Here is a 56,263-nt window from a genome sequence, read left to right as displayed (position 1 = left end):
AGCTTTGACGGATATCTGCCCGATGGGCAAGAACACTTCCTTGGTTTCAATGCCAGGACTGGTCACTGCCTTGGCACCATCCAGAGGCGCTTGCGAGTAGGAAATCGCATGGGCACCGAACAGTAGCCCCTCGCCCCAGTAATTGGTATGCCGGCCGATCTTGACGTTCACCGAAGCATCGCCCAGGCGCAGGTTTTTCCAGACGAAGGCATCGAGGATTTCCCCTGAAGGGCCTTCGACGTAACGCTTCACTTCAGAGCTGTAGTGGTCGTTGTCGTAGCTGGTCTGGTACCCGGCAACATGACTGCGCACCGTGTCATTGTGGTACGCCTGGTCGTACCAGCCGGCGGCGCTGAGGCGTGCCCCCCAGTCTTTACGGTAGGCAAAATCGAGTTCAGTGAGCAAGTCGATGCGGTTGGTGACGATGTCACCCTTGTCGAACTTGCCGTCCGATTCATCGTAGTTAGGGTTGTTCATGATGCGCCGGTCTTGCCCCTCCGTTCGCATCCCCAGGTTGTAGCGCAGGGTGTTATCCCAACGCAGATGAAAGTCTGGATTAGCCAGTTCGATCGGCGCAGCCATCACCGCTCCACCGTAACCAAACGCCATTTTCCCTACCGCCAGCAGTACCATGGCCCGCTGGGCTCGCATGCGTCCCTGTTTGCTCATCTTTTTCATGCAAACCACCTTTTGTTTTTATTGTCAGTCGTTTTGTCTGCTCCCCGCTCGCGGGGTGTCATGGCTAGCGGCCGATGGGGTAGATGATGGATTTCTCCTGGGTGAATTCTTTAAGCCAGTTCGGCCCGAACTCACGGCCCAGTCCTGAACGTTTGAAGCCGCCGATGGGCGCATAAGGCAAGCTGCCGCTACCCCCATTGAGGTACACACTGCCGGCACGAATTCGTCGAGCCATGGCATAGGCGGTGGCGGCATCTGCAGAGGAAACAGCGGCGTTGAGGCCAAACCGCGAATCGTTGGCAATGGCAACCGCCTCGTCATCACTGTCGAAACCGATCACCACCCCCACCGGCCCGAAGATTTCCTCCTGGGCGATGAGCATGTCGTTGCTTACGTCATCGAACAGGGTGATGTCGCTGAAGAAGCCCTGGCGCAGATGCGCAGGTCGTCCACCACCGCAGACCAGCGTGGCCCCGGCGTCGCGGCCGCTGGCGATGAAATGCTCGACCTTGGCGCGCTGCGACTCGCGGATCAGCGGGCCCATCATCACGCTCGGGTCCGCCGGGTCACCGACCTTCCACTGCCCGGCAATGGCTTTGGCGCACTGCACGAATTGCTCGCGTACCGAGTGATGCACAACGAAGCGGGTGAGCAATGCACAGCCCTGCCCCGCGTTGACCGCCAGCCCGGCGACAGCTCCCAGCGCGGTGGCCTGAATGTCGGCATCGGCGCGCACGATCAACGCCGATTTGCCGCCCAGTTCCAGATGCACGCGCTTCAGGGTCGGCGCCGCCTGACTCATGATGCTCATGCCGACCGTTTCCGAACCGGTGAACGAGACCATGTCCACCCGCGGGTCGCTGCTCAACAAGCCGCCCACTTCAATACCGCCGGTGACAATGTTGAGTACGCCCTGGGGCAGGCCGATTTCTTCAGCGATCTGACCGAACAACAGCGCCGAGTACGGGGTAAATGGCGAAGGCTTGAGCACCAGGGTGTTGCCGGCCAGCAAGGCCGGAAACACCTTGGCCAGGTTAAGAAGAAACGGAAAGTTATAGCCGGTGATGCCGGCCACCACGCCGATGGCCTCACGCTCCACCGTGCCGCTGCCGAGAATCATCGGCCCTGCCGGGTTGAACGGATTGGGATTGGCCTGCACCGGAATCTGCAAGCTGTCGCTGTGCACAGACTGCTCGATCGCGGTCAGCACATGGCCCAGCGGCATGTCCACCTGCATGGCATAAGTCACGCCTTGGGAACAGCCGACCTCAGCGATAATCAGCGCGGCAATTTCCTCCCTTTTTGCCACCAAAGCTGCGTGCATCCGCCGCATGTACCCGGCCCGTTCGGCCATGCTCAACCAGGGCCAAGGGCCGTTATCAAAGGCGTTGCGTGCGGCGGCGATGGCTGCGTCGGCGCTCTGCAGATCACCATTCGGTGCATGACCGATGACCGCTTCGGTGGCCGGGTTGAGCACTGCTTCGCGCGGACCGTCAACATCCACCCACGCGCCATCGATGTACAGCTTGTCCAGCTGGGTAAAGGGAACACTCATGGTGTTGGATCTCCTGAGACTTTGCCGGTGATAATTTCTGCAGCGCGCATGGCAATGGCCATGGCCGGGGCATTGGTGTTACCGGAAACCAGGCACGGCATCACCGAAGTGTCGACCACACGCAGGCCCTCGACGCCGCGCACACGCAGTTGCGGATCGAGCACCGACGCGCTGTCGGCACCCATGCGACAGGTCCCGGAAACGTGATAGGCGGTCTGGCCGAAGCGGCGGAACGCAGCAAGAATTTGCGCGTCGCTTTCTACCTCCGGTCCCGGTGTCAGCTCGCCGACAATGAATGGCTTGAGCACCGGCTGTGCAGCCAGACGGCGGAACCAGCGAAACAAGGCAATTGCGGAAGTGCGATCGATCTCGGCGCTCAAATAATTGGCGTTGATCCGGGGTGGAACCGTGGCGTCCGCCGATTGAATGCGCACCTCACCCTGGCTCTGCGGACGCAGGAAATAGCCACCGATGGTCAGGCCGGGCTCCTTGTCGATTTCGACCTTGTTACCGTCGCCATCCATGGAATAGAGGCTGACGCCGATTTGCGCGTCCGGACGATCCAGCTCCGGGCGCGTCTTGATGAAACCACCGGCCTCGTGAGCGGCGTGGGTCATCGGTCCTTTCTTGCGCAAAAAGTATTGGGCCACTGCACCGAGTAACCCAATCCCATGGAAGCAGTGATTGAAGCTGCCACGGGTGACCCGATACTGCATGGCCATGTACACGTGCTCACGCAGGTTACGCCCGACCTCGGGGGCGTCGTGCAGCACACTGATACCCAGCGAGTTCAACAGTGCGGCCGGGCCGATGCCAGACAGTTGCAACAGCTTCGGCGATTCAATGGCACCGGCGCACAACAACACCTCGCGGCGCACTTCGAAGCGTTCCTTGCCGGCGCTGTTGTTGACCTGCACGTCACAGGCACGGTGATTGCTGAACTCGATGCGTTGAACATCCGTGCCGGTCATTAACGTCAAATTCGGACGTGCGCGCACCGGATCGAGAAAGGCCTTGGCGGCACTGAATCGCTGGCCTTTCCAGGTGGTTTGCGGCTGATAGCCGAAGCCACCCTGAGTGACCGAGTCGATATGATTGGTGTCTTCAGTGCGCGCCACACCCAGCTCACCGGCCGCGCTGATGACGGCATCGCACAGGGCGTGGCCCGATGGGTGCACCGTGACTTTGAGCGGGCCACCGACTCCGCGCCATTGGCTCTTGCCCAACTGGTGGTCTTCGAGGGCGACAAACTGCCGGCCCATGTCTTTCCAGCCCCAGCCCGCGCAGCCTTGCGCTTCCCAATGATCATAATCAGCGGGTGCTCCCCGTACATAGACCATGCCGTTGACCGAACTGGAGCCGCCAATCGTTTTGCCTTTGAGCCATTGCTCATCGCTCATACCCTCACCGCGTGCAGCCTTGTAGCTCCACACATGCGGATTGCCGGGGCTGAGCAGTTTGCCAATGCCACGGGGCATGGCAATCAACGGACTGGTGTGATCCGGTCCGCTCTCGATCAGCAGCACCGAAACGTTCGTGTCGGCAGACAAGCGATTGGCCAGGACGCAGCCGGATGACCCCGCACCGATGATGATGTAGTCGTAGGTTTTGCTCATTGTTGTTCTTCTTTTGCGGGTTGCTGAAAGTCTTCCATTACCAAGGCGGCACTCACCGGTGTTCGTCGGATGTATCGCGAACCTCGATGACCCGTTCCGGGCAGGCACGGGCACCGCGGGTTGCCAGCCGCTCTTGCCCAATCGGCACACTTAAGCCGTTGCTGGCGATGTAGCCGTTGTTATCGAGTGGATAGAGCGCGGGCGCGACGTTGTTGCAGCGGGCATGACCTACGCAGCCGGATTGGTTGATAGGCGTTTTCGCCGTGGGCGGTGAGCTCTGCCCATAGATCGAAATCGCGGGCAAGGTGCTTGGGAATGTGCGCAGGAACAGGTGCAGGCGTTTCAGGAGCGTTATTCATTATTGTTCTCCAGGTCTCTATCGGACTGGAGAAACGGTAAGGCCGCAGACGCAAAGCCACAACGAACAGAAGCGCAAATCTGTACGGCATAGACGGAATTAATTAACACTTTCGCCGAATATGTTCTAAAAATAATCCTGCTGGTGCAAAAAATCCTCTGTCATTGTGTTCTGATCACCGCCGGGAAGCTCTTGTACCCGCCGTCATGAAACCAATAAAAAGCGCTGCCGAGGTTAAGAATGTCTCACCTAGCTTCCGTGCAAACAGCCGATAAAAATCACGCCAGTCAACGCCACGCCTTGCGTTCCCAACGCACCCGGGAATTGTTGCTGGACCACATGTATCGCCTGGCGCTGGAAAAGGGCTACGAAGGAATTACGGTCCAGCAATTACTGGACAGTACAGGGGTCGCGCGCTCCACCTTCTACGCGCACTTTCGCGACAAGGAGGACCTGATCGTCGCCGGGTACGAAGCCATTGGCGTTCCCTCGACCAAGGTCACCGAAGTTGATGGCGACCGCCGTGTCCTGCTGGATGTTTCGGCCTGGCTGTTCAGCGCCACCGAACGTCATGCGGCACTGACAACGGCGTTCTTCAGCGGCCCGGGACAGAACGTGATTCTCGCGCACCTGGAAAATATCCTGATCATCCAGGTCCGGGAACACTACCGGAAACAGGGCCTGTACCAAATCGATCAACTGCGTGGCGAGGCCGCCGTGCGCTGTTTCGTCGGTGCCCTGGTGGGGCTGTGGTTGTGGTGGGTGCGCCACGACTATCCGAACCCGGCGCGGGAAATGACCGAAACCTTCGACAGCCTGATGAACAACGGCACCTGGCCGCCTGACAACAACGTGCGCCAGTAGCGGGATCAAGAGGCGCAGGCCATGATCAGAAACTGTCGGAATGCCTGGGTCGGTGCCGACAAACAGTTATCCGGCAGCCAGATCAGCCCCAGTTCCATGGGTGGAATCACATCCACCAGCGGCCGGATTTCAATCTTCTTGCCTTCCAGAGACCAGGCCCGGTACAGCATGTCCGAGAGAATGGTCACACCGAAACCATGCCCCACCAGCCCGCGCAATGCCTCCATGGATGAGGTACGAAAAGCCACCTTGGGTGCCAGTCCGCGGGATTCCCAATAGCGCATGGTCGAGGTCTCCCCCTCATCGACCGTGGCCAGGATATAGGCATGCTCGGCGACGTCTTCGAGATTGATCGAGGTGGCAGACATCAATGGGTGCTGACTTGCCAGCCAGAGTTGGCGGCGCGAACGAATTAGCACATGGTGAGCGAAACCGTGCAAGTTCGGCGTATTGGAGACAATTGCCAGGCCCAAGTCGAGGTCGCCATTGCTCAGGGCCGCTTCAATGCTCTGGCGGTCCATGTCGATCAGGTCGATCTCTACCTGAGGGTAGCTACGTTTGAAGCGTGCCAGCAGCGCTGGCAGAAAGTAACCGAGCACCGTGTAGGAGGCACCCACACGCACGGTTCCTTGCATCGCATGGCCGAGAAACAGCGGTTCACTGAGAGCGTCCTGCAGCGTGTCGAGAATGTGCCGCGCATGCTGGGAAAACTTGTTGCCTTCAGCGGTCAGCGCCACGCCATGGGGCAAGCGGTCGAACAAGCTGACGCCCAAGGACTGTTCCAGATGCAACACCGCCGCAGTAATCGCCGACTGCGATACATGCGCCTTCAGCGCCGCCTGGGAAAACTGGCCGGCGTCGGCGGCGGCAACGAAATAGCGCAGTTGGCGCATGGAAATATCTTTGCCTTTCGTCATCTGATTTTCTGATACCTGCCGCCTGAATATATGAAACAGCTCGGTCCACGGGCTGGTTACACTCGAGACCGGGTAGCTGCCCTGACGTATCGTTATCCTTCGAATTTCAGCGCCAATAATAAAAATGGCTGAAGGTTGAAAAATGAACGCGATCCACTACAGCGAGTACGACTGTGAAGCGTCAGGTAATTTCCTGACCGAAGCTTCATTGGCCAGGCAAGGCTTCGACATCCGGGTTGAACACGCGCAATGGTCCAACACTGGCACTGCCTTGATAGAAACCGGCGACAGTTGCCTGTTGCGCTTGATGCTGCCGGCCAGCTCGCAGATCAAGCCTAACTGCGGCGGTTTTTCCAGCCACGGTGCGCCTCAATTCCAACCCCTGGGCAAGCTGTTGTTCATTCCCCATGGCACCGAGTTCCACCTGCGTCACGATGCCGGAGAGCAAAAGGCCCTTGTGTGTCTATTCGACCCCTCCTCACTCGGCGTCCTGGGCAGCTATCGCTGGAACTGGCAGGACAACGTCAGCGCAGCCATGCTCAACCTGCAAAGCGGCTACTTGCACGCCTCGTTGCAACGGCTGGCCGAAGAAGTCGCCAACCCCGGCTTCGCCAGCGAGCTGCACACCGAGTGCCTGCTCACCAGCATTGCCCTGGACCTGCGCCGCGAATTTATCGACGCGCCCGACGATGCCACTTGTTCCTCACACTGCGCTGAAAAACTCAGCCATCGTCAACTCAACATCCTGCGTGAATTGCTCGACAGCGCCAGTGACGAAGGCCGCTCACTGGGCCACTTGGCGCGGGCCTGCGAACTGCCGTTGCGGACCCTGTCCAGTCGCTGCAAAAACACCACCGGCATGACCTTGCGCCAGTACGCCGCGCAAACCCGTTTGCAAAAAGCCGTGGCGCTGTTGGCTGACCCACGGTTGCTGATCAAACAAGTGGCCTATCAGGCCGGCTTCAACAACGCCGCCGCTTTCAGCGCGGCCTTCCGTAAAGAGCTCGGTGTCACACCCGAGGAATTTCGCCACCAGCGCCAGCGCTGAAAGGCACCCGGACAAGGGCGCCTTCCAGCAATACGGGCTTTAACGACGAATCGTGGCGGTGATTTTGGCGTGTGGCCCATTGACCTGCGCGGCCCAGGCTTCAGCCGCCTGATCGAGGGTAAAATCCAGGTAATCCACCTGAATCTGCTGCTCTTTGGCGATCTTCAGCAGACGCAGCCAGATCTGTTCACGGTCTGCGGGCGGGCGCTGGCCAGTGCCGATGCACGACAGATTGCGAAACAACAGATCGGCAATATCCAGATTGAGCTGGCGGCCGGCTCCCGTGCCAATGGTCATGATCCGTGCGCCCCAGTTGGTGGCCTTCAGCGACGTCAACATCGGTTGACCGCACACGAGGTCGAGCACCACATCAAATCCGCCATCGGCCGCATCCTTGAGCGCCGCGACGTCATCGCTGCCACCCAGGGTCACCACTTCATCGGCAAGGCCTCGCGACTTCAACCGCCCCAGTGCTTCAGCGGACCGGGCAGCACCGACCACTTTGCCTGCACCCAGACCGCGCGCCAGTTGCAGGGCGATCTGGCCGAGCGTGCCGGTGGCGCCCAGGATCAGCACCTTCTCACCCTTCTGAATCGCGGCTTTTTCCAGGGGCACGATGGCGCCGGTCGCAGCGATGCCCATGCTGATCGCGGTTTTATCGTCCACGTCGTCCGGCACATTCCATACTTCGGCTTGCGGCACCAGGGTGCGCTCTGCCCAGGCACCAAACGGCAACACCGAGCGCTCGCCGAAATACACCCGGCGGCCATCCGGCGCACGGCCAACGCCTTCTCCGCGAATGACACAGGGATATTCAACACCCAGACGGTAGGCGCCGAGTACATCCCAGCCACCAAGGCCAGCGGTATCGACATCGATCAGCACCGAGCCGTCTAGCGGCTGCGGATCACGAAACTCGCCCACTACCGGCGGCGCATTGCGCTCGGAAATGATTGCTGCACGCATGGCATTCTCCTTGTCTGTTTTATTGTCAGGCTGCACTCGAGGCAATAATTGAACATTATTCTGTTATTTGTCTATATTTACTTCGGCAGCTTCTCTAACTGGCAACTAATGGCTCGGACTGATATCGCGGATACCCACCCAATGTCAGCAGCAGCAATGGGCCGACGACAAAGCAGATAAAACTGAACAGCAGCATGGCCGAGTAGCCACCGGTGAGCTTGAACAACCCGGCGAACAGTAACGGCGAGATCGCCGCACCTGCGGTAATCAAGCCCAGGTGCGCGCCAAACAAGCGGCCGTAGTCGCGCATGCCGAAGTAACGGGCGATCAGGAAAGCAGCGATATCGAACTCGGCACCGGCACCCACGCCGACCAGCAACGTGGCGAGGGTGTACATCGCAATACTGGAATCCCCATAGGCAAAAATGCCGCAGGCAAATGCCGGCATCAGCAGCGCGACAGAGGCAACACCGGGCGCCCACAACCGGTCAATCAGGTAGCCCACCAATAGTCGGCCAAGGATCAGCGACACGCCGAAGCTGGCGAAAATCTGACTGGCCTGCAGGGCGCTCAGGCCACGGTCCTGCAGCAACGGCACAATGTTGGTGACCATGCCCACCACGCACGACACCACCAACGTCATCGACAGGTTGCACACCCAGAAACGCCAGGAGCGCATCGCCTCGCGCAGCAGTAGACCGCCGGTTTGTTCGCTGGTGGCGGGGAGTTGCGTCGAGTTGTGGCTGACATTGGTGGTCGGCAACAACCAGCGTAAGGCCAAGGGCAACGCCAGCAGCACCGGCAATACACCCAGCGCGAGGAATCCCGCCTGCCAATTCCACCGGCTGATCGCCCAGGCGGTGATCAGCGGAAGCATGATGGCCGCCAGTCCGGAGCCACTGAGGATGATCGCCAGCGCCAGACCACGGTTTTCCTCGAACCACAAGTTCACCAGGTGCGACCAGGTCACCTGCAACGTACCCAGCCCGGCTAGCGGCACCAGGAAAAAGCCAAGGTAGAGGGTCCAGATCGAGCCATTGATACAGGTCAGGGTGAAGACACTCAGGGACAACGCGAGCAGCGACAGCAACGTGACCCGGCGCAAGCCGTAGCGCGAGTTGAGCCAGCCGGCCAATTGCGACGCGACGATGGTGCCCAGCGATAACGCGGTGATCGCCGCCTGCAACTCCGCCCTGCCCCAGCCCATGGCCTGTTCCAGCGGAATCACCATGGAGCTGAAGCTGTACAGCAGCAACGAACTGGAACTGGTGGCAACGCCCACCAGCGCCAGAATCAGCACCCGCCAGCCGCGTTTGAATTCTGCGTTATCAAAGCCTTTCATGGTGTGTGACCTCAGTCGTTGCCAATAAACACAGCCGCTTGCGCGCTCTTGCTCAGTACCTGGGCACGACGTGCCGGGCCAGGTGCGGTCTCGACCTGAACAAGGGTGTCTTCGGGGTGAATCAGCGTCGGGCCATTACCCAGTTGCTCAAGCGCCAGAAGCGCCAAGTCATCTGCTTTGGGCAAGGTCATGGTCAGGGCGTCGGCAATGTTCAGTTTGACCATGGCATCGCGCATGGTGGGTGTGTCGACAGTGCCGATGACCAAATTGAGCACGTCGACGCCACGGTCTTTCCACTCCGCCCATAACGATTCGCCGAGGTTCAGCGCAAACCCTTTGGTGGTGGTGTACATCGCCAGTTTGCGAATACCCCCCAATGCAGCCTGGGAACCCACCAACAGCAAGCCGCCCTGCCCGCGCTCCAGCATCGCGGCACCAAAGGCATGGCTGCATTGCATCACGGTCAAGCAATTGAGGCGCAGCAACGCGCCCCAGTCCTCGGTCGAGGTATCGAGGAAGCGCGTGATGTAGGGATCGCCACCCGCGTTGTAGATAAACAGACCAACTTGACGTTCACCGACAGCCGCGAGCAATCGCTCACAGGCATCGGGCTGAGAAAGGTCCTGGATTACCACCAGCACTTCGATGGCGTAACGTTGCTCCAATTCGCCTTTCAATTGCGCCAGGGCGTCGCCACGGCGCGCCACCAGGACGCAGTTGAGGCTACGCTCGGCGAGGGCACGGGCAAACGCCGCGCCCACACCATGGGAGGCACCGGCAATCACCGCCCACGGACCATACCGATGCAGGAAGGCATTATCAGGAACAGACATAAACACTCCGAATACGAAGGCCCGGCGACCAGCCACCGGGCGAGAAAGGTTTCACCCTGTCAGGCCACGGGTGGCAGGTCGATGTGGCGGGCGGAGGCGCCAATGGCGGTGCTGCCGTAGACCAGGACGCGCCGCTCGATGTGCGCCATGAACAGGCGCAGCAAAGGCCCGTCGTATTCAGGCCCGGCGCTTTTGACAAAGGCTTCCAGCGCTGCATCAATCTCGCTGTAGTCACTGAAGGTGCGGTCCAGCAGGACTTGCGCCTCCTGTTGTTCCAGCTCGCGCAAGTGCAATTCCATGGCATCGCCACGGCCCAGGTACTCCACCAGTTTGCTCACGGCGCGCAGCTTGGTTTTCTGGAAGTCACTGCCGACTTCCACCTGCGCCAGGGCATCGGCGAGCATGGTCAGCAACTGGGCATTCGGGCCGCTGCTGACCATGTCCAGTTTCGGCGTTTGCAGAGGCACACCCATGGCTTCGGCCAGCGCATGCACCACCACCCGGCGCAGGGCGATGTCAAACTCGGTGTAGGTGTCATGTGGGTCGCCCGGTTGTGGCGTGGCCACCGACGCCGAGAACTGCATCGTGCTGACGGTGGCAAACAGTGCCGTGTGGTAACGCACCACATCGGGCTCCGCCGGTTCGCCGGTTACTTGCTGGTAGTAGCGATACAGGGCGGCGAAGCTGTCCCCGAGCGGCTCGTAATTGTCACGCATGCGCGCCGACGCCAGGTCGGCCAAGGGATCGCCGATCATGGCAAATTCGAAATCGTAGAGACCCTGTACCTGTCCGCTCTCGAACAGATATTGCCCTGAATCGTACTGCACGAAAGCAGGCCGGATACGGTGCTGCGGCACATTGCGGCGCAACCAGCCGAGGGCGAATTCAACCAGCGGCTGAGGCCTGGTTTTATTGCGTGCATACAGCGGGTAGTAAGCTTCCAGACCTGCGAGGGTAATGTCCTCGGCACTGGTCGGCAGGTGAATGCCCTGCTCAATGAAGGGTTGCAACGGCAATTGGTGCATGCGCGCCATGGCGTCGACCCACTGGCGTGCGACAGCATGGCGCTCGGCATCACTGATCGCCGTGCTGATATCACGACTGCCCGGCACTAACTCCATCACGATGGCTTGCGGGTCTTCGCAGAAGCCGTAGATACGCGGCACCGGCACACCTTGCTGGCCGAGCAAGGTGAGAATATCCGCCTCCCGGCGCAGATCCGGGAATGGGCTGACATCACCACCTCGCTCGCCACGAATATGCAATTGAAGGGTTTCGCCATCGCGTTGCAGTTCAAGGTTCCACGCCGGACGCCAGCGCAGCAGGCGTTGCATGGCCGTGATGTTTCCGCCCAGCAGCCCTTCGACAAAGGTGCGCAGCTTTTCTTCGACCGGATCAACAGTCGTATTTATTGTTGTTGGCATACGGGGTCTTCCTCAGGCGCTGATGTCCAGCGCCGCTCTCAATGGGTGCTGGTGCTACCAGCGTTCGGCCCGCCTACCTGCTCCAGCGGCACGCCCTTTTTCTTCGCCAGGTCGGCGGTGTCCAGGTACTCGCGCCAGGCACAGATCAGTCCGTGTTCGTCCAGCTCATACACCGCCACCATCGAGTGCGGCATGGGGACGCCGTTGCTGACGCAGTAATCGTCGCGTTCGGTCATCACCACGCGCTCCGAAGAGACGATGTGGCGCGTGGTGCAACGGTTATGCGTGACATAACTCATCTGTCGCTCTATCTCCCGGCGTAACGCATCGCGCCCCCGGATCACGGGACCACCGGGCACCCACAGTTGCCAGACGGCGTCGTCGGCGAAGGTGGCCATGATGCGTTCGATATCGGGGCGGCTGCCGTCGCTGCCATCGCCCCAGGCGGCCAGCATGTCGAGGATGAAGCGTTCCTGTTCGAGTGCCATGAAACGGGCTCCAGTGCAGTGAATGGATCGGGATCAGACCGAGGTTTGAGGCAGCAGGAAGTTGCGCACCACCGGCACCATCGGTGTGCCGCAACTCATACCGCCGTCCACGCGCATCAGCGTCCCGTTGACATAGGCGGCGTCGTCGCTGGCGAGGAAAGCGGCCATGGCGGCGATGTCTTCCGGCTCGCCCAGTCGCGGTACGTTTTGCAGGTCGAGAAAGGCCGACTTCATCGCCTCGTTGGCCCAACTTTCCATGGCTGGCGTGCGAATCACTCCCGGCAGGATGCCGTTGCAACGAATGCCGCGTTTGCCAAAGGTGGCGGCAATGCTTTGCACGTACCAGTTGAGCGCGGCCTTGGAGGCGCCGTAGCTGAACTGAGAAATTTCGCCGGCAATCGAGCTGGTGGACGAGGTGAACAGAATCGAACCGCTGCCCTGGGCGAGCATGTGCGGCAAGGCGTATTTGCACGCCAACACGCCACCCAACACGTTGACCCGCATGCAGTTGTGGAACAGCTCGGTGTTGAAGTTGATGAAGTCGATATCGCGGGTGGTGGCCGGGTTTCTGTACACGGCGTTATTGAACAACACGTCGATACGACCGAAGGTCTCGACAGTCTGCTCGACCATCTCCCGCAAGGCGCCTTCCTCACCAACATCCACTTGCATGGCCATTGCCTTGGCACCTATTTCAGCTGCCACGGCCTGCGCCGATTCGGCGAAAAGGTCGGTGACCACTACCGTGGCGCCCTCCCGGGCAAAACGCAGTGCCGAGGCGCGGCCGATGCCACTGCCGGCGCCTGTGATGACGCAGACCTTGCCGTCTAAACGTTGCACAATCTCGCTCATAAAAGGGTCTCGGGACGGATAAAAAAATCGGCGCCTGTGACAAGCGCCGAAAAGGAGCATGAGGTCAGCGGGTCTGGCCACCGGCAATGGTCTGCGGATTGGCTTCACGCTCGGCGACCGGTTCCTGGCGGTAGCGCGTCGGGCCGTTGCCGAACATGCCGTACTGGTCACGGGTGAAGTCGTACAACGAGTAGGAATCCTGTTGCGGGTTATTGGGAATGCCATACGCCTCGATGTTGTATTGCGAGCCGGTACGGAACAGCGCGCCGCTGTCGTCCCAGGCGTCGTAGACCGCAGCACCAAAGGTGTCCTCGTCGATGTAGTAGCGGCGTTTTTTCTGCGCGTGGCGGACGCCGTCCTTGCGGGTCGCTTCCACCACCCAGACACGGTGCAGTTCCCAGCGTTCACACGCGGGATTGATGTGTTTGGGCATGAGTTTCTTGTCCATGTCGCAACCCCATTTCAGCGTGTAGTTGCTGTAGGGGATGAACATTTCCTTTTTACCCACCAGCTTCCAGTCGAAACGGTCCATCTTTCCGGAGAACAGGAAGATTTCGTCGTAGAACGCCACCCCGCCGAACGCCGAGTTGGGGGTGTCGTAGTTGAATTCCGGAGCCTTGCGCACGCGGCGCTGGCCGGTGCTGTAGCTCCAGGCGTAGCGGGAGTCGGCGACCGGGTCGAGATAATCCCAATACCCGGATGCCTGGCCGGCCGTACGGGCCGGCGCGACGATGCGCGACCAGATACGCTGGGCGATTTTCGGATCACGCCCGGGAACATCCATCTGGTAGAAGGGTTTTTCGCCGGTGGACCGATTGGTGTTGGTTAGCGTCGCGTGGCCTTCATTAACCACGTAGGCACTGTGGTTCCAGTCCCAGCCATTCACGCCCTGATAGTTGAGGATGTAGTTCCACATCAATTCCCGGCCATCTCGCGGCAGCGGGAATGGCAGGCCGCCCCGGCACCCTTCGCTGATCGACAGCCCGTCGTTCTCGGTTTTGCAGTCCTTGCGGCTGGCGTTGCGCTGGGTGGCTGCCAGGAAATTCGCCGGAAAGGTTGCCGTCCTGTGGGTGGGGTACACCTCAAGATAATAAGTGTCGGGGTTCTGCTTGAGCAGTTGCAGCTGCCCGGCCGCCAATTGGTCGGCGTACTGGTCGGCGTTAGCCGCCGTAATGCGCAAGCGGGGTTTTTCATTGGCAAACGGGTTGGGCCAGTTGCCGTCGCCGGGCACCAGCCCTGCGGGCACTTTCAGGCCACCGTCGTAGGGCGGAATAGTGCCTGCCGCGTTACCCGCCACAATCGCGCCAAAGCTCGTGAGCTTACCGCCCAGGTCGGCGGTGGTAGCGCCCTCATCGGCCACAGCCGCCCCCGCCAAAGCAATGGCCACAAGGCCCATCGCATATGCATTAACCGTCATAACGTTCTCCATTCAGATGGGTGATCGCCGAGTCCGGTGATCACTGCATTGCAGTTCAGGCGCGGCTCAGAACGCAGTGCTGAGGGTCAGCGAGACCCAGTTGCGGTCGGTCAGGCCGACGTCGCCGGTGCCCCCGACGACGGTTTTTCCGACGCCGGCAACGTCTGCATATTTGCGTTCGCTGCCGTAGCCGATGTACGACAGAGTCACGTCGACGCGCTCGTCGTAGGTGCCCTTCACACCTGCTTTCCAGGTGTATTTGCCTTCGTTGCCACCGCCCGTGGCGGCATTGCCGTTGACGCCGTAATCCACACTCATGGGCGTGGAAATATTCCAGCCAGGGAACACCCCAAGCCATTGCGGCGCAAAGCTAACGGCCAGGCCGACATAGTTCTTGGTAGCGCAGCCGTAATGCTTGTCCTGCCCCGCCGGGCAGCCGCCATAGCCTTCTCCTTTGAACAGTTCCTCGTGCTTGGTCACCCGTTGCACATGACTGAACGCCATTTCGGTGATCAGGCTGCCGGTGTCGAAGTAATCGGTGCGCGGCAGCAACCACAGGCCGTTGACCACCATGTGCCACGTGTCACCGCGAGCGCCCTGATTGTCGGCAGTGCTGATGTTGCTGGAGACCAGCGAGGTGTTCTGGCGATACGACAGGTCGACGCCGAGGGAACCTCCGCCCAATACCGGACCTGCGGAGTAACCCAGGCCATAGAGCTTGACGTTCTCGGCGTACACGTAACGGGCGAAGGTCGGCGCTACTTGCAGGCCCCACGGGTTGTAGTCATCGAACTCGCGATAGAACGCGCTGACCTCCGAATGCAGGAAGTCGAAGCTGTAGGTGCCCATCACGCCCCAGTTGCCCCTGTCCTTGGGTTTGACCGGATCAATCAACGGCCGCGAAACACCGCTGAACAATGGCAAACGGTCCGGCCCTTCCAGGGCGACGTCGGCGGAGGCCAGATAGGTACCGCCTTCAGGCGCGCGCGTGGTGTCCCATTCGAAGAAGTATTGCGCTGCCAGCGACAACTTGTCGGTGACCTGAGCCTGGGTTGAAATCTGCGTCAGCGGCAGGAAGATTTCACGGGTCTCGGTACCAGGGTTGCTCACCGCCTTGCGCCCATCCAACGGTGCTTGCGAGTAGGACACCGCATGCCCGGCAATCAGCAGGCCGTTGCCCCAGTACACGGTATGCCGGCCGGCACGCACGCTGACCGGAATCTCACCCAGGTCGAAGCGGGTAAACGCAAAGGCGTCCAGCAACTCGCCGCTAGGGCCACGGTGATAGCGTTTGGTGAAGCTGGAGTATTTACCGTTGTTGTAGCTCGGCGTGCTGGTACCGGGGAACGCACCTGGGTAGTAAACATTGCCGGGGCTGGTTTCGACATCAGTGTTTTCATATGCCTGGTCGTACCAGCCAGCGCCGCTGATGCGAAAGCCGTTGTACTGCTTGTACGCGACCTCCATTTCGCTCATCAAATCGACACGATTGGTCACCACATCGCCCCGATCAAACTTGGCGTCGGACTCGTCGTAGCTGGCGTTATTGGCCAACGCGGAGTCGCGCCCCTCGGCCCGTATGCCCAGGTTGTAACGTACGGTGTTGTCCCAGCGCGCGGTCCAGTCCGGATTGCCGGTATCAAACTCGGCGGCCTGCACAGCGCCAACAGTCAAGGCACACCCGGTCACGCTGAACCAGACAGCCAGGCTTAACGGCTTTAGCTTTGCGTCGATCATCAACACTCCCATTACTTTTTATTGTTGTTGGCAGCCGAAGCGTTGGGCCGTCTGGACCGCGCCAATGAGCGCTCGTCTGTGGGCTTTCGGTATGGACTGAAGTAGACGGGACGGGGAGGTTCGAGACAACGATTGGGAGTATTGCTGAAATGCATTTTGGTATTGGTCAAATACTCCCGACCTATACTCAAAGGTCCTGGATCGTACTTTTTGAGTACAGGAGGTGACCATGAAATCGGGAACCCGGACAGCGACACTCCTAGCCGCTGCGATGATCGTCGGCTGTACGACTTCATCAAGCCAGACAGTGACTGTTCCCTTGAACGCTACACCACGCAACGGCGGTCAGATCGCCAATGCAACGCTGGCCGTTCAGGGCAATGAGACAGCGTTTTCCTTTGTCGTCAGTGGAGTTCCAAGCGGCACCCTTCGGCCCTTGAATCTCTACACCTTTATCAACAAAGGCAGCTGCGAGCGCCCCGGGACTGTCGCCTATGCAATGAATGACCGGATCAACACCAATCGCATTTCTGCAACGCGCGGCTGGACCTATTCACGAAGTGCGCCAGTGACGCTGGCAGAGCTGCTTTCTGGTGGATATTACTTAGTAATAAGGACCACTCCGGCCGATGGCAACGTGGATATTTTCTGTGGGGATATCAAGCCCGAAACAAGGTGAAATGACACCAGACCGATAACCGGCTTTATCTACAACAGCGTGAAGAACAGTGTGCGTTGCGGTATTTGAATATCCGATACCGCCCCATTGTTTTTGTGATTTTACGATGGCAAAACTGCTCCCTAGACTCCAGCCAATAACTAGGCAACGCCGCTCTCCTGGCGCCGCCATGACAATAAAGCCTGGAGGATGAACATGAGTGCGCCCCCGTCTCTGGATGACAAGTACGTCCAGCACACTGGAAAAGTTTTGCTCACCGGGATTCAGGCGCTGGTGCGTCTGCCGCTGATGCAGCGCCAACGCGATCTGGCCAATGGCTTGAATACCGCCGGTTTTATTTCCGGGTACCGTGGCTCGCCGCTGGGTGGTTTCGACCAGGCATTGTGGAAGGCGCGCGACTACCTCAAGGAACACCACACGGTGTTCCATCCAGGCATGAACGAAGACCTCGCTGCTACCTCAATCTGGGGTACGCAACAGGTCAATCTCTTCGAAGGCGCCACCTACGATGGCGTGTTTGGCATGTGGTACGGCAAGGGTCCGGGCGTCGATCGCTGCGGCGATGTGTTCCGCCACGCCAACGCCGCCGGCACCTCGAAATTTGGCGGCGTGCTGGCCATTGCCGGCGACGACCATGGCGCACGCTCCTCCTCGCTACCGCACCAGACCGAACACATTTTCAAAGCGGTGATGATGCCGGTGCTGGCGCCATCGGGGGTGCAGGAATACCTCGACTACGGCATGCATGGCTGGGCCATGTCGCGCTATTCCGGCTGCTGGGTCGCCCTCAAAGCGGTGGCCGATACCGTAGAGAGCGCGGCCGTCGTCGACATCGACATTCATCGCGTACAACCGATCATTCCCGATATCCCGCTGCCCGAAGGTGGCTTGAATATCCGTTGGCCGGACCCGCCCCTGGCACAGGAACAGCGCCTGCTGGAACACAAGCTATATGCTGCCCTCGCCTATGCACGGGCCAACCGCCTCGACCGTGTCGTGATGGACTCAGCGAAAGCGCGCATCGGCATCATCACGTCAGGCAAATCGTACCTCGACGTTTGCCAGGCACTGAAAATCCTCGGCATCGACGAAACACTCGCCCAGCAGATTGGCCTGCGGGTCTACAAGGTCGGCATGGTTTGGCCGCTGGAGGCTGAAGGCGTCCGGCAGTTCGCCGAGGGCCTGGAAGAAATCGTGGTGGTGGAAGAAAAACGCCACATGATCGAGTACCAGTTGAAGGAAGAACTCTACAACTGGCGCGAGGATGTGCGCCCGCGCATCGTCGGCAAGTTTGACGACAAGGGTGAGTGGAGCCTGCCGCACACGGGTTGGTTGCTACCCGCCATCAACGACCTGACCCCGGCTATGATCGCCCGGGCGCTGGCCAAACGCATTTTGCGCCTGCATCAAAGTGGCCCGCTGCAAGTGCGCCTGGCGGTGCTGGATGCGCAATTGGCGAGCAAAGACCAGTTCAGTAACCTGATGGAACGCGTGCCCCACTACTGTTCCGGTTGCCCGCACAACACCTCGACCAAAGTCCCGCAGGGCAGTCGCGCATTGGCCGGCATCGGCTGCCATTACATGGCCGCCTGGATCTACCCGCAGACCCAGACGTTCAGTCAGATGGGGGGCGAAGGCGTGGCGTGGATCGGCCAGGCACCGTTTACCACTACTCAACATGTGTTCGCCAACCTCGGTGACGGAACCTATTTCCACTCCGGCATTCTCGCGATTCGGGCTGCCATCGCGGCCAAGGTGCAGATCACCTACAAGATTCTCTACAACGACGCCGTGGCCATGACCGGCGGCCAACCAGTGGACGGCAGCCTCAGCGTGGCGCAAATCAGCCGGCAACTCGTTGCAGAAGGCGTGCAGCGTGTGGTGGTGGTCAGCGAAGATGTCGAGAAGTATCAGCACATCCATGATCTGGCAGACGGCGTGCCGGTGCTGCGTCGCGACCAGATGGACGAAGTGCAGGAACAGCTGCGCCAGTTCCAGGGCGTATCCGCAATCATCTATGACCAGACCTGCGCTGCGGAAAAGCGTCGGCGTCGCAAGCGCGGCAAGTTTCCGGATCCGGCACGCCGTGTCGTAATCAATGAAGCAGTGTGTGAAGGCTGTGGCGATTGCAGCAGCAAATCCAACTGTATGTCGGTGGTGGCGGTGGAAACCGAGTTCGGCCGCAAGCGTGAAATCGACCAGTCCTCTTGCAACAAAGACTTCACGTGTCTCAACGGTTTTTGCCCGAGTTTTGTCACGGTCGAAGGTGGCACCTTGCGCAAACCCAAGGCCTTGGCGGCCGCGAAGGATGACGTGTGGGATTTGCCGACGCCCGCGACCGTCGCGCTGGATGAGCCTTACAGCATCCTGATCACTGGCGTGGGCGGTACGGGCGTGGTGACCATCGGTGCCCTGCTGGGGATGGCGGCGTTCATCGAAGGTAAAGGCACGCTCAATCTGGACATGGCCGGCATGGCGCAAAAAGGCGGCGCGGTGTGGTCGCACATCCGCATCGCCGCGCACCAGGAACAATTGTTTGCACCGCGGATTGCCGAGGGTGAAGCGGGCTTGCTGCTGGGTTGCGACCTGGTGGTCAGTGCCAACACCGAAACCTTGTCCAAGCTGCGTCACGGCGTCACCCATGCCGTGGTCAACAGCGAGGAAAGCATTACCAGCGCTTTTGTGCGCACCTTCGCCCAGCAAGCGGAAAGTGGTGATTTGCTCAAACACCCGGACCCGAAATTCCAGACCCAGAGCATGTCGGCACAAATTGTCGAAGCAGTGGGCTCCGACCAGGCGGACTTTGTCGACGCCAGCAAAATTGCCACGGCGTTGTTGGGTGATTCGATAGCCACGAACACCTTCATGCTCGGCTATGCCTACCAGAAAGGCTGGTTGCCGGTGGGTAAAGCGGCGCTGCTACAGGCCATCGAACTGAACGGCACCGCGGTGCCCTTCAACCTCTCGGCCTTTGACTGGGGCCGGTGCAGCGCCCATGACTTGCCACGGGTTTTACGCAAACTGGAAGCCGGCAAGGTGCAAAGCCCGGACCGCTTACTGTCGCAAAGCCTGGAAGAAACGCTGGCACGGCGCATGGAGTTTCTCACTGCGTACCAGAACTACGCCTATGCCCAACGCTACCGGTTTCGTGTCGAGCAATTCATCAAGGCGGAAACCGCACTGTTCGGACAACCCGGCAAGCTGTCGGCGAGTGTCGCCCGATATTACTTCAAAGTGCTGGCGATCAAGGATGAATACGAAGTGGCGCGCCTGTTTACCGATGGACAATTCCTGGAAAAAATCCAGGCCGGCTTCGAGGGCGACTACCGCCTGCGCTTCCACCTGGCACCACCGCTGCTGAACGATAACGGCTCCGGTCGCGAACCGAAAAAACGCAGCTTCGGCCCGTGGATGCTGCAAGGCTTCAAGCTGCTGGCCAGGCTCAAGTTCCTGCGTAATACCTGGCTTGATCCGTTCGGTCGTACCCATGAACGCAAGGTGGAACGCAACTGGCTGGCCAGTTACGAACAAGTCCTCGATGAATTACTCACTGGCTTGACGGCCGACAAGCTGAGCCTTGCTCAGGAGTTGGCGGAGTTGCCAGACAGCGTTCGCGGTTATGGTCCGGTGAAAGAGCGTTTCCTCGGCCACGCCGAAAAGCGCCAGGCGCAATTGCTTGAGCAATGGCGTAATGGTCCGAGTGTCACGTTTCACGATGCCAGCCAGGTCACCGGCAAAATCGCCATCACTCAACTGTAAATATCCCGGCCCTGGGCCAGGTGCCAGGACCCGGGTTGCATGCGATGCCGCCCGGGAAGTTGGCTAAAACAATAAGGTCGACCCATGAACGAAGAGCTGGCCAGAAACTACCGGGAGATTCTTCACGGAGTGGGCGAAGATCCAGAGCGAGAAGGCTTGCTGGACACGCCAAAACGCGCGGCGAAAGCCATGCAGTACCTGTGTCATGGCTATCAGCAAAGCCTCGAACAGATCGTCAACGGCGCGTTGTTTGAATCGGACAACGATGAGATGGTCATCGTCCGTGACATCGAACTGTACTCACTCTGCGAACACCACCTCCTGCCGTTTATTGGCAAGGCCCATGTCGCCTATATTCCCACTGGTAAGGTGCTGGGGCTGTCGAAAGTGGCCCGCATTGTCGATATGTTCGCTCGCCGTTTGCAGATTCAGGAAAACCTGACACGGCAGATTGCCGACGCGATTTCCCTAGTGACCGATGCCGCCGGAGTGGCGGTAGTGATCGAGGCAAAACACATGTGCATGATGATGCGCGGTGTGGAGAAGCAGAACTCGGTGATGAGCACCTCGGTAATGCTCGGCGCGTTCCGCGAGTCGTACAACACCCGCCAGGAGTTTTTGCAGTTGATCCGCGGTCGCTAGGAGAGGCGCCAGGCGCCCCACCTTCAACTCAACTGAGCATCAGCATGCCGCCATCAATCATCAACGTTTGCCCGGTGACAAATCGCGAACCGTCTCCGGCAAGAAATACCAGCACAGGCGCCAGATCCCGGGCCGGTTCACCCAGCTGTCCGCCGATGGGCACTTGCCTTGTCATGTAGGCATCGTGCTGCTGCAATTGCTCGGTGCTCATGCTCGCGCGAGTCGCCTCGTACATCGGCGTCCACATCGCCGGGGCGATAGCGTTGACGGTAATGCCCAAGGGGCCCCATTCCCGCGCCACCGTGCGCGTCCACGCCAGCACCGCCCCCTTGCTGGCCGCGTAATGGGCTTTGCCGGGCTGTCCGATGACGCCTGCCGCAGAGGCGAAGTTGATGATCCGCCCACCGCTGCCCTTCAGCAGCTCATAGGCCGCGCGGTTGGTCAGGAATGTGCCACGGGTATTCACCGCAAAGACTTTTTCCCACTCGTCCAGCGTGATGCTGTCGGCACTGGCATTCGGCGCGATACCCGCAGCATGTACCAGCACATCCAGACCATTGAGCCGTTCGTTGGCCCAGGCGAAAGCGGCATCCACGGATTGGCTGTCAGCGATATCGCAGACTCGTGTATGCGCCCACCCGCCACCGTCCCCCGTCATCAAGGCGGCTTCGCCCAGGTCGAGGCTGACGACATAGGCTCCCTCCTCCACAAATGCTTTGACCACTGCCGCGCCGATACCCCTGGCGCCTCCCGTGACGATGATTCGTTTACCGGCCAGTTGCATGGGCTTTCCCTCTGGTTATCAGGCGGTTTGATCGATGCGCTGCAACGCCGTAGCGAATAGATGCAACGCTGAGGCGTGGTGTTTTTCACCCGTGACCATCGAGGCTTTACCCGCACACGCACGGGCGTAACTGACTTCGAGAAAGATGCCGAGTTTGAAACCCGCCAACACCAGGTACCAGGTGAAGTCCGCCAACGAGCGCGAGCTGCCGGCGTGGTAATGGGCGACCAGTTCGTCGCTGCTGCAAAAGCCGTCCCAGGGATGCACTTCGATGGTGCCGGCACCACGACCGTCGGCACAGGGCCAGGTGACCACCAGCCAGGCAAGGTCGAGCAACGGATCACCGATGGTCGCCAGCTCCCAATCGACGACCGCGGCCAACTCCCCGCAGTCATGCCGGAACATGACGTTGGACAGGTGAAAGTCGCCATGTTGAATACCGGCCTCAAACTGCTGCGGGCAATGATCGCTCAGCCAATTGGCCAAACGTGCAAGTCCCGGCAGGCTGCTCGCCCCCGGCCAACCGGGGTAGTCTTTGACGCTGTCCAAGTGTGCCAGCCAGCGTGAGACCTGACGCTGATGAAAACCGTCCGGGCGGCCAAAGTCCGCCAGCCCCACCGCCTGGTAGTCAATGTCGCCCAGACGCAATAGCGCATCCACCATGGCAAAGCCCATGCGCCTGCGCAGCGCCGGCCGTTCAGCATGGGGTGCTGGCAATCCTGCGGCGCTATTGGGGTTGAAGCCCTGCACTGGTTCCATTAAATAAAAACTGGAGCCCAGAACGGCCTGGTCAGTACAGTCGGCGATCAAACCGGCATGGGGCACTTGCGATCCGGCCAATACCTTGAGCAGGCGCGCTTCACGGACGATGGTTTTACCGCCGACTTCGCGCAGTTCCAGGGAAGGCCGGCGCAACACGAATTCACGCACGCCTCGCCGAAAGCGCAGCAGCAGATTCTGCGTGCCGCCGGCTAAACGTACCGCAGCCTTGATCGGGCCACTTTCCAGGTCTTGGGTGTCCATCCAGTCGGCCAGGCGCTCGAGGTCGACCAGATCCTGCCAATCGTTCATACGTCGCGCTCGCCGAGACTGGCCAGCACGCCGGCGTATTTTTCCCGGGCGCGGGCCGCGGCGGTGGGCCGATGGTAATCGGGGAACAACTCGTCGCAGGGCTGATAGTCGCGCAGCAGCTGTTTGGCCACCGTGACTTTGTGCACTTCGGTGGGCCCGTCGGCCAGCCCCATCTGGAAGGAGCGGACGATGTACCCGGTAAACGGCATTTCTTCGCATACCCCTAACGAGCCATGTACATGCAGGGCGCGCGCGGCGATGTCATGCAACACCTTGGGCATGGCGGCTTTCACCGCAGCGATGTCCTTGCGCACCCGCTTGTAGTCCTGATACTGATCGATGCGCCACGCCGTACGCATCACCAGCAAGCGAAACTGCTCCAGTTCGATCCACGAATCGGCAATTTTTTCCTGGACCATCTGCTTGTCCGCCAGGCGGCTGCCCTGGGTACTACGCGACAGGGATCGTTCACAGAGTGCATCAAGGGCTTTTTGCGCCTGGCCGATCACCCGCATGGCATGGTGCACGCGGCCACCACCGAGCCGCACCTGAGCCACGACAAATGCCTGGCCGGGCGCACCGAGCATGTCGCCCGCAGGCACTCGCACCTTGTCGAATGACAGGTAAGCATGGGTGGCGGCGGGGTCATCGGCGATACCGACGTTACGGATAATGCTCACCCCGGGCGCGTCAGCGGCGACGATGAACATCGACATGCCTTCATACACCGATACGCTTTTATCAGTGACCGCCATCACGATATAGAACGCTGCGTAGCGGGCATTGGAGGCGAACCATTTTTCGCCGTTCAGCAGCCAGTCATCGCCATCGCGCACCGCTTCGGTGGTGAACACGGCAGGATCCGCGCCACCTTGCGGCTCGGTCATGGCGAAGCAGGACACGATATCGCCATCGAGCAACGGTTGCAGGTAGCGCTGCTTCTGCGCCGGGGTGCCGTAATGGGCGAGGATTTCCCCGTTGCCTGAATCGGGGGCCTGGCAGCCAAACACAATCGGGCCGAACAGCGAGCGGCCGAGAATTTCATTGATCAATGCCAGGCGCACCTGGCCATACCCTGCCCCGCCCAGTTCCGGGCCCAGGTGACACGCCCACAACTTGCGAGCCTTCACCTGCGCTTGCAGCGGTTTGACCAGTTGCTTGAACAACGGATCGTGGATATTCCACGGGCTGCCCAGCACATGATCGAGGGGCTCGACTTCCTCCCGTACAAACTGCTCGATCCAATCCAGTTCCGCCTGTATCTCGGGGTCGGTCTGAAAGTCCCAGGCCATGGTGTGTCTCCTAGCAAATAGCGATCAGGCCAGCAGCATGCCGCCGTCGACCAACAGGGTTTGGCCGAGCACATAGCTGGCCAGCGGCGAGGCAAGGAACAGGGCCACGTTGGCCATGTCCTGGGGCGTGCCCAAGCGCCCTTGAGGAATGGCGCGCAATGCGCCTTCGAGGCGCTTGGGGTTGCTGGTGGTCACCCGCGTCAGCTTGGTTTCCACCAAACCGGGGGCAATGCCATTCACCCGGATGCCGTCACGTGCCCAGGCTTCGGCCAGGGTGCGAGTCAGTCCGAAAGCACCGGTTTTCGAGGCGTTGTAGGCCGGGTTGCCACGCGTGGAGTGGAAGGCGGCAGCGGAGCTGACAGTGATCATCGAACCCTTGGCCTGCATCAGCAGTGGGTGAAATTTCTGCGCGCACACCATCAGGCTGGTGAGGTTGACGTCGAGTACTCGCTTGAAACCCTCGGTGAGAAATTCCTGACGGTCGTAGAGCACCGTGCCTTGTGCCTGCACCAACACATCCAGGCGGGTGAATGGCACACAGACCCCTTCGATCAATGCCGCATCCGCGACGTCTACCTGGGCGTAATGCAGGCCTTCAAGATTAGAGTCAGGTGAGTCGTTATAGGCCGCCGCCGAGGCACGCGTACCCCAGACATGCACCTCGGCACCGCGCTGGCGAAAGTTCTGCGCAATGCCATTGCCGATGCCACTGGACCCGCCAACTACCAGCACGGTTTTACCGCTGAAATCCAACTCGTACATGGGTATTCCTTGTGCTTGTCGAAAAATCCTGTCGGGCAATAGGCCCACCGTTACAGCGCCACCAGGCCAACCGAGGCCAATCGTTCGAGCTCGCTGCCGGTAAAGCCGAGGCCTTCCAGAACTTGCCGGGTATGTTGGCCGAGGGCGGGTGGCGGACGCTGCAGCGATAACGGCAAGTTGCCGAAGTCCCAGAACGCGCCGATCTGTTGCAGGTCACCGTAAACAGCATGTGAGTAATGAGCGTGCAGACCCGCTTCGGCGTGTTCGGGGCTGTCGAGAAAGGCATCCATCTGCGCTTCCAGCACTGCCTGTGCAGGAACCTGCGCTGCGACCAATGAGGCGAGCGCCGCTTGCCGGGTCTGATCGGCAAACCAGGTTTCGGGCTGATCATCCACCAGCCTCTCGAAACGTTGCACCTCATCCGGTTGCAGCGCTGCCACCACCAGCCAGGAATCGCTACACCGATACAAACGATGGGCATCACTCAGACCGGTCTGTTGCGCGTCCAAATGATCGATTGGTGTGAGGCTGCCGTCTTCCAGCACCACCGCTTCGCTCATCGACAGCATCGTGGCGCCCAGCAATGACGAGCTGACCATTTGTCCGACGCCACTGCGGTTGCGCTCATACAACCCCAGGAGCAAGGCGTAGAGCGAGGACAGACCGGCAAAAAAATCACCCACGCCGAAGCGCAGCCACATGGGCGCCTGGCCCTCACCGCCCTGCTCGACTTCCCAGCCGCAAGAGGCCTGCATCAGTTGGTCAAAGCCCGGCCAATCCGTGCGCGGTCCGGTCGGTCCGTAGGCACTGACATGGCAATACACCAGCTGCGGGTTGAGCGCTTTGAGGCTCTCGTAGTCGACCTTGAGCTTGCGTGCGGCGGGAAGCCGCATGTTGTGGTGTACCACATCGGCCCAACGTGCCAACGCCTCTACGGCGGGCTCGGTCTGCCGATCGCCCAACTGCAACGCGACGCCCAATTTGCCACGCTGGGTACCGCTGAAAATCCGCTCCAGGCGGCGCATGGCATCGCCCTTGGGCGCCTCGATTTTAATGACTTCTGCCCCCAGGTCCGCCAGCAACATGCAGGCAAACGGCCCGGCCAGATAGGCGCCCAGATCCAGTACTTTCAGACCGTGCAGCGGAGGCAAGGGCGCCGGACTCGACCTGGGCAGTTGCGAAGGGATCACAGCATCGGCGCCAGACAGTCCGGCGTTCCCCTCACCTGCCAGAGGTGCGCTACCGCCAACTCGTGCGGGTGGCTGCACCTGCCAGGCAGGGCCTGGTTGCAGTGTTTTGCCCAACTGCACATCGTCGACTTCAACCACATAGCCATTCAGGCGTGCTTGTTCGTCGAAGTAGATATCGCCAAATGGAGCGGCAATTTGCGCAGCAACGTCGTGCTGCCAGAAATGCTCGACCCATTCCTGTGCCGACCGTGTGGCAATGATCGCCTTGTTGGCGCCGAAGTTTGGCGCCACATGGCTCGATGGCCACAGCGCGTTCAAGCGAGCCACTTCGGTTTCGCCGAACTCACTGAGTGCCGCGGCCATCCAAGGGGATTTGTCCGGCGAATAATGCACATGCAACCAGCGGCCATCAGCGCACTGGTGCAATGGAATTGGAATGTGTTTATCCAGACCTTTGGCAAAGGCCGGGGTCGGTGTTTGTGCGCGGTTCCAATGCATGGTCATTGGCACCAAGGCTGCCTGAGCCAAACTCGTATGAGCGATGCCGCCGCAGCCGTCACGGTCGCGCGCCAGTAACCGCGCCATCACCCCGACCACACACAGCCAGCTGGCCAGCCAATTGGCAAATGGCATGCGTACGAACACCGGGCCGGGGCGATGCGCCGGCTGTTCGTCCAACAGGCCCAGGCGCGCCAGGATAAGCGTTTCCCGGGGAATGGAATTCGCCAGTGCATGCCGATGGGGCCAGCCGCTGATCGCTGAGATAACCAATCGAGGGAAGTCTGCAGTGAGCTGCGCGTCTGCCAGACCATGGGCCTGCGCTACCGCGGGGGTGAAGTCATGCAGCAGCACATCGGCGCTGGCTAGCAACGAGTTCAGTTGCTGGCGATCTGCGGCATTTTCTAGGCAGAGGATGACACTTCGTTTGCCACGGTTAAGCACAGCAAACAGCGCCTGTTTCTCTCTGGCACGGTTGGCGGGTGGCTCGATCATCACCACTTCGGCACCCGCTTCGCAAAGATGCATGCCAGCGGCAGATCCGGCAATGCCGGAACACAGACTGATGACGCGAATTCCTTCGAGGATTGCCTGGCTCATTCAGCACCTGTCTTCTTCTGCGCTTAGCGTTTTGCAGCAGAGCTGCAGAACGAATCCATGGCGTTACCCTAAGCGATCGGCGATAAATTCCATAGATAGATTAGTATTCCGAATATAGAATCATAAGCATGGATATGAACAATAAATAACAATTCGTCTAAATATCACTAAAAGCCGATTAAGGGCGTTGCGATGATCCTGCGCATGGACCACTTCACCATCGTCTCCGACCAACTGGAGGCGACACGAAATTTCTATGTTGGAGTACTCGGGTTGGTGGAGGGGCCACGCCCGCCCTTCCCGGTTCCCGGATTCTGGCTGTACACCCAGGAACAACCAGTTCTGCATGTGGTGGGCGTATCACAAATGCCGGAGCCGCGACGTGGCGTGCTTGACCATATGGCGTTTCATGCCCAGGGCTTGCAGAGGATGTGGAAACACCTGAGTGAGCACGGCGTGCGATTCAAAGTGATCCGTGCGCCCGGCGCCGAGCGCACGTGGCAGCTGTTCATCCAGGACCCCAATGGGGTTGAAGTGGAGTTGGATTTCGACGCCAGCGAAGTGCCGCCCGCCGACTGGAAAGAACGCCGGGGTGGCTAAATCAATCCGGCATAGCTGCCGCCGTCGATCTGCAAATTTTGCCCGGTGATATAGCCGGCTTGCGCCGAACAGAGAAATGCGCAGGCCGCTGCCAGTTCGCTCGGCTGGCCAAATCGTCGTGCGGCTATCGGCTTGAGCATTTCCACCCGTGCTTGCTCAAAACTGAGCTGGCGAAGTTCCGCCAGTTGCTCGGTCATAAAGCGCAGACGGTCCGTCTCAATGCGCTCCGGCAGCAGATTGTTGATCGTCACATTGTCCCGCACCACCTCGACCGACAGAGCTTTGCAAAAAGCGGTCAGCCCCGCACGCGCCGCCGTGGACAAACCCAATGGCAACCGGGGCGACTTAACCATCGCCGAGGTGATATTGACGATACGGCCGAAACCTCGCGCACGCATACCAACGACCACCGCCTGAATCAGCAGGATACCCGAGAGCATGTTGGCCTCAATGGCCGCCAGCCAGGCAGCATGATCCCAATCCTCCGGACGACCCGGCTCTGGCCCGCCGTTGTTGGTCACCAGAATATCCATCACCGGACAGGCAGCCAGCAGCGCCTGTCGCCCGGCGGCGGTGGACAGGTCGGCCACCACGGTGCGCGGCAGCCGGCCGGTGCTGCGCAAGATGTCCTGCGCAGTGTGTTCCAGGCTCTCGGCATCGCGGCCGTTGATCAGCACCTCACAGCCCTCCTGCGCCAATGCCAGCGCACAGGCTTTGCCAAGTCCCCGAGAGGATGCGCACACCAGAGCAATACGTCCGCCAATACCCAGATCCATTGCAGCACTCCTCGTACATTGGTGTCAGTCGTTCATGCCGAGCAAGGCCGTGATGTCGCGCCCGGGTTCAGCATCGCCGCCGTAGGTGAATTGGCCAGCGCGCTGGCGTTCGGCCAACTGCTCCATCTGGTAGCGATAACGGGTACCCGGCGTATCGAAGCGCGAGTGCAGGTCGCGACGTGGGTCGACCTCGAAATAACGTTGGTTCTGCGGGCGCACCACCGAGTTGTCCTGGGGCTGGATGATGTAGTTGATGCGCGGCATCACATAACGAAAAGGTGCGGGTGCAGCGGTGGTGTTGAAGGTGACGTCACACCGCGAGCGATGCTTGCCCACCGGCAGGAAGGGTTGCAGGTTGGGCACGTCGTAACCGGGGCGAAAGCGCGGATAGGAGATGCATACGTTGCTGCGTAGATGAATGTGCAGCACGGCGCGAAAATCCTGATACCTGGCGCGCACGCCGCCGACCCAGCGCATGATCGGCGCCACTGACTTTTGCGCCACGGTACGGGTGCGAGTCACGGTCTCGGAGGTCCATTGCACTTCCACCACGTCCGACTCGCTTACACCGTCGCCAATGGTATTGGCATGCAGGAAATCGGCATGGGTCAGATCAATCAGGTTTTCCACCGACAGCGCCGAGGTCGCATCAAACCGCACGGTTCGCTGGGTGTAACCGGGAAGACTGCCATCCTGGGGTAGAAACGGAATATGCGGGAGCAACTGCATGTCGGCAGCGTCCGGATTACCGTACCAGACCCAGATGTACCCGTAGCGCTCAACCAGCGGATAAAAGCCCCGTCCCCCGGTAAACGCTGTGAGTGTCAGCTCTTTATGGGGGAAATGCGGGTGAAACTCGGCCGCCACCGCACGCCCGTTGTCGCGCCACAGGTAATAGGGCTGAGCATGAATGATCCGGCGAATGGGCCGGGTACCCAGGTCGCGGCTATGGGACACCGGGAACCAGGTGTCACGCAGGTCGTAGTTGATTGGCGTCCAGTCACCCCGAACTTTGCCAGGGATCGTATCGGTGGAGGAAGGCACGGCATGCATGGTGGGAGCTCCTGTGCTCAGACGACTGCGCTGACGGGAATCAGGGTCGGTTGGCGCAACTCACGCAGTTCGCGGGATGAGGTTTGCAACAAGGCCGCGACGGCTGTGCCGTCGATCCGGCTGTTCACCTGGAACGGCGCCTGTTTGCGCAGGCGGGCCAGACGCCAACGCAGGGGTGCCCTGAGGTGTACGTGCTCATGCACAAAACCACGCCAGCACAAACTGGTTGTGCCACGACGGTTGGCACCGGTGGCGATCATCAGCGTCACCAGCGGCAATTCATCTTCGCTCAGCAAATCCACTCGAACAGTACCGCCGTTAAAGGGGACCGCGGTGCGCACGATCAAGGGGTAATCCACCACAAACTGCGAAGGCAGGATTTGTGTGGTCCATACCGCACCTCGCTCCAGAACCACCCGCCCCTGCTCGCTGCGCAGATCGCCAAGGAAAAAATCGGTGAGGCGCACATGGGCAAACCCGAGCAAGCATTCCGGGCCGTCGAGCATCGCGTCCAGGTACTGGTCGTGACTCATGTTGACGATGGTGGAACCGGTAAATTCGCGTCCGCCCGGTTGGTAGTCGCTGCTGGGCAATTGCCCTTGCGGTGCCCCTTCACCCAACCACACATGGACAAAACCATTCGCCTCGCTGACCGCAAAGGCACGCGCGGCATAACGTGCAGGCACACGCTCATCGGTATGCAGGTTGGGGATCTGCGTACAGCCACCACTGGCGCCATCAAAGGTCCAGCCGTGATAACCGCACTGCAGACCGGACTCGACGACTCGCCCCAAAGCCAGCGGCACCCGCCGATGTGGGCAACGGTCTTCCAGGGCAAAGGCCTGGCCGGCTGCGTTTCGGAACAGGACCAGTTCCTCGCCGGCAAAGGCCACGGCCAATGGCACTTGATCTTTCACGGCCTCGCAAAGCGCCATGGCCCACCAGCCAGGGGTCATCATCGGGCTGCCTCTTTGTTATTGGTCTTGGGCAAATGCGTTGAACGCAGTCAGCGCTAACTGTAGTGCTTCGCGGCAGAGAGAGCAAACACAAATAAACAGTATTTTGTTTTCTGTTGAAATTATTTACAGCCAACGAAAACCGCAAGATGTGGCCACAACCCTCTACGAACCTTGGTTCAATAGACACATTGCCGCTCTTTAGGCCACCTACAAATGGACATTTCTTCTATTAGTGATCATGTTCTAATGGAAAATAGCTAGCGAGCAATCCATAAGCCTGATTACCATTAGCTTGCTCATTAACTCCAAGGTGCGCTGACGATGACCCAATCCACCCTCGGCTTTGTCCTCCATGACGTTGCGCGCGAGGTGAAACATGGCTGAGCCGACATTGCAGCGCCCTGCCGTGCACGCCGAAGCCCGACCGCTCGAGCCCGTGGAAAAACCCCGGATGCAGGCGCCCGAGGCTTCCGCCCTTGATGGCGATGCTCAAGAACCGAATGACACGGCGCGCCAACGCTGGCGCATCGGTCTGTTTTTGCTGGCACCGATCAGTGTCGTGGCCTGCGCCGCCTGGTATGTGTTGGGTGGCCAGGTCGTGAGTACCGACAACGCTTATATCCAGGCCGAGCGGGTGGGAGTTTCAACCGATGTCGCCGGGATCGTCGCGGCCATTGAAGTCAGTGACAACCAGACCGTGAGCAAAGGCCAGGTCTTGTTCCGCCTCAAGCCCGAGCCGTTTGAAATCGCCGTGGCCAGCGCCAGGGCGCAGCTGGAGAACGCGCGCAACCAGATCCTCTACCTCAAGGCGAGCTACAACCAATCTCTGGCCGAAATCGCCCAGGCTGAAGCCAAATTGCCGTTTTACCAGACCAATCTGCAACGGCTGGAAAAGCTGGTCAGCGTTGCCGCCGTCTCAAGGACTATCTACGACGACGCCCACCAGGACCTCGACAATACCCGTCAGCAAGTATCGGTCGCCAAGGCCCAGGCTGCCGCGGCGTTGGCCCAACTGGGTGGGCGCCTGGACAGACCACTTGAGCAGCATCCTTCCTACTTGCAGGCGCTGGCGGCCCTGAATGAAGCCGAACGCAACCTGCGAAACTCCGTGGTCATCGCCCCGTTCGACGGCGTCGTCACCAACGTTGACTCGCTGCAAGTGGGCGCGTATCTGCAACCACCCCAATCGGGCTTCAGCCTGGTCTCCAGCGAGCGACTGTGGGTCGCGGCGTCCCCGAAAGAAACCGAGCTGACCAACGCCCGGATTGGCCAGGGCGTCACCATCGAGGTAGACACTTATCCGGGTATCACCTGGCATGGCACCGTGGAAAGCATCAGCCCGGCCTCCAGTTCGAGCTTCTCCCTGCTGCCGGCCCAGAACACCACGGGCAACTGGGTGAAAGTCGTGCAGCGCATTCCGGTACGCATCCATATCGACGATGCTGTCGGCAAACCGGCGCTGCGCCATGGCATGAGCGCCGTGGTAGATATCGACACCGGCACCGCACGAGGCCTGCCCAAGCCACTGGCAAACCTGCTCGCACGCCATCATGAATGACGTGTCCGGACCGCTGCCGCCCTCGCCGCTGCGGGTACTGATCACACTGTGCGTGGTGCTGGCGGTGGTCATGCAGGCGCTGGACACCACCATCGCCAACGTCGCACTGCCCTTTATGCAGGGCAGCGTATCGGCCAGCGCCGATCAGATTAACTGGGTGCTGACTTCCTACATCGTCGCCACAGCCATCATGACGCCGCCCTCGGCATTCCTTGCCCGACGCTTCGGTCGCAAGCGCGTATTGCTGTGGTCGATCTTCGGTTTTGTATTGGCCTCGGTGCTCTGTGGCATCGCCCGCTCCCTGGAAGAAATCATCCTGTTCCGCCTGCTGCAAGGGGTGGCCGGGGCGGCATTGGTGCCCTTATCGCAAGGCATTCTGCTGGATATTTACCCGCAGAAAGACCGAGGGTCGGCAGTGGCCCTGTTCGGGGTATCGGTCATGGTCGGCCCGGTATTAGGTCCGATGCTCGGCGGCTGGCTGACGGAACACCTCAGCTGGCGCTGGGTGTTCTTCATCAACCTGCCTATCGGGTTGCTGGCCTTTATCGGCATGACCCGCTTCATACGGGAAACCCCGGCCGACAAGACTGCACGCCTGGACTGGCTGGGCTTTGGCTCGCTCAGCGTGGCGATCATGTCGATTCAATTGTTCCTCGACCGCGGCGAACAACTGGGCTGGTTCGACTCCGGGGAAATCATCCTGGAAGCGCTGGTGGCCGCCGTCGCTTCGTACATCTTCATTGTCCACACCTTCACTCATGACAAGCCCTTTATCAGCCTGAAGCTGTTCAAAGATCGCAATTACTCGGTGGCGGTGGTGTTTATCTTTATCATTGGCATCACCTACCTGGCCTCGCTGGCACTGATGACACCCTACCTGCAAACCCTGATGGGGTACCCGGTGCTCACCGCCGGCATGGTCATGGGGCCACGCGGACTGGGGACGATGCTCAGCATGTTCCTTGCCGGGAAGATCATCGGCAAAGTGGATATTCGCTGGATACTGTTTTGCGGTTTGTTGCTGTCCGCCTGGTCGATGTACATGATGACCGGCTGGACGCCGGCCGTGTCCATCGACACCATCATCTACGTCGGCTTTATTCAGGGCGCGAGCCTGGGTCTGTTGTTCGTCCCGCTGACCACCATCGCCTTTACCACCCTGCCCCCGCATTTGCGAGGCGAAGCCACGGGCCTGTACAACCTGTCACGCAACGTCGGTTCGAGCGTTGGCATCTCGATCGTTACGGTGCTGCTGGCGCAAAACACCCAGATAAACCATGCCGAAATCGGTGCATACGTGACGCCGTTCAACCGCCTGTTCGATGCCTGGCCTGTCAACCATCAGCTCAATCCATTGACCGCCAGCGGGCGTGCAGCACTGGATGGCTTGATCACTGTGCAGGCCAGCTGGGTGGCTTACCTGGATGACTTCAAGCTGCTGATGTGGTTATCCATCGGCGTCATACCGCTGCTGCTGATATTCAGGACGGCGAAGTCTCAAGCGAATCAGGCCTCGTAGCGAAAACGTCCCACCGCCACATTCAGCTCATCGGACAGCTCGCGCAAAGACACCACGGCTCCGGATACCTGATGGGTGATCGCATCACCCTCGCCGGCCATGCGTGCGATGTGCTCGACGTTGGCCACGATGCCTCGCCCACCCTCGCTCTGCACGCTTACCGCATCGGCGATCCGGTCAACCCCGCGCGTAGAGTCACCCACCAGTTCCGTTGCCTGCTGCAGGGTGCTTTCCAACTCACTCAGCAGCCGGCCGCTTTCTTCCAATGCCACAGTGCCCGCGCTCAATGCCTGGTCGACGATCCCGGACTGGCTCTCCAGCTTCAACGTCAGCTGGTTGATCGAGTTGGCCGCCAGCGCAGAGCGTTGTGCCAGGTTACGCACTTCGTCGGCCACCACGCTGAAGCCGCGCCCCCTCTCTCCGGCACGCGCCGCTTCGATGGCCGCATTGAGCGCCAGCATGCCCGTCTGCGCGGAGAGGTCCTTGACCTGACCGATGCTGGCGGTAATCGCTGTCGTACTTTCGACAAAATCGCCCACCGAGCCGCGGATCGCGGAGAAGGCATGGCGCACGCTGTCGATTTTCTCAAGCAGTCGCGATAAGGCCAAGTGTCCATCCTGCGCACCGCGCAAACTGGCTTCGGCGCAGCTGCGCAGGCTTTCAGCATGACTGGAGATTGCCGCAATACCGTCGCTCATCTGCTCGATGGTCATCGACACCGCGCCCACCGCACCGGCCTGCGCCGTAGAGCTTTGCGCCACCCGCGCCGAAGCGCCCACCAGCTCCTCTGCCGAGGCGCCGACCGATGCCGCGACTCCGGCAACCTGGCGCATGGCCTGCTGGAAGCTATCGATGAGTTCGTTGAATGCTTGAGCCGTATGGGCAATCTCGTCTCGACCCATGACCCGCACGCGTCGGGTCAGGTCGCCATCGCGCAACTCGATCGACGCCCTCTCGATTTCCCGGATGGGCCGGATGATTTGCGCACGCAACAAAAGACTGACTAACACAGCCATTAAGCTGCCACCCAGCAGCACCGCCACGAGCATCCGTGAGACCTGCTGTTGTGTTGCGCCCGCCTCAGCGAAGGCGCCAGAGGTCAGCTCGGCTTGTAGACCCAACAGCCGGTTGAATTGACCTTGCAAGCCATTGTTGTCGGCACGCACCCGACCCAGCAGCGAGGCAGCCTGTATCTGGTCGCTCAAAGCAGTGCGCTTGAATTCGGCAAGCCCCTCGCCGACCACTGCGGCCTGCTCCTGCACCGCTTGATAGAGCGCTCTCTCCTCTTTGCCCAAGCGAGTTTCACGGGCCACTTTGTCCAGCCCGGCACGCATGTCGTCGACACTGGCCTGCATATCCTCAAGATATGACTCAAGGTCCTCCGCAGAAGCTTGACCACTGGATTCAAGGATGCGCGCGCCTGTGGCATAGGCGCCGACCATCGCCGCCTGCGAGGCGGCCGAGGTTTCTAACACTTGCCGATACTGCTGGAAACGCAACTGGTCGATTTCCTCGATTACCGCTTGTTGCTTGGCCAGCCCGCGATAGGCCAGACCCGAGACAACCAGAAGAGCGAGCACAAATAACCCGGGCAGCACGAGGAGCTTGGCGCCGATTGAGAAGCCTTTCAGAAATGGCATGTTGGTTACCGTTTTTGTTTTTATAGAGCATGACTAGGCAGGCAGTTTATCCTGCATTATTCTTTATACAGTATTTAATTCTATTATCAGAACGATATTGAAGGTTTGATGTCCCGCCATAGCGCCTTGCCTCCGCCCTGCAACTAACGCCTGGCGTAACCAAAGCCAGCCAACCAGCACTGGAACGAACAGCCCAGGTAAGCAGCGGCATTGCAAAGACCAAGGTCAGGTTCGATACCGCCCCCCACAGAATCGCCAGCGCCTTGATTAATTCCGCCGCCAGTACCGATGAATGCCGCAGCCCTGCGGCCTCATCGAGCCCGCGGCGACCTGCTCAGCCGTAAGCGAACGTCCATGTGAGGCTTTCAGCAAGTACTTACCTATTCAGGCGAGGGGAAGTTTTTCAATGAAGGCCGTGAATTCCGTTAAATGCGGAGTCACCGGGCAAGCAGGGAGGAACCCGCACCCTTCACGTAACGAAAAAATCGACGCTGACTGGTGTCCCCAATTGCAGACAAGTTTTTGAATGGCGCGGCCGAGGTACTGTGCTCAACAGGTGAGCCAACATCGAAGGATCGAAGTCGAAGGTCAGAAACCGAGATGAGCGAGGCAGTAAGGTTAGGACCGGATGTGAATACTTAATATGCAGTGGTCCATGCCCACTTCAGAGGAACAACTGCAAGTAATTTTGTGGGGGTAAAAAGAACAAAAATAAAAAAGGGTCGCGAGATAAAATCTCGCAACCCCTTGAATTATATGGTCGGGACGGAGTGATTCGAACACTCGACCCCTAGCACCCCATTCAGTTATGCATTATGCATCCCTGGTTCGCGCTGCGCCCCTATAGAATCCTCAAACCCAGTAAAACAAGGCCTTTGAGCGCTTCACTCTTCCAACGACCTCTATCCTGATCTACCCTTAGCTGACGAATTAGTGGGAGTAAATGTGGGAGTAAACTTATCAGGAGGTTGATTATGGCCAAGCTCACTGCCAAGGAATTGGAAGCACTGACCGAGCAGGATGTCGGCATCATCATACGCGACGAAGGCAGCCTCGCGGGCAGGGTTTCACTCCGCAAAAAAGGTATCGCCATCCCCTTTTACTTCCAGTTTCGCTGGGAAAGGATTTACACCCGCTTCTCGTGTGGTACCTGGCCAAACAAGTCGTTGACCGAAATCCGCAAGGAGCGCAACGAAGCACGAGACCTTGTAGCAAAAGGGATCAATCCTAATGAGAACAAGCGCGCAGGGAAGGTCAGACTGAAAGCGGAGCTGGCTGCACAACTCGCAGAAGCCGATCAGCAAAAATCTATGGAGCTAACGCTGCTAGACCTAGCGGGAGAATGGCTTCGCGATGGTGTGGCACGAAAGGATGGTAATGCCGAGCTACGGAGAAAATTCGCGAAAGATCTTTACCCCGCCGTTGGCTCAAAAGTCATCAGTACAGTCAGTGAGCATGACCTGCGGGGTCTGGTGCGTTCCGTCATGGCTCGCGGCGCTACTCGCCAAGCCATTAGTCTTTTTTCGGATATCGTTCAGATGTTTGGATGGGCCCAGAAACGACAGCCATGGCGAACACTGCTGATCGACGGAAATCCAGCAGACTTGGTCGAAATCGATAAGCTTGTACCCAGTGACTACCAAGAGGAACGTACTCGGACCCTCTCCTCCACCGAACTTCAAGAATTACACCAACGCTTTCAGAAAATGACTACCGACTATGCAGCGCTACCTGCCGGCGAGAAGTACGGTGGAATTCGCCCCCTGAAATCAGAGTCCCAACTTGCGCTTTGGATCTGTTTGGGAACGTTATGCCGGATCGGTGAACTGCTTCAGGCCGAATGGAAGAATGTCGATCTGGAGAACCATACCTGGTTCATCCCGAGCGGGAACGTCAAAGGCAGCCGGCGCAAAAAACAAGACCATTATGTTTTCCTCTCACCCTTTGCCCTGCACTTCTTTCAGGAACTCAAGACCATGACGGGCGATACTCAATGGTGCTTTCCGAACAAGCAGGATGATGGGCATGTGGACGTGAAAGTGGTGAGTAAGCAGGTGGGTGACCGCCAGGCCCGATTCAAAAACCGCAAAGCCCTCTCCAGACGTCGCCATGACGATACACTGGTGCTTGCCGACGGCCAGAATGGCGACTGGACACCGCATGACCTACGCCGCACAGGCGCGACCATGATGCAGGCCTTGGGGGTCAGCCTGGACGTCATTGATCGATGTCAGAACCATGTGCTTGCCGGCTCCCGGGTGAGGCGACACTATCTGCATCACGATTATGCCGAAGAGAAGAAACGCGCCTGGAATCTGTTGGGTGATCGACTCGGTGCCGTGTTGTCCTCAACCTACGAACACCCACCGACCGAGTCGATGATGTCTTTTCCAGCGTACGCGGCTACAGAGACATGGTCACCTTCATAGGTCTACCGTTAATCAGCGATTCCACTGGTAACCACGGTGAATTTCCGGCTGAACTCGAAGACCTCGCAGACCCCCGTGTGCCCAGCCGGAATCGATACGGCATCCCCCGCAACCATTTCGAACCTCTCACCAGTGTCCATAGTGATTGCGATACGACCTTCGATCAGCACAAAAGCCTCATCGTTTTCGAAGCGCCAATGAAACTTCGCAGGACGAGAGGTGAAGAACGCCACGGACTTGTGCGGGGTTTTCACGCCAACGGTTCGCAAGAGCTTCATCCGAGTGTCCGGATTGCCCTCGATCACATCATTGCCCAGCGGGTACTCAAGCCATCCATCGGGAGTGTCCAACGATGCCAGAACTACAGAATCGATCGGATTGGGGAGCTTAGGACGAGCAGTCATCTTTTCGGTGCCTCGTAGCGGAATAGGTGGATGTACGACTATGACAAGTGGCATAGTCGAGCCTGAGGCTACACCATAATATGACAGATGGCATAATTTATTAAGATGACTACTTCCACTCGTGACCGAATGATCGTCGGCGCTGCGGATCTACTGCGCCGCAAGGGGATGACTGCAACCAGCATGCGCGAGGTCGTGCGCCACTCGAACACGCCACGCGGCTCCATCACCCACCACTTCCCTGGCGGTAAGCGCCAACTGCTCGAAGCAGCCGTGGAGCACGCCGGCCGGGAAGTCAGCGAGCCGCTGGCACAGCTGCTGAGCAAACATGGCCCTGTGAAAGGCATGGAGCTCTTCGTTGCCTTGTGGCGAAAAACGCTTGAAGAGACAGCCTTCCAAGCCGGCTGTGCAGTGCTGGCCGTGGCGGTTGAGCAGTACTCTTCCGACCAGCGCGGCGAGCCTGAACCGGAGCTCGAAGCTCAGATCCAGCTGCAGTTACTGGATCAAGCCAACGCTATCTTTGGTGAGTGGCAGGAGATTGTCGGCCGGTCGCTGCAGGAGGCCGGAGTGACCGACGTTCGCTCACGCAGCCTGGCGCTGCTGGCCATTGCCTCTATCGAGGGCTCTGTTGCCCTGTGCCGAGCCGCGCGCAGCGCGGCACCGCTCGACCTTATCTGGCAGGAAGTGAAACGGAGTTTTGCACGGGAACTGGCCTAGCCACCAGCACCCGCGGGCTCCAGCTGCCGCAGTCCACGCTCAGTGACCGCATCTATGTATCTCGGATCGCCATAGATACGAGCCAGCAGAATAGCCCCTTCGAAATCAGCCACCAGCTGTCGCGCCAGATTCTGCGCGTCCTCCTGGCTGTGCCCGACGCTGTAGAGCTTGAAGAATGCGGCGGCCCAGTCATCCATGAAGTGCCGAATCGGCTTCATGAGATCGACCTTCCCATAAGCGGCATCGACTGCCACAACACCCATCAAGCATCCAATCGAGTCGTCCTGGAAGAGTTTCTTTGCCTTGCGCCCCATGCTTGTGAGTCGCTCCTGAGGAGTCAGGCTTTCATCGAAAGCGATGGAGAACAGCGATTGCTTCAAGCGCCCATGGGTCCACTCCAGCACATCCCTCAGAAGCGACTCCTTGTTGGGATAGTGATGGTAGAAGGACGCCTTGGTCAGCCCGCAAGCAACCGACAAGGCATCCATGGTGGTGCCGTGGTAGCCGAGACGCTTAAAAGTGTTGGCGCAGCGCTGCAGCAGTTCATCGCGGGATACTTTCAATGGGCGCACGGGGTAAACCTGCTCTCGATAATCCTCGCTGATTCTACGTCATAAGCCTTGCTGCAACAATTTGACGGTTACCGAATGTTTGTTTAGTTTCAGCTAACCGAACATTCGGTAAGTATCTTCAGCTTGGAAAAAACCAGGCAGCCCCTCATAAAGTCAGGAGAAGCTCTCATGAGCGAAGCAAACAGCGGTCCGGGTCGCGTCACTCGAGAGCAGCGTGGTCATCTGTTCCTTATCGGCCTCGACCGGGCCGGCAAACGCAATGCTTTCGACAGCGCCATGCTCAATGACTTGGCCCTGGCCATGGGTGAATTCGAGCGCAACGATGAAATGCGCTGCGCCGTCGTGTTCGCCCACGGCGACCATTTCACGGCAGGCCTTGATCTAATGGAGCTGACGCCGAAGCTGGCTTCGGGCGGCTTCAAGTACCCGGACGAGGGTATCGACCCGTGGGGTGTCTCGAAGCCGCGCCGCACCAAACCAGTGGTCCTCGCCGTGCAAGGCACCTGCTGGACCGCGGGCATCGAGCTGGTGCTCAACGCCGACATCGCAATCGCCGCCAGCAACACCCGCTTCGCTCACCTGGAAGTACTGCGCGGCATTCCGCCATCTGGCGGTTCCACCGTGCGCTTTACCCAAGCTGCCGGCTGGACCGATGCCATGCGCTACATGCTGACCGGTGAAGAGTTCGGTGCTGACGATGCTCTGCGTATGCGTCTGCTGACAGAGGTCGTTGAGTCCGGCCAAGAGCTGGTGCGCGCCATCGAGTACGCCGAGCGCATCGCCAAAGCCGCACCGCTGGCCATCAAGGCCACCCTGCAGTCTGCCTTCCAGGCGCGCGACGAGGGTGACGATGCTGCGCTCTCCAAGCTCAACGAACTGCTGTTCACGCTGATCAAGAGCGAAGACGTGCGTGAAGGCGTCATGGCGATGATGCAGAAGCGCGAACCGGTGTTCAAAGGTCGTTAACCAATAAGGCAGGGGCAAGAGATGCTGCAGTACCAAGCACCACTGGAGGAGTTCAACTTCCTCGCTCACAAGGTTCTTCGACTTTCAGAGCTGTTGCCTCTGCTGCCAGAGCACCACCATATCGACGCCGACCTGTTCAGGGCCACTCTGGAGGTCGGTGCCGAGCTCACCCATGAGCAACTGCTGCCCTTGAACGGCAGCGGCGATGCCGAGGGTTGCAGGCTTGAACAGGGTGGGGTCAAAACCCCACAGGGCTTCAAGTCAGCTTACCGCCTGTTTCAGGAGAACGGCTGGCCTGCTCTGACGGTCCCACTGTCCATTGGGGGGCAAGGTTTCCCAGGAACGGCAGGTGTCTTTTTTGACGAGATGCTCGCCTCCACCAACCTGTCTTTCAGCATTTTCGCCAACGTGCGCGAAGGTGTTCTCCGTTGTGTCGACCGATTCGGCGATGAGCGGGTTCGATCCCTGTTTTCCGACAAGCTAGCCAGTGGCGAATGGCTTGGCACCATGTGCCTTACCGAGCCTCAGGCTGGCAGCGATCTTGGTTTGATTCGCACGACTGCAGTCACACAGTCGGACGGCTCCTACCTCCTGAGTGGAACCAAGATATTCATCTCGAACGGCGATCACGACCTGACCGAGAACATCGTTCACCTGGTGCTCGCCAGAACGGAAGGGGCCCCGGCAGGTACTGGCGGCCTCAGCCTATTCGTCGTGCCGAAATACCAATTGGAGGTTCCTGCCTCAGCCAACGGGGTGTCGGTCATCGCGCTTGAGCACAAGCATGGCATTCGTGCCAACGCCACATGCGCCCTGGCATTCGAGAATGCCAGGGGCTACCGCGTCGGCGAATTGAACCGTGGCCTTGCCTGCATGTTCCTGCTGATGAACAGCGCACGGCTCGCCGTCGGTGTCCAAACCGTAGGTTTGACCGAGGTCGCTTACCAGAACGCGCTGCGCTACACCCAGGAGCGCTTGCAAGGCCGCGCGCTGAATGGTGCCACGCACCCCGATCAACCCGCTGACCCTCTGTTAAGTCATATTGGCGTCAAGTCGAGCCTTGTTCAGCAGCGGCTGTTTATTGAGCCAGCACGCTTGCTCTGCGCCTGGGTCGGCACCCTGCTTGATGAAGCGCGTTGCCACCCGGATGACGCGCGACGTAAGCAGGCCTCACAGCTGGCAGAGTTGTTGACCCCCATCGTCAAGGGCTATCTGGATGAGGCCCACGTGATCGCACACTGCGAAAAGTATCTAGTCAGCTACAAGCGTCCCCGCCGCATCATCTTCCGAGACGACTTGCCCAAGAGCAATGTGGGCAAGATTCTCCGAAAAGAACTGGTTGGCGCAGAACAGCAGGAGTGCTCTGAATGACTCTGCCTAATTCAGCCGCCACCTTCTCGGTGATTGATCAACTGACGCTAGTGGCCGACGACGGCTACCGCCTCGCCGCCACCCGCTATTCAGCACAGGGCAATCTGAAGGGCAACCTGATCATGGCCGGTGCGACCGGTGTGCAACAGCGTTTCTACCGCCGCTTCGCCGAGCATGCCAGTAAACAAGGCTTCAACGTCCTGACTGTCGATTACCTAGGTATCGGAGAGTCCAGGCCCACATCCCTGAAAGGTTTCGAGATGTCCTACCTGGACTGGGGCTTTCGCGATCTGGCAGCAGCCGTTGAGCACATGGACGATGGCAGGACTCCGCTGTTCTGGGTCGGCCACTCCTTTGGTGGGCATGCTCTGGGCTTGCTGCCCAATCATCACAAGATCACTTCTGCCTATTGCTTCGGTACTGGCGCCGGATGGGCCGGGTGGATGCCCAGGCTTGAAGCCTTCAAGGTTCGCCTGCTGTGGTCTTGTGTTCTGCCGCTGATCGTCGCGTACAAGGGCTACATGGCCTGGAGCATGCTGGGGATGGGCGATGACCTGCCGCTGGGTGTCTACAAAGACTGGCGGCGCTGGTGTGCCCACCCCCATTACTTCTTCGACGATCCCTCAATGGCTCCGGTCGCCAGCCTTTATGCAGAAGTCCGCATGCCCTGCGTCTTCGCCAATGCGGTGGATGACCCATGGGCGCCTCCTGCCTCGCGAGACGCCTTCCTCAAGGGTTATCGCAATGCTCCGTTGCTGACGCGTGATCTCCATCCCGAGACGAAAAAGCACCCCATCGGTCACATGGGGTATTTCCGGGCTTCAGCTACGGATGCCTGGGACGAGGTGCTCAACTGGTTTGCGGCGCAGAGCAACAGTACAACGACGCAAAGTCGCGCTGGCACGGGATGCCGCTGATGAGCACCACCGCGCCACGCACAGAGTTTTCTGCATCCGCCAAGGTATTCCGCTCACTGGTCGAAAGTCGGCGCGCAGTGCGACGTTTCACGGCCGAAGCGGTGCCCAAGGCGGTTATCCAGGAGTGCCTGGAGCTGGCAATGCTGGCACCTAGCTCATGCAATCTGCAGCCTTGGTCTTTTCATGTCGTACGCAATCCCGATCTCCTGCAACAACTGCAGCCTGTGTGTTTGGGCCAGAGCGCTGCGAAAGCACCGCTGATCATTGCCGTGTTCGCACATTCGAACACCTGGGAACAGGCATGTGCCGATGTACTCAGGCTTTGGCCAGAACCCGCTGTGCCCAAGGCGATTGAGCATTTCTACAAGAACAGCGCCCCATTCCAGTACAACCAGGGCTGGTTGGGTTGGCGCGGTTTGCTCAAACGACAGATGGTCAGGCTGATGGGCTTCAGGCGCCCCGTCATGCGCACGCCCAATAGCCTGGAACAGATGCGACTCTGGGCCGTGAAGTCGACAGCGCTGGCGGCGCAGAACCTGATGCTGGCGTTCCAGAGCCACGGCTACAGCACCTGCCCCATGGAGGGCTTCGATGAGAAGCGTCTGAAGCAGGTGCTGCCCGTTCCGAAAGGCGCAATCCCAGTCATGCTGCTGGCGGTCGGGATGCCGGGAGAACGCGCGGTCTACAACCCACGGTTGCGCTTCCCGCTCAATCAGCGCGTGGCGTGGCATTGATCATCCGCACAGAACAATAACAAGAGGGCTAGCTGCTATGGCTTTTACCCAAATCGACTACGAGACACACGGCCCTATCAGGGTCATCCGTTTCAATCGCCCAGACAAGCGCAACTGCATTGGGCCAACCACCCACTTGGAGCTGGTGGAGGCCTGGACACGTTTCCGGGATGACCAGAGTGCTCTGGTTGCGATCATCACTGGTGCCGGCGACAAAGCTTTCTGTACCGGTGGAGACCTTGAGGCAGGATTTGACCTGGTGCCTTCCACCGCGGACGAGATTGCTGCGCACGACCGCGGCGAGCGCCCGGGTATTCTCGGACCCAGCCGTTGGACGGACATCTACAAGCCCGTGATCGCTGCTGTGAATGGCGCTGCCTACGCCGGCGGCCTGGAATGGGCCTGCTTCGCAGACATGCGCATCGCCGAGGAGCACGCCTCCTTCGGTGTGACCTGTCGCCGCTGGAACATTGGCCTGGCCGATGGCGGCAGCCAACGCCTGCCGCGCATCGTGGGGTTGGGCAGGGCAATGGAGCTGATCCTGACAGGCAAGGTCATCTCGGCCTCTGAAGCCCTCTCCATTGGCTTGGCCAATGAAGTGGTCCCCAAAGGGCGCTCACTGGAGCTTGCGATGGAGCTGGCCAAATTCCTCTGTGCCCTCCCTCAACCCGCCATGTGCGCGGACAAGGAGGCCGCGATCCGCGGCTATGGTCAACCCCTGGCTGAGGGCTTGCGCATCGAGGCGGAGTGCTTCAACCGTTCCATCCATCAACCCGAGACCCGCGAGGGGCTGCGTCGCTTTCTTGAGCGCGATCATCCCGACAGACGCTCCGATGCACCAACTAAGACGCCAGGTTTGATCAGGGACTGAGGAGAACACCATGCGATTTAACCTTTTGCTTCAACTACATCTTTTCGCCGTGGCCTTCTGGCTGGGCGTCGTAGCGGTCGAGTACCTGCTTGAACGCACCCGAGCACAGAGTCGGAGTCAGGGCTTCACAGTCGCCAGGCTGCACAGCCAGATCGATCTGTTCTTCGAGATGCCCGCCTTCAGCGTGGTGCTGGTGACCGGATTGCTGCTCATCGAGCCTGCGCGCTTCGACGGCATTTATGCCCTAAAAGTTGTGGCAGGAGGCATCGCTGTTCTCGGCAATGCACTGTGCCTTGTGCCCGTACTGAAGCGACGTGCATCCGCAGAGACAGACGACCTCGCCGATGTCATTTATCAGTCCAAGCTGATCGACCGGATCTCCTTGCTGGCCATCCCGGCTGGGCTAATGGCACTCGCCTGCGGTGTCTATTTGATGGTACTTCGCTGACCCTTTGATAGGTCACGTGGGCTGCGGAGGGTTGGTCACCGACCTCTGATAGACGAGTGACATCTGCACCAGCAGAGCCATGATGGGCTATTCGCGCGTCGGTTCCCAATTGCTATTACGTACTTTACGCACCTGGTCATTCGAGGGTTTTGCCGACGCCGGTTCGACCGGTTTACTATTGTTCGGGTTGCTTCGCAATCGCGGTATGAGGGTGCTTCTTTCGGGATGAATGGGTCAGGCAGTTGCCCGATCCGGTTGATTATCAGTGCCGTTGCGTAGCATCGCCTACCAGCTTCACCGCGACGTTACCTGAGCCATTCCGGCCGGAGTCAAACGGCTACATGTTGTCAATCCGGCATCACCTCCCTTGCAATCAATGCCCCCGGATACTGAATCACCCGCCCGGCCAGCCTATGGCCTTCGGCAGCTGCATGTTGTGGAGTGCCGCCGTCCAGCCTGCTGGCGAGATAACCCGCGTTGAACGAATCGCCAGCGGCCGTGGTATCAACCACCTTGGCGACCTTGGTCGCAGCGATTTCATGCAACGCACCTTCGTGCTGGACCAGACAGCTCTGCGCGCCGCGCTTGATCACCACCTCATTCACACCCATTTGCCGATAACGATTGAAGATCGATTCAACGTCGGCGTCCTCGAACAGCGCCTGCTCATCGTCAAGCGTCAGAAAAGCCATATCCAGATGCGGCAGCAGCCGTTGATAGACGTCTGCTGCGTGCTGACGGTCGCGCCACAGGCGAGGCCGGTAATTGTTGTCGAACACCAGTTTGGCGCCGCGAGCACGCGCCGCAATCAGCCGTGGCAACAGTCGATCAAGACCGGCCTCACCAAGCACCGCCAGGGTGATGCCACTCAAATAAAACACCGAATAATCATCCAGCGCTGTCAGCACCTGCGCGGCCGAAGTGTTGGTAAAGCATTCGCGTACGGCGGCTTCGTTGCGCCAGTACAAAAAGCGCCGCTCGCCATGGGCGTCGGTCTGGATGCAATACAACCCCGGCAGGCGTCCCGGCAAACGCTGTACCAGCGACAGGTCGATCCCTTCATCTGCCCAGGCGGCACACATGGCATCGCTGAAACTGTCATCGCCCAGCGCCGTGACATAGGACACCTGCCATTTAGCAGGGGCCAGGCGACGCAAATAAACAGCGGTGTTCAGAGTGTCGCCGCCGAAGCTCTGTCGCAGCTGGCCGTCCGAGCGTTGTTGCAGTTCGATCATGCATTCGCCGATCAGGGCGATACGAGCAGGTGCGCCGGTAGGCGTAATGAATATCATGGAGGTCAATCATCCGATGCGGTTCATAAAAAGCCCCTCGCAAGGGAGGGGCTGATGCACTAAAGCGGCATTCAGACGAAGATCAGCTGTACCTTCGCCGCTTTACTCTTGTCACCGGCCAGCTCCAGCGCCTCGACCACCTGGTCCTGGTTGAACTCGGCGGACAGCAGCGGCAGCGGATCGATACGACCACTCTCCAGCCAGCGCACCGAGGTGGTGAACTCGTCGATGAAGCGGAACGAGCCAACCAGCTTGATCTCTTTGACCAACAGCAGGCCCAGCGGCATCTCGACCGTGTTGTGGCCCATGCCCAATTGCACCACCGAGCTTTTCAGGCGAGTGAACGATGCGGTGGAAGCTATCGCTGCCGGCGAACCGGATGCTTCGAAGCAGACATCGAAGTAACCACCCTCCTCGGCCCACTGTGCCGTGGACGCCGTATCGGTCGGGTCCACCGCAAGGGTCGCCCCCATCTGCACGGCCAGTTCACGGCAGCGCGCGCTCATATGGAGCGCCCGGAGCTACGACCTTACCTAATTTCCAACACTCTGATCGTTTTTGGGCTGACTGGAGTCGTCATCTTTTTGCCCAGAATCGAGTACATCCTGATCGGGTTGACCGCCACGATGATCTGCTACGTGATTTTGAGTTTCAGATACCGCTGAGATGGGCGAATAAGGCCGTTTGGGCGTAAACCCCCGACAAGCTTTTGTCGGATGTCGCAGAATATGCAAAATGCTGTCTTGATTTAGTGGGGGACTTTTGCATTTTCTGCGATACAGCTGCCGGCTGTTTGTGCCGCAGTTAATGCAAAGATCGAAGAACTGCGTCACAGATATTGCAAAAATTCGCTGGTTCACATTGGGCGTCACTGACCTGCTCCCCAGACTTCCGTCAACCGTACCAGGAGGCTGAACGTATCGGCAAGGCTCATCCGGCAACCTTCGATACCCTCGACTTCGATGTCTACACCAACCAGAAGTGGGACCGACTGCAGGAGAGTCACGCCCAGGATATCGTCGTGCATTATCCCGACGGGCATCAGTCGAAGGGGCTTGCCGCACACATTGAAGAACTGAAGCCAATGTTCGTGTTTGCGCCCGACACCCGGATTCAGGTGCACCCGGTAAAAATCGCGTCAGGCGAGTGGACCAGCGTCATTGGTGTGATCGAGGACTGAAGTGGTTGCCAGGATTTGAAGGCCGCGTTCGGCACGATTGTACTGATCGTGATCATTTCCTGTTTTCGCTCATCAACCACCTTCAGGCCATAGGCATTGAGCCAATGATGCAGCTCCTGAAGAGTTTTGAACGCGGTATAGGATGTGCTGTTCACCGTGACGGTGAAGTAGTAACCACAACCCACAGCTGAACGGTGCTGGATAAGCACAAACAGTTGCCGCTTGCGATACATGCTTGCGAGGCGCTCGCCTGGCAGATGCAGTAATCGCCCCGATACACTTCGTTAGTGACTTTTCCTCACATCAAAACCATTGGCAGGCCGCCTGCGAACGGCCCGGGAGCTTATAGATTTTTGCTAAAGACCAGCGAGTTGCGCTGGAAGTTGTAGCGAACTAAAGGGGTCGTAGTCTGAGTGTTCCCCACAAATCTAGTCCAAACCCCGCGCTTGCAGGTGCACTTCCAGGCGCAGGGCTTGCTCCATTTCCTCCAGGGTCGCGGCGGATTTCCTGCCCGTAATTTCGCCAATATTCCAAGCCTAACCGCCATAGTGATAACACCCGCTTGTTCTTGAGACCGCCAACCTGATCCATGTGGCCCGAAGACCCGGACTCAGGATGTTTTTTCGAGTGCTTGCAGGATGTCAGCGGGCCGTATCGGCAGTTGGCGAAGTCGAGCGCCGACGGCAGCGAAAATCGCATTGCCGATCGCGGGACCGACCACTGTGGTAGCGGGCTCACCCAGGCCGACCGCGGCTTCGGTGCTCGGGAGGAATTCGATCTCCATCTCGGGGACGTCACCCATCCGCAACGGCGTGTAGGTGTCGAGATTGGTGTCCTTCACCTCCCCTTTCTCGATCTGCGTGCCTTCGTGCAGCGTCATGCTCACGCCCCAGAGGGCGGCCCCCTCCATCTGCGCGAGAGCGCCATCGGGATGCACAATGGTGCCCGCGTCGACAACGATGGTGAGTTTTTCCAGCTTCACCACGCCGCTGGCACGATCAACCTTCACGCGGGCCACGCAGGCGAGCCAGGTCGGCATGCCGCGCTCCTGACCGAAGGTGGTGGCGATGCCCAGCCCGCTGTCTGCCGGCAGTGTGCCGCCCCAGTTGGTTTTTTCCGCTGCGCGCTTGAGCACCTTGGCCTGACGGGTGGCGCCGCCGACTGCATTGGGTGCGCTACCGGCGTTCCTGCCTTTGCCATCGAGCAGGGCGAGGCGGAAGGCGAGCGGATCGGCATCGACCGAGTGGGCGGCCTCATCCATGAAGCACTCCAGGGCCCAGTTGGTCCAGCCCGGCCCAACCGAACGCAACCAACCGGGTCGGAAGGTGCGGTTGGCGAGGTCGTTGGACAGGGCGCGTACCCGATGCGCGCCGACCGAATACCAGTGGTCGGCCCCGGCTATCGTGAAGGGGTCGTAAGGCACGCCATTCGCGCCCTTGGGCATGAAGTCCGGCACCATGATCTGGGTCGGCCAGCCAGCGGCGGCATGATGCTCCATGGCAATTACGCTGCCGCCTTCGCCGAAGGCCAGGCGCAGGCGTTGGATCGAGGGCGAACGGATGGAGTCGAAGCGCACATCGTCGGCGCGGGTGCAGAGCATCTTCACCGGCTTGCCGATGGCTTTGGCCGCCAGCGCCGCCGGCACGGCATAGTCGCCGTTGAGCCTGCGCCCGAAGCCGCCGCCTAACAGATAGCTGCGCATGATGATCTTGTCCTGGCCGACCCCGAGCGCCTTCGCCAGTACCGGCAGGATCAGCGACTGCCACTGGTTGCCGGTGTGGATTTCCCAGATACCGTCCTTCTCGAACGCCAGTGCGTTGAGCGGTTCCAGTTGGAAGTGCAGGACGCTCGCCGTGCTGTAGGTACGCTCCAAGGTCGATTTCGCCTTGGCGAATGCTTCGTCGACACCTTCATCGGGCCATACCAGGGAGCCGACCGCGGGATCGTCGATCAGTTTGGCGCCGTGGTCGAGCAGGTCCTGCTCCGACACGTTGGCCGTGTCGCCTGCAGCCCAGGTCACCTGCATTTTTTCAGCTGCACTATTGGCGGCGGTGAAGGAGTCGGCATACACCATCACCCAGCCTGGCACCGTGCCGGAGGGGTCATCGAGGGCGATGCTCTTGAGGTAGCCTTTCACGCTTTTAGCGGCGGAATCGTCGATGGACACCACCTTGGCGCCGTAGCGTGTGGGCGGCAGCAGCGGGCGGGCATGGACCATGCCCTCGACGCGCGCATCGATGCCATAGCGGGCGCTGCCGTCGGTCTTCGAGGGGACACGATGGCCAGGGTTTCCTTGCCGATCAGCCGTCGCTCGGTCGGTTTCTTGAGCGGGACTCGTTTGAGTTCATCCGCCGTAAGGCTGCGGGTGAGGTCGCCGCGCTGGACGATCTCGGCATAACTGATCGACCGCTTGCCGGCCTGGACCCTGCTGTTGCGTGCGGTGCAGGCAGCGGGTGCAACGCCGAGCAGCCTGGCGCCCTCCTCGATCAGGGCGATGCGGCCGGCGGCACCAGCCTGGCTTAGTGGCTCGAAGCTCTGCCACACGGACCAGCTGCCGCCGGTGACCATCAGCCCCCATTTGGGATGGGTGTCGACGTAGTTCAGGCGCACCGACTGCCAATCCGCCTCCAGCTCGTCGGCGACGATGCGTGCCAGCGCGGTGCCGACATGCTGGCCCATCTCGGCCTTGGCGATGTTGACGGTGACGAGGCCGTCATGATCGATGCGATACCAGAGGGTCGGCTCGAAGTTCTGGCTGGCGATGGCTTCGGCGGGATCGAGAAGCCCAAGGCCGGAACAGGAAAACGCCAGGGTGAAGCCCGCGCTCGTGGCGCCGATCAGGAAGCCACGGCGTGAGATCGCAACCCCTTGGCCACCCGCCTCCTGCGGGTCATTCACGAACTTATTCATGGGCTGTGCCTTCATGGACTGTGCCGCTTCTCAACTCTGCCGCGGCGAGCTTGATCGCCTGGCGGATGCGTACATAGGCCATGCAGCGGCACAGGCTACCGTTCATGACGGCGTCGATGTCTTGGTCGCTCGGATCAGGGAAGTCCTTGAGCAGCGTGGCCGCCTGCATGATCTGACCCGACTGGCAGTAACCGCATTGGGGCGCCTGCGTCGCGATCCAGGCTTTCTGCAGCGGGTGTTGGCCTTTGGGATCGAGCCCCTCGATAGTCGTGACCCGCGCATTAGCCACGGCGCCCAGCGGGGTGATGCAGGAGCGGATGGCGCGGCCATCGATGTGCAGGGTACAGGCCCCGCACAGGCCGATCCCGCAGCCGAATTTGGTGCCGGTCAGGCCGAGGTCGTCACGGATCACCCAAAGCAGCGGGGTATCGTCGGCCACCTCGACCGAGACGTCCCGACCATTGAGTTCGAATCTGGTCATGATCTTGCGACTCCGAACAACGTTTCCATCAAGGGCTCAGGTCAGCAGAGCCAGCACTTTCCCTGCGGATTGCCGCCACCCTCGCTTCTAGCTGCTCCCAGGCGGGCAGCTCGGTGCGTGTTCGGCGCAGATAGTCGGCAATCTTCGCGATTTCGCCATCGTTCAGCGCCTGCGAGAAAGCCGGCATGAGCACGTTGGGGATGCCTTCTTCCAGACCTATTCCAGCCATCACGATATGGATGAACGTGTCGGGGGTGCCCGCGGTGAGCGCACTGTTGAGGGCAAGCTCCGGTCGCACGCTGAGAGGCGTCGTTGCGCTGTTGTAGTGGCATGACCCGCAGGCTGCCCAGTACAGGACGGCTCCGGCGTCGGGTTCCAGGCGGCTGCCGAGAGCGGAGGTCGCCAGCGCTTTGGCCAGCGCTTCATCGCTGCCTGTCTTCAGTGCGGAGGAGCCGTTGAGGTCGGCAAAATAGACGGCTATTGCCTGGATATCGGCGTCGGGAAGCCTGCCCAGGTCGTGCACGACGTCCGACATCTTGCCCGCGGCAACGCCGTGCAGGGCAGTCGCTCCGCTGCGCAGGTAGGTGAACAGCTCGTCTTGGGTCCAGGGTAGCGGTGTGGTATTGGCAGCCGTCAGTGCCGGCGCGAACCAGCCTTCGATCATCGCGCCCGCGTAGCTGTCGTCAGCGGCTTTCTCGGCGCCCAGCACGTTGCGTGGCGTGTGGCAGGCGGCGCAATGGCTCAAGCCCTCGGCGAGATAGGCGCCGCGGTTCCATGCTTCGCTCTTGCCGGCGACCGGCCGATAGCGGCCCTGGTCCATAAACAGCAGCTTCCAGCCGGCTTGCAGGACGCGGATGTTGAAGGGGAACGGCAGGGTATTGCGCTGCGCCGGCGCGCTCACCGGCTCACGCGTCATGAGGAAGGCATAGAGTGCCCTCACATCCTCGTCGGCGACCTTGGTGAAGTGGTCGTAGGGGAATGCGGGATAAAGATGCGAACCATCGCGAGAGACGCCTCCGTGCATCGCACGCATGAATGCCGCCTCGGACCAGCGGCCGATTCCGCTATCCGGGTCGGGTGTGATGTTGGTCGAATAGATGACACCGAAGGGGGTAGGCATTCCATAGCCGCCGGCATAGGGCTGTCCGCCCTTCACCGTGTGGCAGGTCGCGCAGTAGCCTGCGCCGGCCAAGGCTTCACCCTTGGCAACCAGCTCGGCGGGGAAGCCCGCAACCGAGCCCGGAGCGATGGGGGCGATGGTCGGCCGCCAGACCAGGGCGAAAAACAACGCCGCACCCAGGACGACCAGAATTGCCAAGCCGATGTAGATCCGCTTAATCAAGACCGACCTCCTTAGCCCGGAGAGCTGATCTGGCTGAGTATAACCGTGCTCGGCTCCTGTCCATTCAGGCTGACGTGTGGCAGCTAAATCTGAGGTTGGCGCAGCGCGGTTAAATCATGAAACGAGCGCCGAATAGAGGCATATGCCGACTAGAAAAACCGGAAAAGAGCTTGAGCCTGTCTCCGAAAACTCCTCCTGAATGACCATCAACACCATGCTGCCGGCCACAAAGGAGAGCAGAAATGTCACGATCGGTGGTGATATCACCGTCATCAGCCCAATGGCCCAGCCAAGAGGAATCGCTGCTGAGAGGACCCAGCGACCGGTACTGAGAAAAGAGCTCTTGTGCAGCTCCAACAAGCGGTGGTCGACGACGAGAAAGTGCATGGCGATCGAGTGGGTGAAGAGCTGTGTACAGAAGTAGCCAGACTATCCATTTACGTCGACCACTAAGCGGCCACGAAGCTTGCCATCGATGATCTTCTGCGCCGCCCCCACAACTTGGTCCAAGGGAATGGTTGCGGCGAGAGACGAAAGAGTCTCTCGGTTGAGATCGCGGTCCAGGCGTTTCCAGGCCGCGTCACGGAACTCGTGGGGGGCCATGACGCTATCAATTCCCGCAAGGGTGACGCCTCGTAGAATGAAGGGGGCGACACTGGCGGGAAACTCCATTCCTTGAACGAGTCCGCACGCGGTGACTATCCCCCGGTAGCGGGTCTGGGCGCAGGCGTTGGCCAGGGTATGCGAGCCGACCGCATCGATCACGGCTGTCCAGCGCTCCTTCTGGAGTGGCTTGCCGGGAGCAGCCAGTTCCTCGCGCTCGATAATGTCCGTGGCGCCCAACTGCTCGAGGTAGTGGCGCTCCTGAGGTTTCCCAGTGGCTGCAACCACACGGTAGCCTTGGGCCGCCAACAGCGCTATGGCGATCGAGCCGACACCGCCTGTTGCACCGGTAACCAATACTTCACCGTCCTCGGGTTGTACGCCATGCTTCTGCACGGCATCGACCGATAGCGCGGCTGTATATCCTGCCGTACCGATAGCCATGGCTGCCCAAGTGCTTAAACTGTCGGGGAGACGAATCAGCCAGTCGGCTGGTACTCGTGCACGCTGGGCCAGACAGCCCCAGTGGCGCTCGCCGGCGCCCCAGCCATTGAGTACGACGCGCTGACCGGATAGAAAGCGCGGGTCGTCGCTTTCCAGCACCAGGCCGGCGCCATCGATTCCGGGCACCATGGGCCATTGACGTACCACAGGCGAGTGATCTGTCAGGGCTAGCGCATCCTTGTAGTTGAGGGTCGAGTACTCAACGCTGATGAGCACTTCACTACCGGCCGGTAAGTCCTCATCCTCCAGCTCAGTCACACGAGCAGAGAACCCCTGCTGGTCCTTGTTAAGCAATACTGCCTTGAAACTCATGAGCAATCCCCACGGATAATGATTTGATGCCTCACCACGCCGGCTTATGCTGACATGACGAAGTCAGGTAGAACGAACTGACCGAGTTCCTCAATGACCTCACCTGCGGGGCGTTGGCCGTATTTCAAATTGATGATCACATGGTTAACGCCGATCTCCTGCAAGCTGTGCAGCAGCGGGATCAGGTGATGTCGCCCCAGTTGATAGCCCAGGTGGATCGGCCGAGGTGGTGTCTGCGGGTTATCTGTCAGGTCGATGTATAGCGACTGGGTGAAGGGTTTGAACAGTTCACCACATTCGGCACGAACCGCCTTGCGCCAGTCCTCGACAATCAGCTGCTGAGTCTTCGGTGCACGCGGATAGCTGATCCAGCCATGACTGCAGCGGGCGATCCACTCCAGCGTCTGGCGGCTATGGCCGGTGACGAAGAAAGGAATTTCCGCCGTCGTCGGCTTGGGAATCAGATCGGCCCCCTCAAGCGTGCCGCCGGACCAGGTCAAAGGCACGAAACTGCTGCGCTGAACCTCGCGAAATACCTTGAGGTATTCGCGGAACAGGCTGTCGCGTTGCTCCGGGTCGACACCGAATGCCGGAAACTCTACTGGACGGTCACCGGAAGCCACGCCGAGTAACAGGCGGCCACCGCTGAGCTGATCGACACTAGTTGCGGCCTTGGCGGTGTGTAGGGGATTGCGGATTGGCAGGATGACCGACGCGGTGCCCAGCGCAATCGAGCGAGTGTGTGCCGCCATAAAACCCAGGTAGACCCAGGGATCGAAGACCTGGCCCGAATCACCGAAGCTGGGGTCGCGTAACGGCACGTCGCGAAACCAGAGGGCAGAGAAACCCAGCTTCTCGGCGCGTTGGGCCAGGTTCACTTGGTCGAGCATACTCGGCGTATCGCCGGTAAAGGCTTCGAGGGGGAAGAAAAGACCTAGGCTCAGGCGGCCTTGGCGGTAGGTGTGCTGAAAGCCAGGTTGTTGCTGATAGGGAATGGAATTCGGAGTTAACATCTTCTCTCCTACATATTTCAAAATATAGATTTTGAAGGGCTGAAAAAACGCCTGCGAGCAGGCATCAAATCAGCGCTTTCAAGGCCACCTGGAACGCCGCGATGTTCTGCTCATGGCGTTTGTAATAAGTCCAGGGACCGATGCGTTGTGAGGTCACCAGTTGCGCCCGCTGCAAGGCAGCGAGATACAGCGAGACGGTCGACTGCGACAGGCCTACCCGATCCTGGATGATGCTCACGCAGACACCGACCTGCTCAGGATCCACCTCCTGCTCGGGGAAATGATGACGCGGATCCTTCAGCCAACTGAGGATGTTCAGGCGTGTTGGGTTGTCTAGCGCCTTCAGCGCTTCGCTTACGTCGATACTCATAGGTCACGCACGATAACTATTTTTTGCTATATTACGATATGCCCGCTCAACCGACAATGCGCCGGCCCCCGAACCGTATCGCTCGGGGGCCGGCACCTCGAGCGGACTATCCGCCATAGGTCGGATAGTCGGTGTAGCCGACAGCGGTTCCGCCGTACATGCTGGCCGGATCGACCGGGTTCAGCGGCCAGCCATTGGCAATCCGCTTGGGCAGGTCCGGGTTGGCGATGAACGGACGGCCGAAGGCGACCAGATCGCCCCAGCCCGCCTCGAGCACACGCTTGCCTCGCTCGGCGGTGTATTTGCCGGCATAGAGGATGCGCCCGCTGAAGACCTCGCGCACCGCGCTGCGGAAGCTTTCCGGCAGCTCCGGTGCGTTTTCCCAATCCGCCTCGGCCAGCGACAGGTAAGCGATGCCGACTTCTTCCAGCACCTTGACCGCTTCGACATAGGTCTCGTGTGGGTTTTCTTCGACCAGGCCGAGATATACGCGGGCCTCGTCGGTGCTGGCGAACAACGGGGCGAAACGCACGCCGAGCCGGTCTTTACCGACCACCGCGGCCACCGCCTGGGTCACCTCACGGAGGAAGCGCAGGCGATTTTGCAACGAGCTGCCGTACTCGTCGTCGCGCTGATTGCTGTGCGCGGAAATGAACTGGTTGATCAGATAACCGTTGGCGGAGTGGATTTCCACGCCGTCGAAACCGGCGTCGAGGGCGTTGCGAGCGGCCTGTGCATAGAGCTGTACCAGCTCCTTGACCTCGGCGGTGGTCAGTGCACGTGGCATCGAAGGCGGCGCCAGGGCGCCGGTGCCGGGACCTGTCTCGATGAATACGCTGACGCCCTCGGCCGGGATCGCCGATGGCGCCACCGGGGCTTCGCCATTGGGTTGCAACGAGGTGTGCGAGACCCGGCCGACATGCCAGAGCTGAGCGAAGATGGTGCCGCCCTCGGCGTGTACCGCATCGGTCACTTTGCGCCAGCCGAGGATCTGTTCGGCACTGTGGATGCCCGGGGTCCAGGCGTAGCCCTGGCCGCGCGGCTCGATCTGGGTGCCCTCGGTGACCATGAAGCCGGCACCGGTACGCTGGCGGTAGTAGGTCGCCATCAGGTCATTGGGAATGTTGCCTGGCTGCGAGCTACGCGAACGGGTCAGCGGCGGCAGGACGATGCGGTTTTTCAGGCTGTAGGGGCCCAGCGTGGTGCTTTCGAAAAGAATGGAATCTTTCATGTGTAACTACCTATATATTTGCGTTTGTAGATAAATAGATGCTAGTGCCTGGACAGGCACCTCTCGAGCGCTCCGTTTAGAACAGGCCGGTGGACGTCCAAGCCCAGTCGCGTCCCTGC

At 59.9% G+C, this 56,263-nt stretch carries 52 protein-coding genes (1 of these 52 cut by a window edge); 17 read left to right on the top strand and 35 right to left on the bottom strand.

Annotated elements, in window-relative coordinates; genetic code table 11:
- From ACRESJ_RS25610 to ACRESJ_RS25595, 4 genes are all read right to left on the bottom strand, one after another.
- Positions 1-678, bottom strand: the beginning of a protein-coding gene (locus tag ACRESJ_RS25610; protein WP_020300822.1) for a DUF1302 domain-containing protein. Its footprint begins 990 nt before the window's first position; 678 of the gene's 1,668 nt are visible here — the first part of the coding sequence; it begins with the start codon at positions 676-678; the stop codon falls past the left edge of the window.
- A 64-nt stretch (positions 679-742) separates the two neighbouring features.
- Positions 743-2,233: an aldehyde dehydrogenase family protein gene (locus tag ACRESJ_RS25605; protein ID WP_020300823.1), complete on the bottom strand. Its 1,491-nt coding sequence runs from the start codon at positions 2,231-2,233 to the stop codon at positions 743-745.
- Complete coding sequence (locus ACRESJ_RS25600) at positions 2,230-3,849, bottom strand: GMC family oxidoreductase (protein ID WP_126588873.1); 1,620 nt, start codon at positions 3,847-3,849, stop codon at positions 2,230-2,232. Before ACRESJ_RS25600 ends, ACRESJ_RS25605 begins: the two co-directional genes overlap by 4 nt.
- Positions 3,850-3,901: 52 nt before the next feature.
- Entirely contained in the window at positions 3,902-4,153 is a 252-nt protein-coding gene (locus tag ACRESJ_RS25595; RefSeq protein WP_154220403.1) for a ferredoxin, read from the bottom strand.
- Between the two features lie 294 nt (positions 4,154-4,447).
- Between ACRESJ_RS25595 and ACRESJ_RS25590 the strand changes: the two genes are divergently transcribed.
- Entirely contained in the window at positions 4,448-5,071 is a 624-nt protein-coding gene (locus ACRESJ_RS25590; RefSeq protein ID WP_032904483.1) for a TetR/AcrR family transcriptional regulator, read from the top strand.
- A 5-nt stretch (positions 5,072-5,076) separates the two neighbouring features.
- On the opposite strand, the gene ACRESJ_RS25585 is transcribed toward ACRESJ_RS25590, so the two are convergent.
- Entirely contained in the window at positions 5,077-5,988 is a 912-nt protein-coding gene (locus ACRESJ_RS25585; protein ID WP_020300825.1) for a LysR family transcriptional regulator, read from the bottom strand.
- Positions 5,989-6,130: 142 nt separating this feature from the next.
- On the opposite strand from ACRESJ_RS25585, the gene ACRESJ_RS25580 reads away from it, so the two are divergent.
- The gene (locus tag ACRESJ_RS25580; protein ID WP_020300826.1) at positions 6,131-7,036 is read left to right on the top strand and encodes a helix-turn-helix domain-containing protein; all 906 of its coding nucleotides are present in this window, start codon (positions 6,131-6,133) and stop codon (positions 7,034-7,036) included.
- 39 nt (positions 7,037-7,075) lie between these two features.
- On the opposite strand, the gene ACRESJ_RS25575 is transcribed toward ACRESJ_RS25580, so the two are convergent.
- From ACRESJ_RS25575 to ACRESJ_RS25540, 8 genes are all read right to left on the bottom strand, one after another.
- Complete coding sequence (locus tag ACRESJ_RS25575) at positions 7,076-8,002, bottom strand: quinone oxidoreductase family protein (RefSeq protein WP_020300827.1); 927 nt, start codon at positions 8,000-8,002, stop codon at positions 7,076-7,078.
- Positions 8,003-8,096: 94 nt separating this feature from the next.
- On the bottom strand, positions 8,097-9,344 hold the full coding sequence (locus tag ACRESJ_RS25570; protein WP_020300828.1) for an MFS transporter: 1,248 nt from the start codon (positions 9,342-9,344) through the stop codon (positions 8,097-8,099).
- Between the two features lie 11 nt (positions 9,345-9,355).
- Complete coding sequence (locus ACRESJ_RS25565) at positions 9,356-10,177, bottom strand: SDR family NAD(P)-dependent oxidoreductase (RefSeq protein WP_431760371.1); 822 nt, start codon at positions 10,175-10,177, stop codon at positions 9,356-9,358.
- Positions 10,178-10,236: 59 nt separating this feature from the next.
- Positions 10,237-11,601: a phosphotransferase family protein gene (locus ACRESJ_RS25560; protein ID WP_020300830.1), complete on the bottom strand. Its 1,365-nt coding sequence runs from the start codon at positions 11,599-11,601 to the stop codon at positions 10,237-10,239.
- A gap of 38 nt (positions 11,602-11,639) precedes the next feature.
- Entirely contained in the window at positions 11,640-12,089 is a 450-nt protein-coding gene (locus ACRESJ_RS25555) for a nuclear transport factor 2 family protein (RefSeq protein WP_020300831.1), read from the bottom strand.
- A 33-nt stretch (positions 12,090-12,122) separates the two neighbouring features.
- On the bottom strand, positions 12,123-12,941 hold the full coding sequence (locus ACRESJ_RS25550; RefSeq protein WP_431760370.1) for an SDR family NAD(P)-dependent oxidoreductase: 819 nt from the start codon (positions 12,939-12,941) through the stop codon (positions 12,123-12,125).
- A 64-nt stretch (positions 12,942-13,005) separates the two neighbouring features.
- Entirely contained in the window at positions 13,006-14,358 is a 1,353-nt protein-coding gene (locus tag ACRESJ_RS25545; protein WP_057005036.1) for a DUF1329 domain-containing protein, read from the bottom strand.
- A 66-nt stretch (positions 14,359-14,424) separates the two neighbouring features.
- Positions 14,425-16,095 (bottom strand): DUF1302 domain-containing protein, encoded by a 1,671-nt coding sequence (locus ACRESJ_RS25540; RefSeq protein WP_090234955.1) that lies wholly within the window; start codon positions 16,093-16,095, stop codon positions 14,425-14,427.
- A gap of 229 nt (positions 16,096-16,324) precedes the next feature.
- Here ACRESJ_RS25540 and ACRESJ_RS25535 point away from each other — a divergent pair, with 229 nt between their 5' ends.
- From ACRESJ_RS25535 to folE, 3 genes are all read left to right on the top strand, one after another.
- The gene (locus tag ACRESJ_RS25535) at positions 16,325-16,774 is read left to right on the top strand and encodes a hypothetical protein (protein WP_082643857.1); all 450 of its coding nucleotides are present in this window, start codon (positions 16,325-16,327) and stop codon (positions 16,772-16,774) included.
- Between the two features lie 195 nt (positions 16,775-16,969).
- Positions 16,970-20,533, top strand: a complete 3,564-nt coding sequence (locus ACRESJ_RS25530) for an indolepyruvate ferredoxin oxidoreductase family protein (RefSeq protein ID WP_431760369.1) — start codon at positions 16,970-16,972, stop codon at positions 20,531-20,533.
- 84 nt (positions 20,534-20,617) lie between these two features.
- Positions 20,618-21,175, top strand: a complete 558-nt coding sequence (gene folE / locus ACRESJ_RS25525) for a GTP cyclohydrolase I FolE (RefSeq protein WP_057005034.1) — start codon at positions 20,618-20,620, stop codon at positions 21,173-21,175.
- 28 nt (positions 21,176-21,203) lie between these two features.
- On the opposite strand, the gene ACRESJ_RS25520 is transcribed toward folE, so the two are convergent.
- The 5 genes from ACRESJ_RS25520 to ACRESJ_RS25500 are packed head-to-tail and all read right to left on the bottom strand — an operon-like array spanning position 21,204 to position 27,372.
- Complete coding sequence (locus ACRESJ_RS25520) at positions 21,204-21,959, bottom strand: SDR family NAD(P)-dependent oxidoreductase (RefSeq protein WP_126588869.1); 756 nt, start codon at positions 21,957-21,959, stop codon at positions 21,204-21,206.
- An 18-nt stretch (positions 21,960-21,977) separates the two neighbouring features.
- On the bottom strand, positions 21,978-23,030 hold the full coding sequence (locus ACRESJ_RS25515; protein WP_126588868.1) for a phosphotransferase family protein: 1,053 nt from the start codon (positions 23,028-23,030) through the stop codon (positions 21,978-21,980).
- Positions 23,027-24,322 carry an acyl-CoA dehydrogenase family protein gene (locus tag ACRESJ_RS25510; protein WP_057005031.1) on the bottom strand — a complete coding sequence of 432 codons (1,296 nt, stop codon included), beginning with the start codon at positions 24,320-24,322 and terminating at the stop codon, positions 23,027-23,029. The genes ACRESJ_RS25515 and ACRESJ_RS25510 overlap by 4 nt, the downstream gene beginning before the upstream one ends.
- A gap of 24 nt (positions 24,323-24,346) precedes the next feature.
- Positions 24,347-25,084 carry an SDR family NAD(P)-dependent oxidoreductase gene (locus tag ACRESJ_RS25505; RefSeq protein WP_126588867.1) on the bottom strand — a complete coding sequence of 246 codons (738 nt, stop codon included), beginning with the start codon at positions 25,082-25,084 and terminating at the stop codon, positions 24,347-24,349.
- Between the two features lie 50 nt (positions 25,085-25,134).
- Positions 25,135-27,372, bottom strand: coding sequence for a CoA transferase (locus tag ACRESJ_RS25500; RefSeq protein ID WP_057005029.1), 2,238 nt, complete (start codon positions 27,370-27,372; stop codon positions 25,135-25,137).
- 192 nt (positions 27,373-27,564) lie between these two features.
- On the opposite strand from ACRESJ_RS25500, the gene ACRESJ_RS25495 reads away from it, so the two are divergent.
- Complete coding sequence (locus tag ACRESJ_RS25495; RefSeq protein WP_057005028.1) at positions 27,565-27,972, top strand: VOC family protein; 408 nt, start codon at positions 27,565-27,567, stop codon at positions 27,970-27,972.
- On the opposite strand, the gene ACRESJ_RS25490 is transcribed toward ACRESJ_RS25495, so the two are convergent.
- Genes ACRESJ_RS25490 through ACRESJ_RS25480 form a run of 3 tightly spaced genes read right to left on the bottom strand, consistent with a single transcriptional unit; the run spans position 27,969 to position 30,760 of the window.
- Positions 27,969-28,748: an SDR family oxidoreductase gene (locus ACRESJ_RS25490; RefSeq protein ID WP_057005027.1), complete on the bottom strand. Its 780-nt coding sequence runs from the start codon at positions 28,746-28,748 to the stop codon at positions 27,969-27,971. The two genes, ACRESJ_RS25495 and ACRESJ_RS25490, sit on opposite strands and share 4 nt — an antisense overlap.
- Before the next feature lie 24 nt (positions 28,749-28,772).
- The gene (locus tag ACRESJ_RS25485) at positions 28,773-29,801 is read right to left on the bottom strand and encodes an aromatic ring-hydroxylating dioxygenase subunit alpha (RefSeq protein ID WP_057005026.1); all 1,029 of its coding nucleotides are present in this window, start codon (positions 29,799-29,801) and stop codon (positions 28,773-28,775) included.
- 17 nt (positions 29,802-29,818) lie between these two features.
- The gene (locus ACRESJ_RS25480; RefSeq protein ID WP_126588865.1) at positions 29,819-30,760 is read right to left on the bottom strand and encodes a Rieske 2Fe-2S domain-containing protein; all 942 of its coding nucleotides are present in this window, start codon (positions 30,758-30,760) and stop codon (positions 29,819-29,821) included.
- Positions 30,761-31,136: 376 nt separating this feature from the next.
- On the opposite strand from ACRESJ_RS25480, the gene ACRESJ_RS25475 reads away from it, so the two are divergent.
- Together ACRESJ_RS25475 and ACRESJ_RS25470 are read left to right on the top strand one after the other, a co-directional pair.
- Positions 31,137-32,318: an HlyD family secretion protein gene (locus ACRESJ_RS25475; protein WP_057005024.1), complete on the top strand. Its 1,182-nt coding sequence runs from the start codon at positions 31,137-31,139 to the stop codon at positions 32,316-32,318.
- Entirely contained in the window at positions 32,311-33,837 is a 1,527-nt protein-coding gene (locus ACRESJ_RS25470) for a DHA2 family efflux MFS transporter permease subunit (RefSeq protein ID WP_057005023.1), read from the top strand. Before ACRESJ_RS25475 ends, ACRESJ_RS25470 begins: the two co-directional genes overlap by 8 nt.
- On the opposite strand, the gene ACRESJ_RS25465 is transcribed toward ACRESJ_RS25470, so the two are convergent.
- Complete coding sequence (locus ACRESJ_RS25465; protein ID WP_149417029.1) at positions 33,825-35,477, bottom strand: methyl-accepting chemotaxis protein; 1,653 nt, start codon at positions 35,475-35,477, stop codon at positions 33,825-33,827. The two genes, ACRESJ_RS25470 and ACRESJ_RS25465, sit on opposite strands and share 13 nt — an antisense overlap.
- Before the next feature lie 974 nt (positions 35,478-36,451).
- Here ACRESJ_RS25465 and ACRESJ_RS25460 point away from each other — a divergent pair.
- Complete coding sequence (locus tag ACRESJ_RS25460; protein ID WP_431760368.1) at positions 36,452-37,906, top strand: tyrosine-type recombinase/integrase; 1,455 nt, start codon at positions 36,452-36,454, stop codon at positions 37,904-37,906.
- 8 nt (positions 37,907-37,914) lie between these two features.
- Here ACRESJ_RS25460 and ACRESJ_RS25455 read toward each other — a convergent pair whose 3' ends face one another.
- The gene (locus ACRESJ_RS25455; protein ID WP_050587208.1) at positions 37,915-38,310 is read right to left on the bottom strand and encodes a cupin domain-containing protein; all 396 of its coding nucleotides are present in this window, start codon (positions 38,308-38,310) and stop codon (positions 37,915-37,917) included.
- A gap of 105 nt (positions 38,311-38,415) precedes the next feature.
- Here ACRESJ_RS25455 and ACRESJ_RS25450 point away from each other — a divergent pair, with 105 nt between their 5' ends.
- Positions 38,416-39,027: a TetR/AcrR family transcriptional regulator gene (locus tag ACRESJ_RS25450; protein WP_032902047.1), complete on the top strand. Its 612-nt coding sequence runs from the start codon at positions 38,416-38,418 to the stop codon at positions 39,025-39,027.
- On the opposite strand, the gene ACRESJ_RS25445 is transcribed toward ACRESJ_RS25450, so the two are convergent.
- Complete coding sequence (locus tag ACRESJ_RS25445) at positions 39,024-39,599, bottom strand: TetR/AcrR family transcriptional regulator (protein ID WP_032902049.1); 576 nt, start codon at positions 39,597-39,599, stop codon at positions 39,024-39,026. The genes ACRESJ_RS25450 and ACRESJ_RS25445 overlap by 4 nt on opposite strands.
- 168 nt (positions 39,600-39,767) lie before the next feature.
- Between ACRESJ_RS25445 and ACRESJ_RS25440 the strand changes: the two genes are divergently transcribed.
- The 6 genes from ACRESJ_RS25440 to ACRESJ_RS25415 are packed head-to-tail and all read left to right on the top strand — an operon-like array spanning position 39,768 to position 44,906.
- Positions 39,768-40,565 (top strand): crotonase/enoyl-CoA hydratase family protein, encoded by a 798-nt coding sequence (locus ACRESJ_RS25440; RefSeq protein ID WP_032902051.1) that lies wholly within the window; start codon positions 39,768-39,770, stop codon positions 40,563-40,565.
- Positions 40,566-40,586: 21 nt separating this feature from the next.
- A complete protein-coding gene (locus ACRESJ_RS25435; RefSeq protein ID WP_431760367.1) occupies positions 40,587-41,936 on the top strand; it encodes an acyl-CoA dehydrogenase family protein in 1,350 nt (449 codons plus the stop codon).
- Entirely contained in the window at positions 41,933-42,853 is a 921-nt protein-coding gene (locus ACRESJ_RS25430; protein WP_431760366.1) for an alpha/beta hydrolase family protein, read from the top strand. Before ACRESJ_RS25435 ends, ACRESJ_RS25430 begins: the two co-directional genes overlap by 4 nt.
- Positions 42,853-43,587 (top strand): nitroreductase family protein, encoded by a 735-nt coding sequence (locus ACRESJ_RS25425; protein ID WP_032902085.1) that lies wholly within the window; start codon positions 42,853-42,855, stop codon positions 43,585-43,587. Before ACRESJ_RS25430 ends, ACRESJ_RS25425 begins: the two co-directional genes overlap by 1 nt.
- 37 nt (positions 43,588-43,624) lie before the next feature.
- Positions 43,625-44,458 carry an enoyl-CoA hydratase/isomerase family protein gene (locus ACRESJ_RS25420; protein WP_431760365.1) on the top strand — a complete coding sequence of 278 codons (834 nt, stop codon included), beginning with the start codon at positions 43,625-43,627 and terminating at the stop codon, positions 44,456-44,458.
- Between the two features lie 10 nt (positions 44,459-44,468).
- Complete coding sequence (locus ACRESJ_RS25415) at positions 44,469-44,906, top strand: hypothetical protein (protein ID WP_032902057.1); 438 nt, start codon at positions 44,469-44,471, stop codon at positions 44,904-44,906.
- A gap of 347 nt (positions 44,907-45,253) precedes the next feature.
- Here the strand turns inward: ACRESJ_RS25415 and ACRESJ_RS25410 are convergent, their stop codons facing one another.
- A complete protein-coding gene (locus ACRESJ_RS25410; protein WP_431760364.1) occupies positions 45,254-46,198 on the bottom strand; it encodes a sugar kinase in 945 nt (314 codons plus the stop codon).
- A gap of 71 nt (positions 46,199-46,269) precedes the next feature.
- On the bottom strand, positions 46,270-46,704 hold the full coding sequence (locus ACRESJ_RS25405; protein WP_431760363.1) for a zinc-binding dehydrogenase: 435 nt from the start codon (positions 46,702-46,704) through the stop codon (positions 46,270-46,272).
- Between the two features lie 332 nt (positions 46,705-47,036).
- On the opposite strand from ACRESJ_RS25405, the gene ACRESJ_RS25400 reads away from it, so the two are divergent.
- Entirely contained in the window at positions 47,037-47,378 is a 342-nt protein-coding gene (locus ACRESJ_RS25400) for a nuclear transport factor 2 family protein (RefSeq protein ID WP_322144353.1), read from the top strand.
- Positions 47,379-47,988: 610 nt separating this feature from the next.
- On the opposite strand, the gene ACRESJ_RS25395 is transcribed toward ACRESJ_RS25400, so the two are convergent.
- The 9 genes from ACRESJ_RS25395 to ACRESJ_RS25355 form a co-directional block, all read right to left on the bottom strand.
- Complete coding sequence (locus tag ACRESJ_RS25395; RefSeq protein WP_431760362.1) at positions 47,989-49,596, bottom strand: xanthine dehydrogenase family protein molybdopterin-binding subunit; 1,608 nt, start codon at positions 49,594-49,596, stop codon at positions 47,989-47,991.
- Positions 49,512-50,288 carry a molybdopterin cofactor-binding domain-containing protein gene (locus ACRESJ_RS25390; RefSeq protein ID WP_431760361.1) on the bottom strand — a complete coding sequence of 259 codons (777 nt, stop codon included), beginning with the start codon at positions 50,286-50,288 and terminating at the stop codon, positions 49,512-49,514. Before ACRESJ_RS25390 ends, ACRESJ_RS25395 begins: the two co-directional genes overlap by 85 nt.
- Positions 50,281-50,769 (bottom strand): (2Fe-2S)-binding protein, encoded by a 489-nt coding sequence (locus ACRESJ_RS25385; protein WP_090439256.1) that lies wholly within the window; start codon positions 50,767-50,769, stop codon positions 50,281-50,283. The genes ACRESJ_RS25390 and ACRESJ_RS25385 overlap by 8 nt, the downstream gene beginning before the upstream one ends.
- A 28-nt stretch (positions 50,770-50,797) precedes the next feature.
- Positions 50,798-52,111, bottom strand: coding sequence for a cytochrome c (locus tag ACRESJ_RS25380; protein WP_431760360.1), 1,314 nt, complete (start codon positions 52,109-52,111; stop codon positions 50,798-50,800).
- Positions 52,112-52,225: 114 nt separating this feature from the next.
- Positions 52,226-52,498, bottom strand: coding sequence for a hypothetical protein (locus tag ACRESJ_RS25375; protein ID WP_431760359.1), 273 nt, complete (start codon positions 52,496-52,498; stop codon positions 52,226-52,228).
- Positions 52,499-52,540: 42 nt separating this feature from the next.
- Positions 52,541-53,530, bottom strand: a complete 990-nt coding sequence (locus ACRESJ_RS25370) for an MDR family oxidoreductase (RefSeq protein ID WP_431760358.1) — start codon at positions 53,528-53,530, stop codon at positions 52,541-52,543.
- Between the two features lie 44 nt (positions 53,531-53,574).
- Complete coding sequence (locus ACRESJ_RS25365; RefSeq protein WP_044275553.1) at positions 53,575-54,543, bottom strand: LLM class oxidoreductase; 969 nt, start codon at positions 54,541-54,543, stop codon at positions 53,575-53,577.
- A gap of 64 nt (positions 54,544-54,607) precedes the next feature.
- Positions 54,608-54,913, bottom strand: a complete 306-nt coding sequence (locus ACRESJ_RS25360; protein ID WP_017735055.1) for an ArsR/SmtB family transcription factor — start codon at positions 54,911-54,913, stop codon at positions 54,608-54,610.
- 106 nt (positions 54,914-55,019) lie between these two features.
- On the bottom strand, positions 55,020-56,144 hold the full coding sequence (locus ACRESJ_RS25355) for an alkene reductase (RefSeq protein WP_032902060.1): 1,125 nt from the start codon (positions 56,142-56,144) through the stop codon (positions 55,020-55,022).
- Between the last annotated feature and the right edge of the window lie 119 nt (positions 56,145-56,263).

The sequence above is a fragment of the Pseudomonas sp. genome (assembly GCF_050739655.1).
In the GTDB taxonomy this organism is placed as follows: domain Bacteria; phylum Pseudomonadota; class Gammaproteobacteria; order Pseudomonadales; family Pseudomonadaceae; genus Aquipseudomonas.
This window is presented reverse-complemented; position numbering and strand designations above follow the sequence as displayed.

What these genes read in the sequence shown, in the direction of transcription:
- ACRESJ_RS25605 (WP_020300823.1), bottom strand. Translation starts at nt 2,233, where the DNA reads ATGAGTGTTCCCTTTACCCAGCTGGACAAGCTGTACATCGATGGCGCG.
- ACRESJ_RS25600 (WP_126588873.1), bottom strand. Translation starts at nt 3,849, where the DNA reads ATGAGCAAAACCTACGACTACATCATCATCGGTGCGGGGTCATCCGGC.
- ACRESJ_RS25590 (WP_032904483.1), top strand. Translation starts at nt 4,448, where the DNA reads ATGTCTCACCTAGCTTCCGTGCAAACAGCCGATAAAAATCACGCCAGT.
- ACRESJ_RS25585 (WP_020300825.1), bottom strand. Translation starts at nt 5,988, where the DNA reads ATGACGAAAGGCAAAGATATTTCCATGCGCCAACTGCGCTATTTCGTT.
- ACRESJ_RS25580 (WP_020300826.1), top strand. Translation starts at nt 6,131, where the DNA reads ATGAACGCGATCCACTACAGCGAGTACGACTGTGAAGCGTCAGGTAAT.
- ACRESJ_RS25575 (WP_020300827.1), bottom strand. Translation starts at nt 8,002, where the DNA reads ATGCGTGCAGCAATCATTTCCGAGCGCAATGCGCCGCCGGTAGTGGGC.
- ACRESJ_RS25570 (WP_020300828.1), bottom strand. Translation starts at nt 9,344, where the DNA reads ATGAAAGGCTTTGATAACGCAGAATTCAAACGCGGCTGGCGGGTGCTG.
- ACRESJ_RS25565 (WP_431760371.1), bottom strand. Translation starts at nt 10,177, where the DNA reads ATGTCTGTTCCTGATAATGCCTTCCTGCATCGGTATGGTCCGTGGGCG.
- ACRESJ_RS25560 (WP_020300830.1), bottom strand. Translation starts at nt 11,601, where the DNA reads ATGCCAACAACAATAAATACGACTGTTGATCCGGTCGAAGAAAAGCTG.
- ACRESJ_RS25555 (WP_020300831.1), bottom strand. Translation starts at nt 12,089, where the DNA reads ATGGCACTCGAACAGGAACGCTTCATCCTCGACATGCTGGCCGCCTGG.
- ACRESJ_RS25550 (WP_431760370.1), bottom strand. Translation starts at nt 12,941, where the DNA reads ATGAGCGAGATTGTGCAACGTTTAGACGGCAAGGTCTGCGTCATCACA.
- ACRESJ_RS25545 (WP_057005036.1), bottom strand. Translation starts at nt 14,358, where the DNA reads ATGACGGTTAATGCATATGCGATGGGCCTTGTGGCCATTGCTTTGGCG.
- ACRESJ_RS25540 (WP_090234955.1), bottom strand. Translation starts at nt 16,095, where the DNA reads ATGATCGACGCAAAGCTAAAGCCGTTAAGCCTGGCTGTCTGGTTCAGC.
- ACRESJ_RS25535 (WP_082643857.1), top strand. Translation starts at nt 16,325, where the DNA reads ATGAAATCGGGAACCCGGACAGCGACACTCCTAGCCGCTGCGATGATC.
- ACRESJ_RS25530 (WP_431760369.1), top strand. Translation starts at nt 16,970, where the DNA reads ATGAGTGCGCCCCCGTCTCTGGATGACAAGTACGTCCAGCACACTGGA.
- folE (WP_057005034.1), top strand. Translation starts at nt 20,618, where the DNA reads ATGAACGAAGAGCTGGCCAGAAACTACCGGGAGATTCTTCACGGAGTG.
- ACRESJ_RS25520 (WP_126588869.1), bottom strand. Translation starts at nt 21,959, where the DNA reads ATGCAACTGGCCGGTAAACGAATCATCGTCACGGGAGGCGCCAGGGGT.
- ACRESJ_RS25515 (WP_126588868.1), bottom strand. Translation starts at nt 23,030, where the DNA reads ATGAACGATTGGCAGGATCTGGTCGACCTCGAGCGCCTGGCCGACTGG.
- ACRESJ_RS25510 (WP_057005031.1), bottom strand. Translation starts at nt 24,322, where the DNA reads ATGGCCTGGGACTTTCAGACCGACCCCGAGATACAGGCGGAACTGGAT.
- ACRESJ_RS25505 (WP_126588867.1), bottom strand. Translation starts at nt 25,084, where the DNA reads ATGTACGAGTTGGATTTCAGCGGTAAAACCGTGCTGGTAGTTGGCGGG.
- ACRESJ_RS25500 (WP_057005029.1), bottom strand. Translation starts at nt 27,372, where the DNA reads ATGAGCCAGGCAATCCTCGAAGGAATTCGCGTCATCAGTCTGTGTTCC.
- ACRESJ_RS25495 (WP_057005028.1), top strand. Translation starts at nt 27,565, where the DNA reads ATGATCCTGCGCATGGACCACTTCACCATCGTCTCCGACCAACTGGAG.
- ACRESJ_RS25490 (WP_057005027.1), bottom strand. Translation starts at nt 28,748, where the DNA reads ATGGATCTGGGTATTGGCGGACGTATTGCTCTGGTGTGCGCATCCTCT.
- ACRESJ_RS25485 (WP_057005026.1), bottom strand. Translation starts at nt 29,801, where the DNA reads ATGCATGCCGTGCCTTCCTCCACCGATACGATCCCTGGCAAAGTTCGG.
- ACRESJ_RS25480 (WP_126588865.1), bottom strand. Translation starts at nt 30,760, where the DNA reads ATGATGACCCCTGGCTGGTGGGCCATGGCGCTTTGCGAGGCCGTGAAA.
- ACRESJ_RS25475 (WP_057005024.1), top strand. Translation starts at nt 31,137, where the DNA reads ATGGCTGAGCCGACATTGCAGCGCCCTGCCGTGCACGCCGAAGCCCGA.
- ACRESJ_RS25470 (WP_057005023.1), top strand. Translation starts at nt 32,311, where the DNA reads ATGAATGACGTGTCCGGACCGCTGCCGCCCTCGCCGCTGCGGGTACTG.
- ACRESJ_RS25465 (WP_149417029.1), bottom strand. Translation starts at nt 35,477, where the DNA reads ATGCCATTTCTGAAAGGCTTCTCAATCGGCGCCAAGCTCCTCGTGCTG.
- ACRESJ_RS25460 (WP_431760368.1), top strand. Translation starts at nt 36,452, where the DNA reads ATGGCCAAGCTCACTGCCAAGGAATTGGAAGCACTGACCGAGCAGGAT.
- ACRESJ_RS25455 (WP_050587208.1), bottom strand. Translation starts at nt 38,310, where the DNA reads ATGACTGCTCGTCCTAAGCTCCCCAATCCGATCGATTCTGTAGTTCTG.
- ACRESJ_RS25450 (WP_032902047.1), top strand. Translation starts at nt 38,416, where the DNA reads ATGACTACTTCCACTCGTGACCGAATGATCGTCGGCGCTGCGGATCTA.
- ACRESJ_RS25440 (WP_032902051.1), top strand. Translation starts at nt 39,768, where the DNA reads ATGAGCGAAGCAAACAGCGGTCCGGGTCGCGTCACTCGAGAGCAGCGT.
- ACRESJ_RS25435 (WP_431760367.1), top strand. Translation starts at nt 40,587, where the DNA reads ATGCTGCAGTACCAAGCACCACTGGAGGAGTTCAACTTCCTCGCTCAC.
- ACRESJ_RS25430 (WP_431760366.1), top strand. Translation starts at nt 41,933, where the DNA reads ATGACTCTGCCTAATTCAGCCGCCACCTTCTCGGTGATTGATCAACTG.
- ACRESJ_RS25425 (WP_032902085.1), top strand. Translation starts at nt 42,853, where the DNA reads ATGAGCACCACCGCGCCACGCACAGAGTTTTCTGCATCCGCCAAGGTA.
- ACRESJ_RS25420 (WP_431760365.1), top strand. Translation starts at nt 43,625, where the DNA reads ATGGCTTTTACCCAAATCGACTACGAGACACACGGCCCTATCAGGGTC.
- ACRESJ_RS25415 (WP_032902057.1), top strand. Translation starts at nt 44,469, where the DNA reads ATGCGATTTAACCTTTTGCTTCAACTACATCTTTTCGCCGTGGCCTTC.
- ACRESJ_RS25410 (WP_431760364.1), bottom strand. Translation starts at nt 46,198, where the DNA reads ATGATATTCATTACGCCTACCGGCGCACCTGCTCGTATCGCCCTGATC.
- ACRESJ_RS25405 (WP_431760363.1), bottom strand. Translation starts at nt 46,704, where the DNA reads ATGAGCGCGCGCTGCCGTGAACTGGCCGTGCAGATGGGGGCGACCCTT.
- ACRESJ_RS25395 (WP_431760362.1), bottom strand. Translation starts at nt 49,596, where the DNA reads ATGGTCCATGCCCGCCCGCTGCTGCCGCCCACACGCTACGGCGCCAAG.
- ACRESJ_RS25390 (WP_431760361.1), bottom strand. Translation starts at nt 50,288, where the DNA reads ATGAATAAGTTCGTGAATGACCCGCAGGAGGCGGGTGGCCAAGGGGTT.
- ACRESJ_RS25385 (WP_090439256.1), bottom strand. Translation starts at nt 50,769, where the DNA reads ATGACCAGATTCGAACTCAATGGTCGGGACGTCTCGGTCGAGGTGGCC.
- ACRESJ_RS25375 (WP_431760359.1), bottom strand. Translation starts at nt 52,498, where the DNA reads ATGCACTTTCTCGTCGTCGACCACCGCTTGTTGGAGCTGCACAAGAGC.
- ACRESJ_RS25370 (WP_431760358.1), bottom strand. Translation starts at nt 53,530, where the DNA reads ATGAGTTTCAAGGCAGTATTGCTTAACAAGGACCAGCAGGGGTTCTCT.
- ACRESJ_RS25365 (WP_044275553.1), bottom strand. Translation starts at nt 54,543, where the DNA reads ATGTTAACTCCGAATTCCATTCCCTATCAGCAACAACCTGGCTTTCAG.
- ACRESJ_RS25360 (WP_017735055.1), bottom strand. Translation starts at nt 54,913, where the DNA reads ATGAGTATCGACGTAAGCGAAGCGCTGAAGGCGCTAGACAACCCAACA.
- ACRESJ_RS25355 (WP_032902060.1), bottom strand. Translation starts at nt 56,144, where the DNA reads ATGAAAGATTCCATTCTTTTCGAAAGCACCACGCTGGGCCCCTACAGC.